This is a genomic window from Bacillus sp. FG16, assembly GCF_057809515.1.
Genome location: NZ_JBMDKC010000008.1, coordinates 1 through 57,671 on the forward strand (window position 1 = coordinate 1; position 57,671 = coordinate 57,671).

Here is a 57,671-nt window from a genome sequence, read left to right on the forward strand (position 1 = left end):
TGCTTCAAAGGTTAGGAACTGAACAATTGTTAAAATATTAAACGTAACTTATATAATTCAAATAATTATAAGCTTTTTATTAGCTTTGATTTTTGAGTTTTTAACGTTTTATATACCAATAACTATTGTTTTTGTACTAATGTTGTTGTACCTGTTTTTGTCTATTTTCTTTCATAGTATTTATTTTTTAGGCTCTTTTGTTATGCCAAATCGTTGGTATTTTGTTGATCACAGTTCAATTCAATTGACTTTAGGTAATAATCAATCTATTCAATGGAATGATTTACTCCTAATAGGGGTAGTAATTGTTGTTGTAATGATTTTATTAGGTAGTTTTTGTTTTAAAAAACTAGATGTGATAGGTGAATAATTTATGGACAATTATATTAAATGTGAATGTATGACGAAAAGATTAAAAGGAAATATTGTGTTAGATAATATTAATTTGTCAGTAAAAAAAGGCGAATTTTTAGTTTTGAAGGGGCATAATGGCTCTGGTAAAACGATGATTTTACGCGCTATATCAGGGTTAATGCGTTTGAATTCTGGAGTTGTTTATGTAGACAATGAAATAATTGGAAAACAAAGGCAATTCCCTGATTCTATGGGGATATTGATTGAATATCCAAGTTTTATTCCAGCGTATACTGGTTTTCAGAACTTGAAATTTTTATCATCGATTAATAATAAAATTTCTGATGAGGAAATTTATAATATTATTCAGAGGGTTGGACTTGATAAAACAGATAAGAGAAAGTATAAAAGATACTCTTTAGGTATGAAACAACGTTTAGGGATAGCGCAAGCTTTAATGGAACAACCAAAATTATTGTTATTAGACGAGCCAACTAATGCTTTAGATAGTGATGGGATAAAAGATGTTTTAGATATTTTGGAAGTAGAAAAATCTAAAGGAACGACTATTATAGTAGCTAGTCATGATGTGCATGTCCTGGATAATGGTATAGTAGATCGCATTGTACATGTTAATAATGGAAAGTTGGTAGATTAAGAGTGACAAGAAATCATGTCTTAATAATCATTGGATTGTGTTTGTTGCTATGTATATTTGCTAGTTTATTTAGATTTAAAACATTAAATCTAAATAATGAATCTTATAAAGTGGTAAAAGATGAATTTTTATCTAATAGAACTTTTGAAGATGGACAAGGAGTTACGTTTCATGCTCTTGATCCTCTTGATCCTACAAAAGTTTATGATCCTTATGAAGACCGTGAAGTAGTGACGTATGTTTTACCTTTAAATATTACAAATACAACAAATCGGGATATTAACTTGCTTAGTAATGAGTCTATTTCCGATACATTGTTTTATTCTAAAATAGGCGAGTTTTATAATGTAATTCCGTATGCAATGGAGTTACCTAAACAATATCAGTTTGATCCTGTAATACCTGCTGGTAAAACAGTACGAGGATATATAGGGACAAATTATTTTATAGGAGATGACCCTTATAAAAATTATAAAAACTTTTCAAATGAATCAACTAAGGTGAAATTTATTTCTTTTATGAAGGATAAGAAAGGGAAATATCATGAATTAGAAATACCAATAAATTAATAAAATTCGTGATTGATCCAGATATATTTTAAGGGTGTTTTTTGCTGTGGTTGAGTAGATCTTGCAACATAACAGTATCGTTTAAAGTCGGAGTTGTTTCGCAGGTGTAAGTATCTATGGATGCTGCACCTGCGGAATTTCCGACTTTTTGTAATTGTTCATTTAAAACTAATAGATTTCCTTCGATTATCCTCTTTTAAAGTGGGATATTTAATACGGAATTTGCAATAGAGGGATAGAGAAAAGACATATTAGTTTGTTGGAACAAATGAAATGAAAACTTTTATGAATATAAGGCCTGACATTCGGCCGATTGTTGTCATAGTTATAAGACAAGTGTTACAATTATCATTAGGTATATACATTTTAGTTTTTTTAATTAGGAGAAAAATTGGCATAACATACATTTGATTTTTACAACGACTGATTGTAATAGAGAAAAAGAAAAACAATCGGAAGTTTTATTTTAATAAAAGAGGAGCGTATTTCCTATGATCGGTATTTTAAAAAAGGTGTTTGATGTAAACCAACGCCAAATTAAACGTATGCAAAAGACAGTTGAGCAAATTGATGCATTAGAGTCATCTATTAAGCCACTAACTGATGAACAATTAAAAGGAAAGACGCTTGAATTTAAAGAACGTCTAACAAAAGGTGAAACAGTAGATGATCTACTACCTGAAGCTTTTGCAGTTGTTCGCGAAGCGGCAACTCGTGTTCTTGGAATGCGTCCATATGGCGTACAGTTAATGGGTGGTATTGCCTTACATGAAGGGAATATTTCTGAGATGAAAACGGGTGAAGGTAAAACGTTAACATCTACATTACCTGTATATTTAAATGCTTTAACAGGAAAAGGTGTTCACGTTGTTACAGTCAATGAATACTTAGCACAACGTGATGCGAACGAAATGGGACAACTTCATGAGTTCCTTGGCTTAACGGTAGGAATTAACTTAAACCATATGTCACGCGAAGAGAAACAAGAGGCTTATGCTGCTGATATTACGTATAGCACAAATAATGAGCTTGGATTCGATTACTTACGTGACAACATGGTTTTATATAAAGAGCAGTGCGTTCAACGTCCACTTCACTTTGCTATTATCGATGAAGTCGATTCTATTTTAGTCGATGAAGCGCGTACGCCGCTTATTATTTCAGGACAAGCTCAAAAATCAACAGAGCTATACATGTTTGCAAATGCATTCGTTCGTACGTTAGAAAATGAAAAAGAGTATTCATTTGATGTGAAAACGAAAAATGTAATGTTAACAGAAGATGGTATTACGAAAGCAGAGAAAGCTTTCCATATTGAAAACTTATTCGATTTAAAACATGTAGCACTTCTTCACCATATTAATCAGGGGCTTCGTGCACACGTTGTTATGCACCGTGATACAGATTATGTTGTACAAGAAGGCGAAATCGTAATTGTAGACCAATTCACTGGTCGTCTTATGAAAGGTCGTCGTTATAGCGAAGGATTACACCAAGCGATTGAAGCAAAAGAAGGTGTAGAAATTCAAAATGAGAGTATGACGCTTGCGACAATTACATTCCAGAACTACTTCCGTATGTATGAAAAATTATCTGGTATGACTGGTACAGCGAAAACAGAGGAAGAGGAATTCCGTAACATTTACAATATGAACGTTATTGTAATTCCAACAAACAAACCGATTATTCGTGATGATCGTGCTGATTTAATCTTTAAATCAATGGAAGGTAAGTTCAATGCTGTTGTTGAGGATATTGTAAATCGTCATAAACAAGGGCAACCTGTTCTTGTAGGTACAGTTGCAATTGAAACTTCAGAGCTTATTTCAAAAATGTTAACGCGTAAAGGTGTACGTCATAACATTTTAAATGCGAAAAACCATGCACGTGAAGCAGATATCATTGCAGAAGCTGGTATGAAAGGTGCTGTAACGATTGCAACGAATATGGCTGGTCGTGGTACAGATATTAAACTTGGAGACGATGTGAAAATCTTCGGTCTAGCAGTTATCGGTACAGAACGTCATGAAAGCCGTCGTATTGATAATCAGTTACGTGGTCGTGCTGGTCGTCAAGGGGACCCTGGTGTGACGCAGTTCTACTTATCAATGGAAGATGAATTAATGCGCCGATTTGGTTCAGATAATATGAAAGCAATGATGGATCGTCTTGGTATGGATGATTCTCAGCCAATTGAAAGTAAAATGGTTTCTCGTGCGGTAGAGTCTGCACAAAAACGTGTTGAAGGAAATAACTATGATGCACGTAAGCAATTATTACAATACGATGATGTACTTCGTCAGCAACGTGAAGTTATTTATAAGCAACGTCAAGAAGTAATGGAATCGGAAAACTTACGTGGCATTATTGAAGGTATGATGAAATCTACAGTAGAACGTGCTGTTGCGCTTCATACACAAGAAGAAATTGAAGAAGATTGGAACATTAAAGGTCTTGTTGACTACTTAAATACAAACCTGCTTCAAGAAGGAGACATAAAAGAAGAAGAATTACGTCGCCTTGCTCCTGAGGAAATGAGCGAACCGATTATCGCGAAATTAATAGAGCGTTACAACGACAAAGAAAAGCTTATGCCAGAAGAGCAAATGCGTGAGTTTGAGAAGGTTGTTGTATTCCGCGTTGTAGATACGAAATGGACAGAGCATATTGATGCGATGGATCACCTTCGTGAAGGTATTCATTTACGTGCTTACGGTCAAATTGATCCACTTCGTGAGTACCAAATGGAAGGATTCGCGATGTTCGAGTCAATGGTTGCTTCTATTGAAGAGGAAATTTCTCGTTACATTATGAAAGCTGAAATTGAACAAAACTTAGAACGTCAAGAAGTTGTTCAAGGTGAAGCTGTTCATCCATCTAGCGATGGCGAAGAAGCGAAGAAAAAGCCAGTTGTAAAAGGTGACCAAGTGGGCCGCAACGATTTATGTAAATGTGGTAGCGGTAAAAAATATAAAAACTGCTGTGGTATTGTTCAGTAATATAGGGCGGTAGCTTGGCTGCTTTGCAAACTTTTATATCAAAAATGTATAATTAAGAAGAATTAAACTCTCTCCGTAATAAGTGGAGAGAGTTTCCCTTGTTTTCATACGAAAGTAACAGCAATTACATAGAGGTGAAGGAAATGGAATTAGTAGAAATTAGACAGGAATTAGAGAAAATGGCTAAGCGATTAGCGGCTTTTAGGGGGTCTCTTTGACCTCCCTACTAAGGAGAACCAAATTGCAGAATTAGAAGAAAAAATGATGGGCGCAGGATTTTGGGATGACCAACAAGGCGCACAAGTTATAATTAATGAAGCGAATGCGTTAAAAGATATGGTTGGAAGTTTCCGTCAGTTAGATGAGACGTTCGAAAATTTAGAAGTAACGCATGAGCTTTTAAAAGAAGAATATGATGAAGATTTACATGAGGAATTAGAATCAGAAGTAAAAGGCTTAATTCAAGAAATGAATGAGTATGAGCTTCAGTTACTATTAAGTGATCCTTATGATAAAAATAATGCGATTTTAGAATTACATCCAGGTGCAGGTGGAACTGAGTCACAAGACTGGGGTTCTATGTTATTACGTATGTATACACGTTGGGCTGAAAAACGTGGATTTAAAGTAGAAACGGTTGACTATTTACCAGGTGATGAAGCTGGTATTAAGAGTGTAACCTTATTAATTAAAGGTCATAACGCTTACGGTTACTTAAAAGCAGAGAAAGGTGTACATCGTCTTGTACGTATTTCACCATTCGATTCTTCAGGTCGTCGTCATACATCGTTTGTATCTTGTGAAGTTGTACCAGAGTTCAATGATGAAGTTGAAATTGAAGTACGTACAGAAGATTTAAAAATTGATACGTACCGCGCAAGTGGAGCGGGTGGGCAGCACGTAAATACGACAGATTCAGCAGTTCGTATTACACATACACCGACAAATACAGTTGTAACGTGTCAGTCAGAGCGTTCACAAATTAAAAACCGTGAGCATGCGATGAAGATGTTAAAAGCGAAATTATATCAAAAGAAACTAGAAGAGCAACAGGCACAATTAGATGAAATCCGTGGGGAACAAAAAGAAATCGGATGGGGTAGCCAAATCCGTTCTTACGTATTCCACCCGTATTCTCTTGTAAAAGACCACCGTACAAATACGGAGGTTGGTAACGTACAAGCAGTTATGGATGGAGAGATTGATCCATTTATTGATGCTTACTTACGTTCTCGCATCTAATAAGCGAAAAAAAGCCAACAAAATTGTTGGCGCATGCTGAGGATATAGAGGATATAAAGAATTTGATTTTATTTTTATAGATGAAGTAAAGAGGAAGAGAAGTTGGAAACGACAACTTCTCTTTTTGATGGGATTATATGTAGATTACAATGCTGTATATTGTTTTGTAAAAAGTAGAGAATAATAAAATAGAGCGGTAATAGGGTGAAGATTTATATAGAACTTTTCTAATTTTCCTTTTAAAAAGGATTCTTTATAGAAGTTTTTTAAGTTGTTCACAGAATTGAAACAACTTATGAAAGCTTTATTTTATCAAGGTTCTCACTGTATTTTTGAGGAATATGAAATACACCTTAGTTTTTCTATATAAAGATAATGCTTATAATGAAAATGAGTGTGTTAGGAATAAAAAGAATATCAACAATGGGGAGCGATAGAAGTGAAAAAGAAATTGTTGGCTATTGCGCTAGGGACATCGGTTGTTTTTGCTTTAGGAGCATGCGGAAATAAAGAAGAGAGTAAGTCTTCGAAACAGTCTGCAAGCACAGACAGCGCAGAACAAATTTTCCAAAGAAGTTGTGCTGGATGTCACGCGACAGATTTATCAGGGGCAACTGGACCTGATTTAAGAAAAGTAGGCGGTAAGTACGACGCCGCAGATATCGAAGAGATTATTAAAAAAGGCCGCGGTTCAATGTCACCAGGACTTATTCAAGGTGAAGATGCGAAAAAAGTATCTGAATGGTTAGCAGAACATAAATAAAAAAGGTGAAATGGACGAGTTGATAATATAGTCAACTCGTTTTCCTTTTTCTGGGATGTAACATAACTGTAACAAAAATGTATCCAAATTGGAAACCGTTTGATGTTACAATGGGGTTTGTAGAATTTTGCTGAAATATATTACATAGAGTGGTATTGCTTATGAGAAAGCATAAGTAAACTACCTTCAACAAGGATGAATAAGTGAAAATGAAGGATGTCTTTTATTTTCAGATGTACAGAAAAGTATTTCGAAAAAAATCATTAAGTATTGGGTGATAAATAATGATAAAAATGACGAATGTTTATAAGGAGTACCCGAATGGTATGAAAGCCATTGCTGGTCTTACAGTTAACATTAAACAAGGTGAATTCGTATACGTAGTTGGACCGAGTGGAGCCGGAAAATCTACATTTATTAAAATGATGTATCGTGAAGAGAAACCATCTACAGGATCTATTAATGTAAATGGACTTACTATCGAAACATTGGCAGAAAGAGACGTTCCGTATTTTCGTCGTCAATTAGGCGTAATTTTCCAAGATTTTAAATTGCTACCTAAATTAACGGTATATGAGAATGTTGCGTTTGCTTTAGAAGTAATTGAAGAAGAACCGGATGCAATTCGTGAGCGTGTAACAGAAGTTCTAGGTCTTGTAGGCCTTGAAGATCGTGCAGACGCACTTCCAAGTGAACTTTCGGGCGGGGAGCAACAACGTGTTGCGATTGCGAGAGCGATTGTAAATCGACCAAAGGTTGTAATTGCCGATGAGCCAACAGGTAACTTAGATATTGAAACAGCTCTTGATATTATGAAGATTTTTACTCGCATTAATGAGCGTGGTACAACAATTGTTATGGCGACGCATAATGCAGATATCGTAAATACAATCCGTCATCGTGTAATCGCGATTGAAGGCGGAAAAATTGTTCGAGACGAGATTGAGGGAGGATACGGATATGAAGGCTAAGACCCTTAGTCGACATTTGCGAGAAGGTGTAAAGAATCTATCACGTAACGGATGGATGACGTTTGCTTCTGTTAGTGCAGTAACAGTTACATTATTACTTGTAGGTGTCTTTTTAACAGCGATTATGAATATGAACCATTTTGCGACAAAAGTAGAGCAAGATGTAGAGATTCGTGTACACATTGATCCAGCTGCGAAAGAAGCTGATCAAAAGAAATTAGAAGAAGATATGAGTAAAATTGCAAAAGTAGATTCTATTAAATATTCTTCTAAAGAAGAAGAGTTAAAACGTTTAATTAAAAGCTTAGGTGATAGTGGAAAAACGTTTGAGTTATTTGAACAAGATAACCCACTTAAAAACGTATTCGTTGTAAAAGCAAAAGAACCAACAGATACAGCGACAATCGCGAAGAAAGTTGAAAAAATGCAGTTTGTCAGTAATGTTCAGTACGGAAAAGGGCAAGTTGAACGATTATTTGATACTGTAAAAACTGGTCGTAACATTGGGATTGCGTTAATTGCTGGTCTTTTATTCACAGCGATGTTCTTAATCTCTAATACAATTAAAATTACAATTTATGCTCGTAGTACAGAAATTGAAATTATGAAACTTGTTGGTGCAACAAACTGGTTTATTCGTTGGCCATTCTTGCTAGAGGGATTATTCTTAGGAGTATTAGGATCAATTATTCCAATTGGCCTAATTCTAGTTACGTATAATTCGTTGCAAGGTGTGTTTAACGAAAAACTTGGCGGAACAATTTTCGAGCTTCTACCATACAGTCCTTTCGTATTCCAATTAGCTGGTTTACTAGTGTTAATCGGTGCTTTAATCGGTATGTGGGGAAGTGTAATGTCAATTCGTCGCTTCTTAAAAGTATAAAAAGTTGCAAACATAATTCGTACAAGCTTATCATATAGTAGAAATAGGTAAAGGCATCACACACTGTGTGATGCCTTTTGCTACACCACCTGTGTGTTTTGGAAAGGGGAATTCCGCATTGAAACGTAGAGTTGCAATTATTGGAATGGTTGTTGCATTTTTAATTGGTGCTGGCGGAATGTTTGCAGGCATGTCTGTATTTGGGGTTAACCCAGCAGAAGTAACGCAAACAATTTCGAGTGGGAATGCTAGCACTGCGCAAGGGAATTTGGCAAAAATTAATGAGGCGTATGCACTAATTGATTCACGTTATGTGGAAGACGTGAAAGATGAAAAGTTAGTTGAAGGTGCAATACAAGGTATGTTGTCTACGCTGAAGGACCCTTATTCCACGTATATGGATAAAGAAACAGCCAAACAGTTTAGTGAATCGCTTGATCCTGAATTAGAGGGGATTGGGGCTGAGGTGAACAAGACGGACGATAAGCTTATTATCGTATCGCCAATTAAAGGTTCACCAGCAGAAAAGATAGGAATTAAACCGAATGACCAAATTTTATCTGTAGATGGAAACAGTGTGAAAGACTTATCACGTGAAGAAGCAGTATTAAAAATTCGTGGTAAAAAGGGAACGACTGTCGCAATTGAAATTAAACGTGCGGGAGTAACTGATCCGATTGTATTTAAAATTAAGCGTGAAAAGATTCCAATCTTTACAGTGTTTAGTTCTGTGAAGCAAGAGAGCGGAAAAGATATCGGTTATATGCAAATCACTTCTTTTGCTGAGAATACAGCGAAAGAATTTAAGGATCAGTTAAAAGAGTTGGAAAAGAAAAATATAAAAGGCTTAGTTATTGACGTGCGTGGTAATCCTGGTGGCTATTTAAATAGTGTAGAAGATATACTAGGGGAAATTATGACGAATAAAAAGCCAATGCTACAAGTAGAGCAGCGAAATGGTGAGAAGAAGAAATTCTCTACGGAACTGAAAGAGAGAAAACCATATCCAATTTCAGTATTAATTGATAATGGAAGTGCTTCTGCTTCAGAGATTTTAGCGGGTGCGCTGAAAGAAGGAGAAGGATACGATTTAATTGGTGAAAAAACATTTGGTAAAGGTACTGTCCAGCAAGCTGTTCCATTTAAAGACGGCAGCAACATTAAATTAACGATGTTTAAATGGTTAACACCGGATGGGAACTGGATTCATAAAAAAGGAATCGCACCAACAGTAGAAGTGAAGCAACCAAATTATTATCATGCGACACCAATTCAAATTGAAAAAACACTTTCATACAATTCAAATGATGTACAAGTAAAACATGCTCAAGAAATGCTTAAGAGCTTAGGGTATGTACCAGGTCGTGAAGATGGATACTTTAGTAAAGAGACAGAATCGGCGCTGAAAGCATTCCAAAATGCGAATGAGATGGAAGCGACAGGACAGCTTGATAAAAAGACAGCTGAAGCGATTCAAACTAAAATTATCGAAAAAATCCGTTCTGGAGAAAATGATTTACAATTACAGTCAGCATTAAAGTTAATGGCAAAATAAGAAGAAATACAGGCAGTTTGCTGCCTGTATTTTTTTGTGTTAAACAAACGTTTGTTTAGTTGTGATAATATAAAAAGAAAGAATGATATAAATGGTGGTGAATGAGTTCGTGGAGGCGTGGATTTTTGAAATAATGCGGGCAGTTGGACGTTTTTTCTTACACCCTGCTGTCTATATATTTGTAATAAGTAGTATCTTCGTTGGATACTTACGTATGTTAAGAGAACGAAAAGATTTTTCTTTTAAAGTTTATGATATTTGGTTTGAACTGCGAACCTCTCTATTTGCAGGGATTGGATACGGATTAGTAGTATCTATTATTACGATTGGGCTTGGACTTGTTGTTTCTAAAGCAAGCTTATGGGCCATTTTAATTTGGACATTACTATTTGGATTAACGGCTATGTATCGATATTTATCGGCAGCTTATACATTTAGCATTGCGATTGTATGTGTTCTATTATCTTCTAAGCTACCAGTTTCCTTCTTACAGCTTCGAGAAGGTGAAGAGAGTACCATTGTATCCCTTGCTATTTTGCTAGGCGTTATGCTTATTGTAGAAGGCTTATTGATTTCTAAAAACGCGGTAGGATACTCTACACCGAAGATTAGGAAGGGGAAGCGTGGATTAAAGATTGGTTTACACGAATCAAAGCGTTTATGGATCGTTCCTATTTTTATTCTTGTACCGGGTGATGCGGTAACGCAGTTTATTTCATGGTGGCCTGTCGTTTCAATAGGTTCAAATACATATTCTCTATTCCTCGTTCCATTTTTAATTGGGTTTATGAGAAAGATTAAAAGTTATGAGCCGACGGAAGCTTTATTATTTACAGGAAGACGTGTTTATGGATTAGCAGGACTTGTGCTCGTTTTAGGAATCGCAAGTTACTGGTGGCACGTACTTGCAATTATCGCGATGGGAGTCGCGATGCTTGGGCGTTTCACAATTTCGATGCAAGAGAAAATTGCTGATGAAACCAGACCAGCGTATTTTGCTGCATGCAATGATGGGCTCATTGTACTAGATACAATTCCAAATACAATTGGAGCAGAGCTGAAATTACTGCCTGGAGAAATTATTACGAAAGTAAATGGAGTCATTCCAAAAAGCGCCGAGGAATTTTATGATGCGCTTCAAACGAAGACGACAGGAGCATTTTGTAAATTAGAAGTATTAGATACAAATGGTGAGCTTCGTCTTGCACAAACTGCATTATATGCTGGTGGACATCACGAATTAGGTATTGTATTCGTTGAACAGGAGCATGAGTGGGATTCAGAAGCGATGTAATAGAAGGAATGGTATCACCTTGTGGTGGTACCTTTTTTTGTTTTTTGGGGGGAGGGTAGTTAGTAAATGAAATTTATATCGGCGATTATTCGAATATATCGACTTTCCGGCCAAAAACGACAGCTATCGCAAAGTTTATTTTCAGTTTCATAGACGGATAACTTGAATAATTATTTGATAATGGTTATCATTTAGGGAGTCTTTTTAATTTTGGAAAATGGAGGTAAGATATGCTGCGTAAATTTTTCTCGTACTATAAACCGTATAAAGGTTTATTTATACTCGACTTTTCTTGTGCGGTTGTCGCAGGATTATTAGAACTCGGCTTCCCGCTTATCGTAAATCAATTTATTGATAAGTTATTGCCAGGGCAAAACTGGACGCTTATTTTATGGGCTTGTTTCGGTTTACTCGCAGTTTATATGTTAAATGCAGGCTTACAATATGTCGTTACATATTGGGGACATATGCTTGGTGTTAACATTGAAACAGATATGAGGCAGAAATTATTTGATCACATTCAAAAGCTATCATTCAGATTTTTTGACAATAATAAAACAGGTCATCTAATTTCACGCCTTACAAACGATTTAATGGAAATTGGGGAAATTGCTCATCATGGACCAGAAGATTTGTTTATCGCTATTATGACTTTAGTTGGGGCATTCTCATTTATGATGATGATTAACTGGAAGTTAGCGCTATTAACGTTCTTCGTCATTCCATTCTTATTATGGTTAGCACTTTACTTCAATAAAAAAATGACAGGTACGTTCAGACGTTTATTCTCAGACGTTGCTGATTTCAATGCATGTATTGAGAACAACGTTGGTGGTATTCGCGTTGTACAAGCATTCGGAAATGAAAAGTTTGAGAAAGAGCAATTCGCTGTGAACAACGCTCGTTTCCGTACAACGAAATTAATGGCGTATAAAATTATGGCTTTAAATTCATCGATTAGTTATATGCTCATGCGTCTCGTAACGCTCTTCGTATTAATATGCGGTACATGGTTTGTTCTGCAAGGAGAATTAACATACGGTGGATTTATCGGATTCGTTCTATTAACGAATATTTTCTTCCGTCCAATTGAAAAAATTAACGCGGTAATCGAAAGCTATCCGAAAGGAATCGCTGGTTTTAAAAGGTATGTAGAGCTTCTTGAAACAGAGCCTGACATTGTAGACTCTAAAGATGCAATGGAAGTGAAGCATGTACATGGTGATATTCAATATAACAACATTACGTTTGGATATGAAAACAAAGAACCGATTTTAAATGACATTAGTTTGAACATACATGCAGGTGAAACAGTTGCGTTCGTTGGACCATCAGGAGCTGGGAAAACGACGTTATGTAGCCTATTACCACGTTTTTATGAGCAATCATCTGGATCGATTCAAATTGATGGAATTGATACGAAAGATATGACATTATCTTCACTTCGTAAGCAAATTGGAATTGTGCAGCAAGATGTGTTCTTATTCTCAGGAACAATTCGTGAAAATATTGCTTACGGGAACTTAAAGGCGTCAGAAGCTGAAATTTGGCAGGCAGTAAAACGTGCGCAGTTAGAAGACTTAATTTACTCACAACCAGACGGTTTAGATACTGTTATCGGTGAGCGTGGTGTAAAACTTTCTGGTGGACAGAAGCAGCGTCTAGCAATTGCTCGTATGTTCTTGAAAAACCCGCCAATTTTAATACTAGATGAAGCTACTTCCGCACTAGATACTGAGACGGAACTTGCAATTCAAAAATCACTTGCTGAATTAGCAGCTGGCCGTACAACGTTAGTTATCGCTCACAGACTTGCAACGATTAAAAATGCAGATCGAATTGTCGTTGTAAATAAAGACGGTATTGCAGAACAAGGTTCACATGATGAATTAATTGAGCAAGGCGGAGGATACAGTAGGTTATACGAAGCTCAGTTTAGTTCGTAAATATAATTTGTACTGAATTAGTGCACCATAAGTAGGTAAAAATCTCATATGGGAGGCTATAGAGTATGATTGTAACAACAACGTCTACAATTCAAGGAAAAGAAATTATTGAGTATATCGATATCGTCAATGGAGAAGCGATTATGGGCGCGAATATCGTTCGTGACCTCTTCGCTTCTGTCCGTGACATTGTCGGCGGTCGTGCGGGTGCTTATGAAAGTAAATTAAAAGAAGCGCGCGACATTGCAATGGAAGAGATGAAAACTTTCGCAAGACAAAAAAATGCGAATGCCATTGTTGGTATTGACGTGGATTACGAAGTAGTTCGCGAAGGGATGCTAATGGTTGCTGTGAGCGGGACTGCTGTTCGTATATAAAGTAAAAAGCCGTGCTGATGCATGGCTTTTTACTTTATATGTCGAAGATTCAATATTTCTTGGGAAATGTGGAATGCCCCGTCGATATATAGGGAAGACATTAGAGTGCTTCTTTACATTTTTGAATTTGAGTTAATAATTTTGCGTATTCTTGTTCGAGAGATGTGATGTCATCGTGATGATTTGGAATGGAAATCCGGCTGATGACTTCTGTTAATTTTGTTTGTAATCGTAACAATTCTTGCTCAGTAACGTTTAAAGAATCTCCGGTGGTTCTTTTTGTGTATTGCTCGTAATTACCGTGGAAGATTCTTGGTTCACTCTCATCTACTTGGAGAATATGGTCTGCAACAGAGCGAATAAAGGCACGGTCATGGCTAATGAAAAGTATAGTGCCAGGATATTCTTGTAACATGCTTTCTAATTCTTCTTGCGTTGCTAAGTCTAAATAGTTTGTCAAACTTATTTCTATTTGCTATTTTTGAGTTTATTATTATACAATTGTGCTTTTGTCAGTGCCTCAGCATCATTTTGGATTTCATCTAATCCATTCGCATCCCCAATAACATAACCTTCAAATGATGAACCAACAAAATCAAAGATATATTGGAATTGAGCGATAAGCGGTAATGCTTTTAGCTTTGGATTGTCCCCGCCAACGATGACAACATACATTTTTTTGCCTTTCATTTTTTCTTTGAAATGAAGAGATGTATCGCGCAAGCTTTGTGACCAGCGATCAACAAAGTTTTTCATATGTCCACTCATTCCGTACCAATATAATGGTGTAGCAAAGATAATTGTGTCGTGCTCTAACATGCGTTTGATTAACTGCTCGTAGTCATCATTTACAGGTTGGAATCCTTCTGCATCATGACGCTTATCTGTAATAGGATAGACTGTGTGATCACGTAAATAAATTTGTTCTGTTTCAATTTCATCAATCATCATATGTGTTAAAACTTCCGTATTTCCGTTTTGTCTTGAACTGCCATGTATAACAAACATGTAATCATCCCTTTTCTTTTGCTTGTTTTAGGAGTGAAACGTGTTTTTGCAAATTCGTTTGGATGTTGGAAAGTAATGTGATTTGCTTTGTTACTTCATTGAGTTTATCTTCGTAAAGCGTAAGGATACTGCTGCACGGATTGTCGTACAGGTGCGGTTCAATTTCAAGGCAGCGCAGCATCCTTGCCGCCTCTTCTAAATTTAAGCCGATTTGTAAGTACATTTGAATAAGCTCCACTTTTTCGATGGCACTTTCATCAAAATCACGGTAACCATTTGCAAGGCGCTTAGAAGGGAGTAATCCCTTTTCTTCGTAATGTCTTAGTGATCTTTCACTAACGCCAGTTTCTTTTGATAATTCTCCAATTCGCAATGTGTTTCACTCCTTTTACATGTATTGTAAACCTTCACACTAATGTGAAGGTCAATGCTGTTTTTTCGCAAAAGAATTTACATGATTCAAGAACACTTGAATGGCTTTAGATGGAATGAAATATTTGCCGCGCACGATGGAGAACGGACGGATTAGTTGTTCATTTGGAACTTCGACGTGGAATAGTTCTTTTGCTAGTAGCTCTTTCCGTACAGTCCAATCAGAAAGTATAGCGATGCCAAGACCGGCACTAACAGCTTCCTTTACGCTTTGGATACTACTGAATGTAAAGAATCGTTTCATTTTTAAATGGTGTTGATGAATAAAGCGGTCACTATAAGCGCGTGTACCAGAACCACTTTCTCTTAATACCCATACTTGATCTTGGAGTGTGCTTTCATTTATTTCATTTGTGCGGAGCAATGGATGATTTGGCGGAACGACAAGCTTCATTTCATCTTGCATAAACGTTTCAACGTCAACATCAGCGTATATGACTTGCCCTTCTACTAGGCCGATATCAATTTGATTAGAGCGAAGGCTTTGCAAAACGTCTTCTGTATTTGAGATGAAAGTATGAACTTCGACGTGTGGATTTTCATTCGCATAGTTAGCCAGTATTTTTGGAAGTAAGTATTCGCCAATTGTAAAACTAGCACCAATGCGAAGTGTTCCTGTTACAACGTTATGTAGTTCATTAATCTCTTGCTTAGCATCTTCGTAAAGAGAGAGCATTTGCTTTGCATGTATATATAATATGTTTCCAGCTTCCGTAACTTGGACGTGCTTCGGAGAGCGTTGAATAAGTGTAGTGCCAAATTCGTTTTCTAAGTTGCGTATATGCATACTTACTCCGGGCTGTGAAAGGTTTAATAATTCTGCTGCACGTGAGAAGTGTTTCTGTTCAACGACAGTAACAAAAATTTTTAAAATATCTACGTTCATATAATGGGCTCCTTTCTTTTTCTATCATCTTATCATAAGTATTTCTGATGATAGAGATTTGGTATTGGTATTAAACTTATTATAGAAACTCTCTTATAATGTAAGTAGAAAGAACATGCATGTTCCAATACGATTATTGGGGTGGTACAAGGTGGAACAAACACTTGTTATACAAAAGAAGAAGGGCTTTGGATTTTCGCAAGGAATTGGGATTACATTATTAATCGCAATTGCCGCGAAATATTTAGCAGAGCTTCCATTTTTAAATATTATGGGACAATTAGTAATTGCTATTCTAATTGGGATGGTTTGGCGCGCTGCAATTGGAGTTCCTCATGATGCGATTGCAGGAACGAACTTTGCGAGTAAGAAGTTACTGCGCTTTGGGATCATCTTACTTGGAATGCGATTAAATCTTGTTGATATTGCGAAGGCGGGACCGAAAGTATTGGTCATCGCGGCGGTTGTTATTACATTTACTATTTTTGTTGTATACGGACTAACGAAAGTATTTAAAGTAGAAAAGAAACTTGGGATTTTAACAGCATGCGGTACGGCAATTTGCGGCGCGGCCGCGGTCGTGGCAATTGCACCGCAAGTGAAAGCAAAAGATGACGAAACAGCAGTTGGAGCAGCGATCATCGCGATTTTAGGTACAATATTTACGCTTATTTATACGTTATTATATCCAGTGCTTGGTTTATCTCCATACGGATATGGAGTGTTCTCAGGGGCGACACTGCATGAAATTGCTCACGTAATTGCGGCTGCGGCGCCAGGAGGAAGCACGGCTGTAGATATCGCAGTTATCGTGAAATTAACGCGCGTTGCAATGCTTGTACCAGTAGCGATTTTAATCGGATTATGGTTTGGTAAGAGCGAGGGAAGCAAAGAAAAAAAATCGTGGCGTGACCTTCCAATTCCTTGGTTCATCTTCGGATTTTTAGCGATGAGTGCAGTGCATTCGCTTGGGATTATTCCAGAAGTTGTTGCGGGATACATTGTTGTCATTGCTTATATGCTAATCGCAATGGCGATGGCGGGGCTCGGTTTAAATGTAGAGTTTAAAACGTTCCGTAAATTAGGAAGTAAAGCATTCGTGGCGGGGCTGATTGGCTCGGTTTGCTTATCGGTTCTTGGATACGTTCTTGTATGGGGATTAGGATTTATTTAAGTAGGACGAAGAAGCTGTTCCAAAAGATATTTTGGGGCAGCTTCTTTCTTATGCTTATGGTGCTACTGATGTCGATATATTTGGGAAATCGCCGATATAAATGGAGTTGCGCTGATATATTTAAAAAATCGCTGATATAAATTGAATTACTCTTGTACTTTGTTAGAGAAGATATGCAGTGAAATGTTTTTCTAAAATTTGTAAAGATATCTTTACTTATAACTGGAAAATATTTACAATTTAAGTAAAGATATCTTTACTTTTGAAGGTGGATCCTATGGGTGTGAAAAATAAAATAAAAGAGTTAAGAAAGCAAAATCATATAACACAAGTTGAAATGGCAAAGGCGATGCAGGTGACGCGGCAGACAATCGTGGCGATTGAAAACCATCATTATAACCCGAGTCTAGAGTTATCCTTAAAAATCGCCAAGTATTTTGGAGTGAAGGTGGAGGAAATATTTACGCTGGAGTAAGGGGAGGAAATATGAACGATACTAAAAAGTTATTAATCGGTGTGACTTTTGGATTGTTTTTAGGAGACATTATAGTTCATATTATGAATCCGGCTATACCAATTTTACCGCTCGTAGTGAGTAACGTTTTAGCAATTGTATTTTTGATAGTGTATGTGTATTACAAAAAGCGTAAGTACAAAAAAGAAGAACTTCCCGATATAGATGAGCGAGTAATTGAAAATATAAAAAAACATGTAAACGTCTCATTTGTATTCGCATTTCTGTTGCTTATTGTTTATATTGTTGCGAGTAAAGCAATAGGCAGGGCTGTTATACCAGTGCAAGAGATATTTATAATATGTAGTTCCTTATTTGCAGGTAGTCTCATTATAGGAGTTATGGTAGGAAAACGAGCATAGCGATAGGGGGAATAAAAAATGCAGGATGAGTTTGAGAGATTTCAGTCAGATAAAGCGTTTAAATATGTAGGGTTATTTTTTACGATTAGTTTAGCGATATGGAGTTTATATAATTTAATTGTTGATGGAAATGCTGGTATGCCGTTTGTTTTATTTGTACTAGGGCAGTGGGTATATTTTCTTGTGAACTATTGGCCGAAGTGGAAATATAGAAATCGAAAAGAGGCTGATCATGTATGAGTAAGAGAGAGGTCATGAGATTCGTAGGGAGTTTGCTTGTAGCAGGAATTCTTTTAAATACGAGTTTAATGATTTTAAGTATTTCGTGGGGAACTATTTTTATATCGAATGTAGCGCTAGTCATTTTATATGGAATTTCGGAATATAAAGAGCAGAAGCATTTGAAAGAAGAGGGAGTACCATCGATTGATGAGCGAGTTGTGAACAAGATGAAGTCATATTTTACGATTTGTATTACAAGCTTCGTTTTCTTGTTTATTATGTATCTTTGTGTAAATAAGTATTTAGATAGGCAAGCAGTACATGTAACTGAGCTATTATATATTGCTATCTTTGGTGTATTAATAAGTATCGCATCAACGAGCGTATTAGCAACAAGGAATAATAGATAGAAAAAGGGGAACTGGGATGGGATTACCGGTGTTATGTGTCGCTACAGCTATATTTGCGCTTCTTTGGGGAATGCAAAATTTTTCTCGTAATCCAGTGCCGAGTATTTGTATTATGATTGGTACTGTAGGTTTATCGTATTATTTATTATTATTAGCCCATTATCATAAAACGGCAACGAGTGTTGTTGTTGGAGCACTTATTTTATTTTGTGGGCGCGCCATACAAAAGGGGTTATTTCCATAAAAGCTGTTTATACACTTTGTATAAACAGCTTTTTGTATTTTTTTTACAAAATACTTGAAAGTTACGTAACGTCATCTTCTATAATGAGGGGGAAGAGGTGATGGTAGTGATTTCAATACAAGAATTGACGAGAGAAACAGGGGTTACAGTACGTACACTACGTTATTATGATCAAATAGATTTATTAAAGCCGAGCGGAAAAACAGAGGGTGGGCATCGGTTATATAGTGAAGCTGACGTTATTCGTTTGCAACAAATTTTATTTTTAAAAGAAATGGGATTTTCATTAAAAGAAGTTGCGAATATGTTAGTAAAAGGTGAGCTGGATTTGAAAAAATCACTTGAAAACCAACTTCGATTTGTACAAGAAGAGCAAAAGAAGTTCAATCGAATGGAGCGTGTTTTACAAGCGGTTGTTTATTCGGTAGATGTAGAGGGAGAACTTGATTGGAAAGTTATGTTTGAACTTATTCAGCTTTCAAAACAGTCTCCTCGTATACGTGAAATATTTCAAAATGAAGTATTTTCAAAGGAAGAACAAAAGTTGCTTCATAATTTGCCAAATATGAGTGAGGAAGATCCGAATGTTTTAGAATGGGTAGATTTATTAAAGCAATTACGTATTTTTATGAAAGAGGGTAAAGAAGCCGCTAATGATGAGGTACAAAGGGTAATGAAGAGATTAATGCAGAAGTGTTTAGAAATGGCTAATGGTGACGAAGCGTTTTTAGATAAGTTATGGGAGGTTAGAAAATCAAAGGAAGATGCACAGAAAATGAGCATGTATCCAATTGAAGAAGAGTTTTTATTATATATGGATGAAGCTTTTCGTATTTATGATGAAAGGGAGAAGGATAAATGAGCATACTCGCAGAATATCGTTGGTATTTTTTAATTGGAGCAGAGATTATATTTTGGTTATCGGCTATTGGTTTCTTTTTACTCCGTTACGGATTTCGTTTGAAGAAGGCGAGCTTTATTATGGGGATTGTACTCCTCGTAAATGAAGTGTTTATTTTAACATTAGGGGCAGTGGACTATTATCAAACAGGAAAGTTCTCTAATTTTCAAATTATTACTGTAATTATTTTATTGTATGCAGTTTTCTATGGGAAAAAGGATTTGAAGAAGCTTGATATATTTGCGCAAAAGCTAGTTGCGAAATGGCGTAATGAACCAGCGCCTATTATTGAAGAACAGATAGAATTAACAGGTATGGCCTATGCAAAGCAGGAAATAAAAAATTGGGTATTACATCTTGTTTTATTCGTTGGTGTGCACATATTCTTTTTCTTCGCGTATGGATTTATTCCATTTGAACAATGGGGTAATTGGTTAGAATCGGGAATCGTTTTAAATAAAGCTGCAAGTCGCGTGAGCCAAGTGTGGGCGATTATATTTTTAGTTGATACAGCGATTTCATTTTCATATGTGTTTTTTCCGAAGAAGGAGAAAGGAAAAGAAAAGCTACTTTCATAGTTGAAAGTAGCTTTTGGGTATACAAATAATTTTTATAGGAGAGGATGACAATAGGAAAAAGAATCAGTTTTATATGTCTATTTCTTTTTACTTTAGTAGCATGTTCACCATCTAACACTACAATTGATAAGAAGAACGATGTCATTGTAAAGGGAACCAGGATTTCCAATCTAGATAAATTTGAAAAGTTCGTTTTGAATGTCGAGCAAAGGGAAGTTGATAAAATAAGAATTGTACAGTATACCCTTGAAGGGGACCCGATTTTTCAAACGTTAGAGTATAGTGGGAACGATATATTTTATGTGTCAGATAATAGAAAAGACAAATTTGCTGGGAAGGATAAAGGGTTACATAAAGATAGTTGTAAAAGTATTGTTAAAGACCAGCGCGAATCAGGAATCACTTATAGGCTAATAGATTGTACGAATGAAGCTGGGCGCAATGGATATGACTTAGTATATGTACCTAAAAAATAGAGTTAGTAGAGGAAGGAAGTATTTACTCCTTCCTTTTTCTATGTGTATATTGTCGAAAATTTTACCGAATATCTGTTCGTTTTTTTAGGTTTTTTATAGGCATTCGTGGTAAAATAATAATACAGATTTTTATGAGGAGGTCGGATTTTACTTGGAACATCAATTTGAAATTATATCAGCGTATTCCCCGCAAGGTGATCAGCCGGTAGCTATAGAGAAGCTTGTAGAGGGAATTAATAGTGGAAAGAAAAAGCAAGTGTTGCTTGGAGCGACAGGAACGGGTAAGACATTTACGATTTCAAATGTCATTAAAGAAGTGCAAAAGCCAACACTTGTTATGGCTCACAATAAAACGTTAGCAGGACAGTTATATAGTGAGTTGAAAGACTTTTTCCCGAATAATGCAGTTGAGTATTTTGTTAGTTATTACGATTATTATCAGCCAGAAGCGTATGTACCACAAACAGATACGTTTATTGAAAAGGACGCGCAGATTAATGATGAAATTGATAAATTGCGTCACTCAGCAACGTCTGCATTATTTGAACGGGACGATGTAATTATCGTTGCGAGTGTATCGTGTATATATGGTTTAGGTTCTCCTGAAGAATATCGCGAGTTAGTTGTATCACTTCGAGTTGGTATGGAGAAGGACCGCAATCAATTGCTTCGTGAACTTGTTGATGTACAGTATGGACGTAATGATATTGATTTCAAGCGTGGTACATTCCGTGTGCGCGGAGATGTAGTTGAAATCTTCCCAGCATCACTTGATGAGCATTGTATTCGAATTGAATTTTTCGGCGATGAAATTGATCGTATTCGTGAAGTAAATGCGTTAACAGGTGAAGTATTAGCAGAACGTGATCATGTAGCAATCTTCCCAGCATCTCACTTCGTTACACGTGAAGAGAAAATGAAGGTCGCTATTGAGAATATCGAAAAAGAATTAGAAGAGCGTTTAAAGGAATTAAATGATAAAGGTAAGTTGCTAGAAGCACAGCGTATAGAGCAACGTACACGTTATGATTTAGAAATGATGCGCGAGATGGGCTTTTGTTCAGGTATTGAAAACTATTCCCGTCATTTAACACTTCGTCCAGCGGGTGCAACACCGTATACGTTATTGGACTATTTCCCGGAAGATTTCTTAATTGTTATGGATGAGTCGCACGTATCAGTGCCACAAGTAAGAGCGATGTATAACGGGGACCAAGCACGTAAGCAAGTACTTGTGGATCATGGATTCCGTCTGCCATCAGCTTTAGATAATAGACCGCTCATGTTTGATGAGTTTGAGGAGAAAACAAATCAAGTTATTTACGTTTCGGCGACTCCAGGACCGTACGAGTTAGAGCAGTCACCAGAAGTAATAGAACAAATTATTCGTCCAACAGGGCTTTTAGATCCACCAATCGATATACGACCTATTGAAGGGCAAATTGACGATTTATTAGGAGAGATTCAAGATCGTATTGCAAAAAATGAACGTGTATTAATTACGACTTTAACGAAGAAAATGTCCGAGGATTTAACGGACTACTTAAAAGATGTAGGAATTAAAGTTAACTATCTTCACTCTGAAATTAAAACGTTAGAACGTATTGAAATTATCCGCGATCTTCGCCTTGGTAAGTTTGATGTACTGGTCGGTATTAACTTATTACGAGAAGGATTAGATATTCCAGAAGTATCACTTGTAGCGATTTTAGATGCTGATAAGGAAGGGTTCTTACGTTCAGAGCGCTCATTAATTCAAACAATTGGTCGTGCCGCGCGTAATGAAAACGGCCGAGTTATTATGTACGCAGATCGTATAACAAGATCAATGGGAATTGCAATTGAAGAAACGCAGCGTCGTCGTACTATACAAGAAGCCTACAATAAAGAGCATGGTATTACGCCGAAAACGATTCAAAAAGGCGTACGTGATGTAATCCGTGCAACGACAACTGCTGAAGAGACAGAAACATACGAAGCAACTCCTGCTAAGAAAATGACGAAAAAAGAGCGTGAAAAGACAATTGCGAAGATGGAAGCAGAGATGAAAGAAGCAGCAAAAGCGTTAGACTTCGAGCGTGCAGCTGAACTAAGAGATTTACTATTAGAATTAAAAGCGGAAGGGTGAAAAGAGTGAGTAAGAGCAAGGATTTTATCGTTGTAAAAGGTGCTAGAGCACATAACTTAAAAAATATTGATGTAACCATTCCGAGAAATCAGCTTGTCGTTGTAACGGGATTGTCTGGTTCGGGGAAATCATCATTAGCATTTGATACGATTTATGCAGAAGGGCAGCGCAGATACGTAGAATCGTTATCTGCGTATGCGCGCCAGTTTTTAGGACAAATGGATAAGCCGGATGTAGATACGATTGAAGGATTGTCACCAGCGATTTCAATCGATCAAAAAACGACGAGTCGTAATCCACGTTCAACTGTCGGAACGGTAACGGAGATTTATGATTATTTACGTTTATTATTTGCGCGAATTGGTACGCCAATTTGTCCAAATCATGGGATTGAAATTACATCACAAACAGTAGAGCAGATGGTAGACCGTGTTCTTGAATATCCTGAACGTACGAAATTACAAGTGTTAGCTCCTATCGTTTCTGGTCGTAAAGGTGCACATGTGAAAGTACTTGAAGATATTAAGAAGCAAGGATATGTTCGTGTACGTGTTGATGGTGAAATGCTCGATGTGTCTGAAGAGATTACGTTAGATAAAAATAAGAAGCATTCCATTGAAGTTGTAATTGACCGTATTGTTGTAAAAGAAGGAATCGCAAGCCGTCTTGCTGATTCACTTGAAAGTGCATTAAAGCTTGGCGGAGGCCGAGTTTTAATCGATGTAATGGGAGAAGAGGAACTTCTATTTAGTGAACATCATGCTTGTCCGCATTGTGGTTTTTCAATCGGAGAATTAGAGCCGCGTATGTTCTCATTCAACAGTCCGTTCGGAGCTTGTCCTTCTTGTGATGGACTTGGTTCAAAGCTAGAGGTAGATTTAGAACTTGTTATCCCGAACTGGGATTTATCATTAAATGAACATGCGATTGCACCTTGGGAACCGACAAGTTCACAATACTATCCACAACTTTTACAATCTGTATGTAATCACTACGGCGTTGATATGGATATGCCTGTGAAAGATATACCGAAAGATTTATTTGATAAAGTGTTGTACGGAAGCGGGGAAGAGAAGGTTTATTTCCGCTATGTAAATGAATTCGGTCAAGTAAAGGAAAATGAGATTTTATTTGAAGGTGTTATTCCAAACATTGAACGTCGTTATCGTGAAACGAGTTCCGATTACATTCGTGAGCAAATGGAAAAGTATATGGCAGAACAAGCTTGTCCGAAGTGTAAAGGCGGCCGTTTAAAGCCTGAAAGCTTAGCTGTTTTTGTTGGTGATAAAACGATTGCTGACGTAACGAAGTATTCAGTTCAAGAAGTACAAGAATTTTTCTCGAATGTAGAGCTAACGGAGAAGCAACAAAAAATAGCTCATTTAATTTTAAGAGAAATTCAGGAGCGCGTTGGATTCTTAGTGAACGTTGGTTTAGATTATTTAACGCTAAGTCGTGCGGCTGGTACGTTATCAGGTGGTGAGGCGCAGCGTATTCGTTTAGCGACGCAAATTGGTTCTCGTCTAACTGGCGTACTTTATATTCTTGATGAGCCTTCAATTGGTTTACACCAGCGCGATAACGATCGTCTTATTCGTACATTGCAAGAAATGCGCGATTTAGGTAATACGTTAATTGTGGTTGAACATGATGAAGATACGATGATGGCTGCTGACTATTTACTTGATATCGGACCTGGTGCAGGTATTCACGGTGGTCAAGTTGTGTCAGCAGGTACACCAGCTGAAGTGATGCAGGATGAGAATTCGCTGACAGGTAAGTATTTAAGCGGTAAAGAGTTTATTCCAGTTCCACTTGAAAGACGTAAAGGTGATGGACGTAAAGTAGAGATTGTCGGCGCAAAAGAGAATAACTTAAAGAATGCAAAAATGTCATTCCCACTCGGTACGTTTGTAGCGGTAACAGGTGTATCTGGATCAGGTAAAAGTACGATGATTAATGAAGTACTATATAAATCGTTAGCGCAAAAGTTATATAAAGCGAAAGCGAAGCCAGGTACTCATAAAGAGATTAAAGGTCTTGAAAATTTAGATAAAGTAATTGATATTGATCAATCGCCAATTGGTCGTACACCACGTTCTAATCCAGCGACGTATACAGGTGTATTCGATGATATTCGTGATGTGTTTGCACAAACGAATGAAGCGAAAGTGCGCGGATATCAAAAAGGACGTTTCAGCTTTAATGTAAAAGGTGGACGTTGTGAAGCGTGCCGTGGTGATGGAATTATTAAAATCGAAATGCACTTCTTACCAGATGTGTATGTTCCGTGCGAAGTTTGTCACGGTAAACGATATAATCGTGAAACGTTAGAAGTGAAATATAAAGATAAGAATATTTCTGAAGTGTTAGGGATGACAATTGAAGATGGAGTAGAATTCTTCGCCAATATTCCTAAAATTAAGCGTAAACTTCAAACGCTTGTAGATGTTGGGCTTGGTTATATGAAATTAGGTCAACCAGCAACAACATTATCTGGTGGGGAAGCACAGCGTGTGAAATTAGCTTCTGAATTACACCGTCGTTCTACAGGTCGTACGTTATATATTTTAGATGAGCCAACGACTGGTTTACATGCGCATGATATTGCACGTCTTCTAGAAGTGCTGCAACGTCTTGTTGAGAGTGGTGAGACGGTACTTGTAATTGAACATAATTTAGATGTGATAAAAACAGCTGATTATATCGTTGATCTTGGACCAGAAGGCGGGGACAAAGGTGGACAAATTGTTGCTTCCGGAACGCCAGAGCAAGTAGTGAAAGAAGAGCGCTCGTATACAGGTAAGTATTTAAAAGAGATTTTAAATCGTGATAAAGCAAGAATGAAAGAGAAAATAAAAGAAGTAGAATTATCGCAATAAGTGTGTGAATAAAAACCGAGTGGAAATGACACTCGGTTTTTATTGTATAGGGGGAGAAGATGGAGTTTTTAGAGGTGTTAAGAAAGAAAAATATGAAGGTAAGAGAATTTCAAAGTTGGGGTGTATATTTTCGAAAGTGCTGGGAGGATCACTTTGCAAATCATTTAAGTGATAAAGAAAAAGAAGATATTTTTCTTCATGGAGATAGGTATGCATGTGGTTATCTATGGCACATATTTAGTTATGAGAAAAAGAAGTGTTTAGAGGGTAAAGAAGCGGAAAACGAGTTTCATAATGAAGTGAAAAAGGATTGCTACATTTTCTACCAACACTGTGATGAGGTACTGTTAATAAAGGATGCGAGTTTGTTACATATGGATGATATATTGTGTGAGACAGACGATGCGTATAAAGGTGATATCTATATTGTAGATAAAGATTTCACTTGGACCTTTGTGAAAACTCATGAACATAGGTGGTGTGGTCCTTATTTCGCAAGGAAGTGTTAGTAGGTATACAAGCATAAAGGGTAGAATAAGTTGATATAAGTGTTTGTATGATACTTGCGTTTATTATCTATTAGCGTATGATGAAATATATATGTCAAAAGGATGTGTAAGAAAATGAGATGGATTGTATCACTTCTTGTAAATAGCGTTGTGTTAATCGCTGTATCGGGGCTTTTAAAAGGGATTGCACCAGATGCATTTTACGTAGCAAATATACAAACTGCAATTATTGCGAGTATTATATTGGCGGTTTTAAATGTGTTCGTAAAGCCGTTTTTAATTTTAATTACGCTACCAATTACTGTTGTAACTTTCGGCTTCTTCTTAATTGTTATTAATGCGATTACGTTAAAAATAGCAGATTCATTATTAGGAGATGCTTTTAATATATCAGGATTTGGTGTAGCGATTGTTGCCGCAATTTGTATTTCAATTTTTAATATGATTATTGAAAAGGCAATTGTGGAACCTCTATATGAAAAAAAGAGAAAATGACAAAAAGAAAAACATTTCATTATTCGTATGAAATGTTTTTTTCTATTTATTAGAAACCGTATTTCTTGTTTCCAGAAAAAAATGGTACAATATCCGGTAGAATGGAATTTTACATCAAACGAGACTGAACCCGCAGCGGAGTGGAGGTTTATACATATGCCAAAAGTAAGGACAAAAGATTTAATTGAACAATTTCAATTGGAGTTAATAAGTGGTGAGGAAGGAATTCATCGTCCGATTGATACAAGTGATTTATCACGACCTGGAATTGAAATGGCAGGATTCTTTACATATTATCCAGCTGATCGCGTGCAGCTTCTTGGAAAAACGGAGCTTACGTTCTTTGATACGTTAACAACAGAGCAAAAACAAGAGAGAATGAAAGCGCTTTGTACCGAGGAGACGCCATGTATTATTATAACTCGTAATCAAGATGTACCAGATGAGTTATTACAGGCATCACGTGAATCAGGCATGCCTTTATTACGTTCTTCTCAAACGACAACGAGATTATCAAGTCGTTTAACTAATTATTTAGAAGGTAAGCTAGCACCAACAACTGCTGTTCATGGTGTATTAGTAGATATTTACGGTGTTGGTGTTTTAATTACAGGTCAAAGTGGTGTTGGTAAAAGTGAGACAGCTCTTGAACTTGTGAAGCGTGGTCACCGCCTTGTTGCGGATGATAGTGTAGAAATTCGCCAAGAAGATGAAGACACATTAGTAGGAAGCTCACCAGATTTAATTGAGCATTTATTAGAAATTCGTGGTCTAGGTATCATTAACGTTATGACGTTATTCGGTGCAGGGGCAGTGCGAAATTATAAGCGTATTACACTTGTTATTAATCTTGAAATTTGGGATCAAAAGAAAAACTATGATCGCTTAGGTCTTGATGAAGAGAAGATGAAAATTATTGATACAGAACTTACGAAGATTACACTTCCAGTTCGTCCTGGTCGAAACTTGGCTGTTATTATTGAAGTAGCAGCGATGAACTTCCGTTTAAAGCGTATGGGAGTCAATGCAGCACAGCAGTTCTCAGAACGATTAATGAGTGCGATTGAGTTAGGGAATCAGGAGTAAACATTGGAGAGGGAGGTCATACATATGCTGTTAGGTTCTGTACCGCAGCTTGACCGCGTAGCTGTCCAACTTGGGCCGTTTCCTGTTTATTGGTACGGGATTATTATCGGTACAGGTGTGCTATTAGGTCTTTGGCTAGCAACTCGCGAGGGAGAAAGGCTAGGTATTCCAAAAGATACATTTGTTGACCTTGTATTAATTGCAGTACCGATCGCTATTCTATTTGCGAGAATGTACTATGTTATTTTTGAATGGGAATATTACGCGCAAAACCCGAGTCAAATTATTAATATTCGTCAAGGTGGCTTGGCGATTCATGGTGGTTTAATCGGAGCGGTTATTACAGGGATTCTTTTTGCAAAGCGACGCGGGGTTTCATTCTGGAAGTTGGCGGATATTGCTGCACCAAGTATTTTACTAGGACAAGCAATTGGCCGATGGGGAAATTTTATGAACCAAGAGGCGCATGGTGATGAAGTAACGAGACAGTTTTTAGAAGGTCTTCATTTACCAGATTTCATTATTAATCAAATGTATATTGAGGGTGTGTACTATCATCCGACGTTTTTATATGAATCATTATGGAATTTTGCAGGTGTAATTTTACTACTTGCATTAAGAAAAGTGAATTTACGCCGCGGGGAATTATTCTTCACATATTTAATTTGGTATTCAGTAGGACGCTTCTTCGTAGAAGGCTTACGTACTGATAGTTTAATGCTAGGACCACTTCGTATTGCACAAGTAATGTCAATTGGACTTGTTGTTATTTCTATTATTTTCATTATTGTGAGACGAAAAATGGGGCAAGCTGATAAAAGATATTCGGAAAATTAGAGAAAAGTAGCATCTTATTATAAGATGCTGCTTCTTTCATATTCAGGAAGGCGAAAGGACTAAGGCAATGAGAATAAATACAGTGTTATTTGATTTAGATGGAACTTTAATTAATACAAACGAACTTATTATTTCTTCTTTTTTACATACTTTAAATACGTATTATCCAAATCAATATAAGCGTGAAGATGTGTTGCCATTTATCGGTCCATCTTTGCATGATACTTTCAGTAAGATTGATGAAAGTAAGGTTGAAGAGATGATTACAAGTTATCGCGAATTTAACCATGATCATCATGATGAATTAGTAGAAGAATATGAAACTGTATATGAAACAGTTCGAGAGTTGAAGAAGCAAGGTTATAAAGTTGGTATTGTTACAACGAAAGCGAGACAAACCGTTGAGATGGGATTACAGTTGTCAAAGCTTGATGAATTTTTTGATGTTGTCGTGACAATTGATGATGTAGAGCATGTGAAACCACATCCAGAGCCACTTCAAAAAGCGCTTGAATTATTAGATGCAAAACCAGAAGAGGCATTGATGGTTGGAGATAATCATCATGATATTGTCGGTGGTCAAAATGCGGGGACGAAAACAGCTGCGGTTTCATGGACGCTGAAAGGTAGAGCGTATTTAGAGGCTTACAAGCCGGACTTTATGCTAGATAAAATGAGTGATTTGCTACCGATTTTGTCTAATATGAACCGTTCATAAAGGTCCAAGTAAGTTAGTAGAGGAGCGAGCTAAGTGCGACGGACAACGCGCTATCCTGTTTCAGGAGAAAATTCATTATGGAATGTGTATAAAACAGTGTCTTTTTGGAAGGTAATGAAAAACTTTATTATTATCCAAATTGCGCGTTACACACCATTTTTATCTGTGAAGAATTGGTTGTACCGTACTTTTTTACGGATGAAAGTAGGAAAGAAAACATCATTTGCGCTTATGGTAATGCCGGATATTATGTTCCCGGAAAAGATAACTGTGGGAGAGAATTCGATTATTGGCTATAACACAACGCTTTTAGCACATGAATATTTAATTCGTGAATATCGACTTGGGGAAATCGTCATTGGAAATGAAGTGATGATTGGAGCGAATGTAACAATATTACCAGGTGTGAAAATTGGAGACGGTGCGACTGTCTCAGCTGGCACGCTTGTTCATAGAGATGTACCGAGCGGTGCTTTCGTAGGTGGAAATCCAATGCGTATTATTTATACGAAAGAGCAAATGATCGCAAGAGAAGGTTCATGGTGAAAATGTAACATTTCTCCTCTTTTTTTATGAATAAAAAGGAAATAATTGAGTATAATATACTGTTTTGTTTTTTACGGAATCGTTTATACTTATAGATAGAAGAATGTGTGAACGAAGAAAACAAAAAACTGGAGGATATATGGGGAAAAATCAAAGGATATATAAGGAGAACGGACAAGTTATCTCTTTTAATCAATTAGCGGAATTCTTTTATAAAAAAGGGATGAGAGCTTACAAAGGGCAAAAATTGCAAGATGCAATTAAATATTTTCGAAGAGCGGCACAAAGTGAGAAGGAGCCGTTTATTTTATGTCAATTAGCAACAGTATTATCTGAGGCTGGTGAATATCAAGAATCGAATCAAATCTTCTTAAAGTTAGTTAGATCTAATCCAGAACTTGAACAGTGCTATTATTTTATTGCAAATAATTATGCATATATGGGGTTATTTCAACAGGCGAAGAAATATGCGGATCGTTATTTAGAAGTTGCAAAAGAGAAGGAATTCGTAGAAGATACATTAGAACTTCTTGAGATTATGGAAGAAGAAGCAATGGGTGCGGAAGAGATTGAAGATGAAGATGATTTAATTGTTATGCAGGAAGAAGCGAATCGCTATATTCGTAATGGACAATTGGAAGAAGCAATTGCTACATTAGAAATTGTTACGAAAGATTATCCGGAATTTTGGTCAGGTCATAATAATTTAGCCATTGCACATTTTCAATCGGGTAATGTAGACAAAGCACTGAAGTTAACAGAAATGATTTTAGAGAAAAATCCTGGTAATATACATGCGCTTTGTAATACGCTTATTTTTCTATATTCAATTGGAGAGCATAAACAAGTAGAAGCGTTAGCGGGACAGCTAGTTTCAGTATATCCGATTTCATTTGAACATCGTTTGAAATTGGGAACTACACTTGCAACAATTGGTTATTTTGAGCATGCATATAAATGGTTCAAACTATTAAAGCGTCAAGGATACGAAGGAGACGTTAGTTTTTATTATTGGTTTGCATATTCTGCTTATATGGTGAAAGATCAGCAACTAGCTGAAAAAATGTGGCAACATGTCGTGGAATTGCATCCTGATAAAAAGGGAAAAGAACCGTGGAATGCGCTGAATTTAGCAGATGAAGGACAAAACGTGTTATTTGAAGAATTACGAAAATCATTTCAGCAAAGTGCGACGTTAGAAGAACAAATGCTAGCTTTATATTTAATGAACGAATTGTCAACGCCGGAGAAGGTTGGATTCTTCTTTGATATAACGCAAGCGAAGAACGGTGTTCCCATCGTATCGCAACTTGCAAAGTACTTCTTTTTACTTAATAGTCATAAGAGTATTCCAGCTGATTTACAACAATTTGAGCAGTGCGTACGAATCGCGGATGCATTATACAATTATACGAAAAAAGATGATGAATTAATTGAAGAGTGTTTACACTTTTGGTTTTGTACGTTCATACGTTTATATACATCTGGAGACATATTTACAAATGTGTACGGCTGGTCAGCTGCGATTGAATACATTGTACGCGGCGAACAAGGAAATAAAATGACACAGTCGGAGCTTGGAGATGTATATAATGTATCTGTAGCGACTGTCCGAAAGTATGTGCAAGCTGTTAAGCGTACGCACACATAAGATAAGCAAATCATTGGGAAAAAAATGATGCTAACAGTATAATGAGGGTAACTTAATTGTGTAGGAATGGATAGGAGTGAATAGTGTGTCAGAAGAAAAAATTTATGATGTCGTTATTATTGGTGCAGGACCAGCTGGTATGACAGCTGCAGTATATACATCTCGTGCAAATTTAAGCACATTAATGCTTGAGCGTGGTATTCCAGGTGGCCAAATGGCAAACACAGAAGATGTAGAAAACTACCCAGGTTATGAGTCTATTTTAGGACCAGACTTATCAAATAAAATGTTCGAGCATGCGAAGAAATTTGGTGCTGAATATGCATACGGTGATGTGAAAGAAGTCATCGATGGTAAAGAATACAAAACAATTATTGCTGGTAAAAAAGAATATAAAGCACGTGCAATTATCGTTGCAAGCGGTGCAGAGTATAAAAAAATTGGTGTACCGGGTGAAACAGAACTTGGCGGCCGCGGTGTATCATATTGTGCAGTATGTGACGGGGCATTCTTTAAAGGAAAAGAACTTATCGTAATTGGCGGCGGAGATTCTGCTGTTGAAGAGGGTGTGTTCTTAACACGCTTCGCATCAAAAGTAACGATCGTTCACCGTCGTGACACGCTTCGTGCACAGAAAATTTTACAAGATCGTGCTTTCCAAAACGAAAAAGTAGATTTCATTTGGAACCACACTATAAAAGAAATTAACGAAGCAAGTGGTAAAGTAGGAAGTGTAACACTTGTAGACGTAAACAGTGGAGAAGAGAAAGAAGTCAAAACTGACGGCGTATTCGTATACATCGGTATGTTACCATTATCAAAACCATTTGTTGAATTAGGTATTACAAATGAAAATGGTTACCTTGAAACGAACGAACGTATGGAAACGAAAATTCCTGGTATTTTCGCAGCTGGTGATGTTCGTGAAAAAATGCTTCGTCAAATTGTAACTGCAACAGGTGACGGTAGTATCGCAGCACAAAGCGCACAACATTACGTAGAAGAATTATTAGAGGAATTAAAAACTGTATCAGAAAAATAAGGGATAATATACCTTGCGAGAAGAAAGCTACCGACAGGAGCTTTCTTCTTTTTTTGTGTGAAAATGTCAAAATTTCGTCAAAAAATATAAGGATTATAAGCTTTCTTATTGATATACTGGACTTTACGGAAAAAATCACTATAAGAAATGAGGAATTTATTCAGTATGGAATGGCGTAATATATATCGTGGATTTTGTATGGGCGTTAGTGATTTAATTCCTGGTGTGAGCGGCGGTACAATCGCTGTTGTGTTAGGGATTTATGAACAATTGCTTGCGGCAATTAGTGGATTCTTTAGTCGTGAATGGAAAAAACATTTAGGGTTTTTAATTCCACTTGCAGCTGGTGTGGCAGCAGCGTTTTTAACGTTAAGTCATGTTATTAAATATTTACTTGCAAATCATTATGAACCGACTCAATTTTTCTTCCTCGGTTTAATTATTAGTATATTACCGATGTTAATGAGAGAAGCTGATGCAAAGTCGTCGTTTAAAGGTAAGCACATTGTTTTATTAATAGTTGCAGCAATTCTTGTTGCGATCACAGCTTTCTTTAAACCAGATAAGGCAGCAGATCCAATTACGACGTTAACAATTTTAAATGCAATTGGTTTATTTTTCGCAGGATGGATGGCTAGTATGGCTATGCTACTTCCTGGGATTAGTGGATCGTTTATTTTATTAATTATTGGTGTGTATCCAACAGCAATTAACGCTTTAACTACACTTAACTTACCTTTAATCGTGGTTATCGGTGCTGGTGTTATGGTAGGGTTCGTTGTAAGTAGTAAAGGCATTAGTTTTTTATTAGATCGTTATAAAAGTATGACATTTGCGGCAATTATTGGACTTGTAATCGGTTCGATTGTAATTGTATTCCCTGGGATTCCGACCGGTGGATTTTCAATTATAAGTTCAATTATTACCTTTATTTTAGGATTTGCGATTGTTACTTATTTCGGTAAGAAATAAGGGCTTTAATCCCCTTGGCGATAAAAATCGTTAAGGGGATTTTTCATGCTATTCATTAAAAGTCTAAGCATTTACATTGCTTGTTATGGAAAGCTTTTTTAAAATTGTTGAGTAGCATATGCTTAGCGAAAGAGGACTGGCTCCTTCGTTGTAGCAAACTGTTTTTGATAGTATAATGAAAGAAGTATGCAGTGAGGAATTTTACTGCAAGTAGCTGAGGTGAAGAAACATGCAAAGAGTGACAAACTGTGTGTTAATTAGAGATAATGAAGTACTCTTACTCCAAAAACCTCGCCGAAATTGGTGGGTTGCACCAGGCGGGAAAATGGAGCGTGGTGAGACTGTAAGAGATTCCGTTGTTCGCGAATATCGCGAAGAAACAGGTATTTATTTGAAAAAACCAGCGTTAAAGGGGGTCTTCACCTTTGTCATCCAAGAAGGTGATAAAGTTGTTTCTGAATGGATGATGTTCTCCTTTTTAGCGACAGATTTTGCAGGAGAAAACAAACTAGAGAGCGAAGAAGGCATCATTGGTTGGCATACATTTGATAAAATTGATGATTTAGCAATGGCGCCAGGAGATTATCACATTATTGATTATTTAATTAAAGGAAATGGCATAATCTACGGTACATTTGTATATACCCCAGATTTTGAGTTGCTTTCATATCGATTAGATCCGAGTTAAACCGTCAAGGAGAGGATACGATGACAGAGAATAATGATATAAAAATGGTAATTATTACAGGGATGTCTGGAGCTGGAAAAACAGTAGCTTTACAAAGTTTTGAAGATTTAGGATATTTTTGTGTAGATAATTTACCACCGATGTTATTGCCAAAGTTTATTGAGCTTATGGCGGATTCAAAAGGGAAAATGAATAAAGTGGCACTTGGTATTGATTTACGTGGCCGCGAGTTTTTCGAACATTTATGGGGAGCACTTGATGATTTATCAGAACGTACATGGATTATTCCTCATATTTTATTTTTAGATGCGAAAGATAGTACGCTTGTAACTCGTTATAAAGAAACGAGACGTTCGCATCCACTTGCACCAACGGGTTTGCCGTTAAAGGGAATCGAAGCAGAGCGCAATTTATTAACAGATATGAAGGCACGAGCGAATATTGTGCTTGATACATCGGATTTAAAACCGAAAGAATTACGTGAAAAAATTGTTCACTTATTCTCAACAGAAACTGAGCAAGCATTTCGTGTAAATGTTATGTCATTTGGATTTAAGTACGGTATTCCAATTGATGCAGATTTAGTATTTGATGTTCGTTTTTTACCAAATCCATATTACATTCCACATATGAAGCCATTAACAGGACTAGATGAAGAAGTTTCTTCTTATGTACTGAAATTTAATGAGACACATAAGTTTTTAGAGAAGTTGACGGATCTGATTACTTTCATGCTGCCTCATTATAAAAGAGAAGGCAAAAGTCAACTTGTAATTGCAATTGGATGTACAGGTGGACAGCATCGTTCTGTTACGCTTACAGAATACCTTGGGAAACATTTGAAACCAGAGTATAGTGTTCATGTATCTCATCGTGATGTGGAGAAGAGAAAGGGCCATTAAGGGATGAAAAAAGAGAGAAAGCCTAAAATTGTCATCATGGGAGGCGGGACTGGACTTTCTGTTTTATTAAGAGGATTAAAGCAATATCCTGTTGATATTACAGCAGTTGTTACAATCGCTGATGATGGTGGCAGTTCGGGTAGATTACGTGATGAGCTAGAAATTCCACCTCCAGGTGACATCCGTAACGTACTTGTTGCGTTATCGGATGTAGAGCCACTGGTGGAAGCTTTATTTCAGCACCGTTTCACAACAGGAGACGGACTGAAAGGTCATGCGTTAGGAAATCTATTGTTGGCAGGTATGACCTCGATTACGGGAGACTTTTTCCATGCAATTACGGAAACAAGTAAAGTATTAAATGTCAGAGGACGTGTATTACCAGCAGCGAATCAAAGTGCGGTACTTCATGCGGAACTTGAAGATGGAGAAATTGTCACAGGTGAATCAAAGATTCCTTATTACGGAAAGAAGATTAATCGTGTCTTTTTAACTCCAGAAGATGTAGAGCCATTGCATGAAACGTTGGCTGAGATTAAACGAGCTGATTTACTTGTTTTCGGCCCAGGAAGTTTGTATACGAGTATATTACCCAACTTAGTTGTTAACAAAATTGGGGACGCTGTTCTTGCTGCAAAGGCGAAGAAGGTATATGTATGTAATGTTATGACACAAGCGGGTGAAACGATGGGATATACTGCTTTTGATCATGTGCAGGCGTTACACGATCATTTAGGGCAACCATTTATCAATACTGCAATTGTAAATAACCGTGAGATTCCTTGTGAATTACGTAAGTTATATGAAGAAGAAATGTCTACACCAGTTGTAGTGGATGAAGAACGTTTTGCTGAAAATAATATTGATGTTATTCAAGAGGGATTAGCGAAGTATGATGATCGTGTTGTAAGGCATGATACGTTAAAGTTAGCTTCGATTTTATATTCATTGTTATAAATATGCGTTGCCTCGTTTGAGGTAGCGCTCCTCATTCATATAGGACAAGAATTTTGTTCCATAATAATCGTATAAGGAGGTGTTGACTGTGTCATTTGCATCAGAAACAAAGAAAGAGTTGACGAATCTTGAAGTGAAAGAATGCTGTGAGAAAGCAGAATTATCGGCGTTACTTCGAATGAACGGATCGCTTTCTTTTTCAAACCGTCGTCTATCTATAGATATTCAAACAGAAAATGCGGCAATTGCAAGAAGGATTTATACGCTTTTGAAAAAAGGATATGATGTGACGGTAGAATTACTTGTTCGTAAAAAAATGCGATTGAAGAAAAATAATGTATATATCGTAAGGCTTGTTGAGAAGTCTCGCGAAATATTAGCCGATCTTCATATCGTTCGAGATGACTTTTCATTTATTCGAAATATATCACAAGAATTGATTGAGAAGAAGTGTTGTAAACGATCGTATTTACGCGGTGCATTTTTAGCAGGTGGTTCAGTAAATAACCCAGAAACATCATCTTATCATTTAGAGATCTTTTCGTTATATAAGGAACATAATGATGCTATATGTGAACTGATGAACGGATTTGATTTAAATAGTAAGACGTTGGAAAGAAGAAAAGGGTACATTACGTATTTGAAAGAAGCGGAGAAAATTACGGAATTTTTAAATATTATTGGTGCTCATAATGCGCTTTTAAGGTTTGAAGATATTCGAATCGTACGTGATATGCGTAATTCCGTAAATCGTTTAGTGAACTGCGAAACAGCTAATTTAAATAAAACAATTGGTGCAGCGCTAAGGCAGATTGAAAATATCCGCTATATTGATGAGACGGTTGGTCTTGATATATTGCCAGATAAACTACAAGAGATTGCGCAACTACGAAGAGATTATCAAGATGTAACATTGAAAGAGTTAGGTGAGATGGTATCCGGGGGGAAAATTAGTAAATCGGGTATTAATCATCGTTTGCGTAAAATCGATGAAATTGCAGAGAAATTACGCGCGGGGGAAACGGTAGCAAAAAAATAAGAGGTTAAAGGGGAAATGGAGCTGTGGTTCAAAAACGAGTTCAGGTTTCATTAAAAAACGGTTTACAAGCACGTCCGGCTGCGTTGTTTGTACAAGAGGCAAATCGCTTTCATGCAGATATCTTTATTGAGAAAGATGGAAAGACAGTAAATGCAAAGAGCATAATGGGGATTATGAGCTTAGCAATTGGAACTGGAAGCATGATAACAATTACAACAGAAGGTTCAGATGCAGAAGAGGCTTTAGAAGCATTAGCTGCATATGTACAATAAAGAGCTATCGCGTATATGCGATAGTTTTTTTGTTTTGTTGTTTGTGCGGATTAGCGGGGAGGGGTATTTAGCTGATTTGTCCTTGTCGGAGATTGTCGGTAAATCGATATGTTGTGTCGAACCGTTGATATATTAAAAAAATCGTTGATATAATTTGAGTTTTGTTCGATATAATTGAAAAATCGTTGATATATTTAGAGAGATACTTGATGGGGTATGTGAGCGGGGAACAATATATAAAAGAAGCGCCCAATTATAGGGCGCTTCCACTTTTAGTTATATCCAGCTCCAGCGGCTAGAATGGTCGGTGGCTTCGCTTCTTCCGTCGAGGTAAAAAGCACCTCTTTGTCAGAAGCTCCATCCTCCTCCCATTCTGAACGAGCCGCTTTCGCTTTTAATTTATTAACGATTTGTAAAGATCTTATCGATTAAACCGTATTCTAAAGCTTTTTCTGCTGTCATGAAGTTGTCGCGATCTGTATCGCGTTGTAGTACTTCAAGTGGTTGACCAGTGCGGTCAGCAAGAATTTGGTTTAGCTTTTCACGTAAGAATAGGATACGTTTTGCAGCGATTTCGATTTCAGTCGCTTGACCTTGTGCTCCACCAAGTGGTTGGTGAATCATTACTTCACTGTTTGGAAGTGCATAACGTTTTCCTTTTTCACCTGCTGCAAGTAAGAATGCACCCATAGATGCAGCCATACCGATACAGATTGTTGATACTTGTGGTTTAATAAACTGCATTGTATCATAGATTGCCATACCCGCTGTGATAGAACCACCAGGGCTGTTGATGTAGATGTGAATATCTTTTTCTGGATCTTGAGATTCCAAGAATAAAAGCTGGGAAACGATTGAGTTAGCTACGTTGTCATCAATTGCACTACCAAGCATAATGATGCGGTCCTTTAATAGTCGAGAGTAAATATCGTAAGCGCGTTCTCCACGATTTGTTTGTTCAATTACTGTAGGAATTAAATTCATCTGTTATTTCCTCCTTCTAAAGCTTTCTTAGTCTTATAATACAATTATGGTCAATAAAGGTCAAACGAAACCACTTTAAATCAAAAAAATATGTAGTTGTACCATGAAATATTCGCTATGTTTTCGAAATTCCCTGCTTATGTATCTTCAACATCATAACCGAATTACGTAAATTTAAACGTTATGAAAACTGGAGAAAAACAGAAAAGAACGCCTTTTAACTGAAGCGTTCTTTCGATAATTAGTCTTTTAAAAGATAGGTTACTTTATTTAAAATTTTTTCGATTTGTTTCGCGTTTTTACTATACATTTCACTTGCTGATTTCGACTTTGTTTCTAGGGAAAATAGTTCAAGATCAGCATGACATTTTTTTAAAGATGCTAATAATAAAGGTTTGTTTTGAGGAGAAGGCATTTGAAGTTTGTCATTGTAAATGTCGATAGTGAGTTGTCCGTATGAATTGACTTGACCGAGAAAGACATTTTCAATAACAACACCGAGTTTTTCTAGTTCAGCATGTAACCAAGCGCGGTTATGTCCACTGGAGGATAGAGGTTCATCTAGTACATTTCCATCCATAATAACAGTTTGCGGTTCTTTTTCGTTTGGTACTTTTAAACCGATGTCTTTTGCTGTAAGTGGCTGAGAATCTTTCTTTAATAGTACATTTAATTCTCCGCTCGGTTCTAAGACAGCAAATTCGACTTCCGCTACGCTGAACGCACTTTTTCCTCGGAGTAGTTCAAGTAATTCGTCACTCGTATATTTTTCTTTCTTTAAGTTATCTTCGAGTATCTTTCCATCTTTTATTAATACGGTAGATTTCCCTTCAAAAAAATCCCGAGCTGTTTTGTTCTTTAAGGAGAGGATTCCTGTGAAAAAAGGTACCGCAGCGAAAATGAGTATCGCAAAGACGCCGTGGAAAAATTTCGAATCGAGCCCTGTAGATACTTGGGCAGCGATGTCACCGATTGTCATTCCGGCAATGTATTCAAAAAAGGAGAGCTGAGAGATTTGTCTTTTCCCTAACCATTTCGTAATAGCAAATAAAATAATTAATATGAATACAGAGCGAAGAATGACAAGTGTCCATTCCGGCAGGTGAGACATAGTCATTTCCTCCAGTCTACTTAAAACCCTTTATATTGAGGTTCTTCACGTTCTAATACTGAAACTCTATTCTGTAAATCAGCGATGACGCTATCCATTTCTAACATACATTCATGAAATACACGTTTGGATTCGTCGTCTTGTGAATTTAATGAAAGCGAGCTTAAACTTGCTTGAGCTCCTCTTACACTAGCAAGGCAAGTTTTTACGCTAGCGATAACAGTCATACAAACACTCCTTATCCTTTCGGTTTAAATAACAATGCTCCTATGAAACCAAAAATAATAGCTGCGGATACGCCGGCGCTCGTTACTTTAAACATGCCGGTAATGACGCCAACAATACCATGTTTTGCAGCTTCTTCCATCGCACCATGAACGAGGGCGTTACCGAAGCTTGTAATAGGTACAGTTGCACCAGCTCCAGCGAAATCAATTAAAGGTTCATACAAATTGAATCCATCTAATATAGCTCCGGCAACAACGAGTGTTGCCATTGTATGAGCTGGTGTTAGCTTGCCGACATCAAACATAAGTTGTCCGATTACACATATGAGTCCACCAATGACGAAAGCCCAGAAAAAAATCATTGCGTTGCACCTCCAAATTCAATCGAAACGGCGTGAGCGATACACGGAATCGTTTCTTCTTGTTGGAATGTAAGTGGAGATAGTAAAGCGCCTGTCGCAACGACAAGTATTTTTTTGAACTCTCCTCTTTTCATTCGATTTAATAAGTGACCGTACACGACGGTTGCAGAACATCCAGGCCCGCTAGCGCCGGCTATGACAGGTTGTCCTTCTCTATAAATGATAATTCCGCAATCTTGAAACTGTTCGCTCGTTACTTTTGTTCCATGCTTATGTAGTAAATCGTAAGCAATTTCGCGACCGACATGACCAAGATCACCGGTCACGATTAGGTCATAGTAAGAGGCATCGATTTGTCGTTCGCGTAAATGGGCTTCGATTGTATCGACTGCAGCTGGAGCCATTGCGCCTCCCATATTAAAAGGATCTGTTAATCCCATATCAATAACTCGTCCAATTGTGGCAGATGTTACCCTAGGGCCGTGTCCGGTATCGCTTAAAATGGCGGCTCCTGCTCCGGTTACTGTCCACTGTGCAGTAGGTGGCTTTTGTCCGCCGTATTCGGTAGGATAGCGGAATTGTTTTTCTACAGCTGTATTATGACTGGATGCACCAGTTAATAAATATTTTGCGCCTTTTGCATTTACGATACTTGCCCCAAGTGCTAAACCTTCCATAGAAGTAGAACAAGCTCCGAATAATCCGAGATAAGGAGTGCCAAGTGTCCGGCAAGCAAAGCTTGTAGGGGTAATTTGATTAATTAAATCTCCTGCGAGTACAAATTGAATATCATCTTTACGAAGTTCTGCTTTTTCAGTAGCACGGCTACAAGCTTCTTCGAATAAAATCTTATGTGCTTTTTCATAGGAATCTTGTCCGAGCCATAAATCTTCATGAAGGATATCGAAGTCTTCTGGGATGTTCCCCTTTGCTTCAAATGGTCCACCGACAACCCCTGTTGAGATAATGACTGGTTTGTTTTCAAATACCCACGTTCGGTGTCCTTGTAACATTTATAGTCCTCCCCATTGAACGAGAATCGTTTTAATAAGTGCGATGACGAAAGCGGAAAATACACCAAATAAAATAACAGAACCAGCTAGTTTAAACATATTGCCGCCAACGCCAAGGACGAATCCTTCCGTTCGGTGTTCGATACATGCTGCAATAACAGAGTTACCAAATCCAGTAACAGGTACAGCTGTACCTGCACCAGCAAACTGCCCAAAACGATCATATATACCGAAACCAGTTAGTAACATAGAAATGAAAATAAGAGTTGCGACGGTTGGATTTCCTGCCGAACGTTCAGTGAAATCGAAATACGTAATATAAAAAGTAGAGATTAGTTGTCCTATGAAGCAAATAAAACCACCGACGAAAAAGGCTTTTATACAATTTTTTAAGACAGGTCGTTTCGGTTCGCGTTCTTGCTCGAATTTTTTATACTCCTGTTGTACAGGGGTTAAGTTTTTATCTTTACTAGACATTGCAATCCTTCCTTTTCTTTTAAAAAGCGTTAAGTGTTAGACTCCATTTTTTTACCAATGAATTTTAATTGCTTATTAATCTCATCTTTAGATACTTTTTTGTCCTTAATCTTTCTTTCGAGCTTTTCGAGTAACATAAAGATTTTTTTATCTGTACTTACACGAACATCGAAAGTAGGGTGCTCATCACTTAGCTGCTTTTGAAGCTTCTTACGTAGAGGTTTTAATCCAAACCTTTCGTGATGCTCCGGTGTAACTGCTATGTAGAGATCTAAATTTGAGTTTACTGCTGTGCTTTTTGTAATTTCATCCATAGCGAGAGCTCTTTTCTTCGCTCCTTGTGATATAGATTGATTAAAGGATTCCGTACTCGTCTTTGTTAACTTTGGACCTTTTTCTTTCTCCGTTCGTTTTGCTTCTTCTTTCACTTTTTTATCTAAAGGACTATTATCACATCCGGTAAAAGAGCTAAATAGAAGTGCAAATAATGCGGTTATGAGGCCGAGTTTTCGCATAATTATCATTCCATTTCTATTGCAATATGTAATGTGATAGAAAAAGGATGACTGCATATCATCCTTTTTCTATTTCACAGCAAGTCTGATTCGTTATTGCTGTGAGTATTGTGGTTCTTCTTGTTGGACTTCTTCAACGCGTGGGTTTAAAGAATCGATAATCGTTTGTGTTTGCTGCGCAGCTGTTTGGAAAAGTTGTTTAGCTTGTTGGTTATCCGTATCAAGAGCGAATCCCTCTAAGCTAGCTTGTGCACTTTTTAATCCAGAAACAGTTTGCTTTAGTTTCGTAATTACAGTCATTGAATGAAGCCCCCTTTGGAATATCAATTCAAAGATTATAATTTGTGAGTTGGGGTGAATTTATGATTGGAAAATTTAGGGGTATTACATGTGTGGATTACAATTTTGTAATGAATATGTAAGGAAAAGCGATAGTGGAAAAACCCTCTTTCTCCTAGAATAAAGAAAGTAAAGTGAGTTAAAAGGATATTTTAAGGAGAGAAAAATGAAGAAATTATTATTAGGTTTAATTGGACTTTTTATATTAGTTATTGGTGTGGCAAGCTTTTCTCATAATGAGGTGACTGATAGATATAATCCGCTTGTGAAAGAAGAATTTGTATATGTAAAAGCGAAAGAATCTGGCCGATTATCTACAGTTGGAGAGGTAGCTGGAGACTATAAACTTACTGGTTATTACGCTTCTGGTGAAGGAAGAGACGTTAAGTTTTATGCACCTCGTGGGCTTCGAGAAGGAGCGTATGTAAAGGTTAAAACAAAAGGTGAATATATTGAAACATACCAAGAAGTACAGCCGAATGAAATTCCAAAAGAGATTAAAGAGAAACTAGATAAATAAAATGGGTAAGAAGTGCCTCCTAAATGTAGAAATTAGGGGGCTTTTTTATGCAGACAAAAAGCGTATATATAATGTGCTATCAAAGAGTTTTTATTGATTTAAATGGTTTTTATTGCTATTATTATGAAGAGAAAATGAAGTGTTTTCTATAATCATGCGCCCATAGCTCAGTCGGATAGAGCGGTGGTTTCCGGTACCACGTCTGCCGGGGGTTCGAATCCCTCTGGGCGCGTTAGAAAGTCCTAACTTACGTTTTGTAGGTTAGGACTTTTTTTATTTACCTCTTGTTATATCTACTAATAAGATTTACTATTAGTACTTGGTGATGATTTTTAACTTTATTATTTTCTTTCAATATTATTCAAATTTAGGTTGTAAGTTGTAAATCTCATTAATACATATAAATTAATAATATTTTGGAATGGGTGTCTGTGATAGCATTCTCCTTTTACCAAACTTATTGTACAATAGAAACAAGGGGGAGATTAGTTTGAAGGCAAGTCTTTTACAAGAACAAAGCTTACGTTTGGCAATGACACAAGAGTTAAGGCAAGCGATTACAATGCTTCAGTATAATGTACAAGAATTATCGGAGTTTTTGTATGAGCAATCGTTAGAGAATCCCCTTATTGAGTTAGGTGGTTTTGAGAGGGAGAAGAAAAAGAGCTCTAACAACAGTAAAAGTACCAGCAAACAAGTCGAGAATCAGATGGAGATCTACAGTGTGGATTCTACAACGATTCAGCAACATTTATTAAATCAAATACAGTATTATAAAATAGATGAAGAAGAGCGAAAAGTAGCTTCTTTCATTATTATGAACATGGATGGAAATGGATATTTACAAGAAACGAATGAAGAGTTAGCAGAGCTCCTTTCTGCGCATATTCATGTAGTCGACCGCTCTGTAGAGCTTGTCCAATCACTGGAACCAGCAGGGGTAGGGGCGCGTAATATTCAGGAATGTTTAACCCTGCAATTGAAGCGCTTACAAAGGCGGAATGGATTAGCAGAAGAGGTTGTAGAAGATCATTTCGCTTATTTTGTGAAGAAAGATTGGCGAAAGCTCGTTCAAGTGTTGAAATGTAGTAATGAGGAATTACAGAGTGCGGTAAATTGTATAACGTCATTACAACCAAAACCAGGTCTTGCGTTTTCTTCAGATAAACCACTTTATATTGTGCCTGATATGGCGGTGAAAAAAGATGGCGATCGCCTCGTTTTACAAATGAATGAGAGAAATATGCCGAGAATTGAAATTCATTCTGAATATAGTGCGCTTCTTAATAATAGTGAAAGTGAAGTAGCATCTTACGTATCAGAAAAGTATCAGCATGTGCAATGGATTATGCGCAGTTTGAAACAGAGAAAACAAACACTTCTGCAAGTGATGACGATTATTATGGAAAAACAACGTGATTTCTTTTGGGAAGGTCCAGCGTATTTGAAGCCTCTCGCTTTAAAAGAGGTGGCGGAAGAGCTAAGTGTACATGAGTCTACGATTAGTCGTGCAACAAGAAATAAGTATGTGCAAACGCCACACGGTTTATTTGAGATGAAATCGTTCTTTAGTAATGCAATTTCGACGACAGAGGATGAGGCAGTTTCAACGAAGCGAGTGAAACAGTTTATTCAAACGCTTGTGGAAGCAGAGAATAAGAAAAAGCCACTCTCAGATCAAAAGATTTCAAAATTATTAGAAGAAGAGCATGAAATTGTTATTTCTCGAAGAACAGTGGCGAAGTATAGAGAACAAATGCATATCCCAGCTTCGTCATTACGAAAAACGATCGGATAGGTGAAGAAGATGAAAGTTGTACTGTATACTAAAAAAGATTGTGGCCTTTGCGTAAAGGCGAAACAAGTTTTACAGGAAGTACAATGTGAATATTCTTTTCAAATCGAGGAAATAGATATATATGAAGATAATGACCTTTTAGAAAAATATCACTTAATGATTCCGGTTGTAGAAATAGGCGGAAAACAAGTAGAATATGGTAACATTCACAAAGGTGTCATAATAAACTATATAAAGAATGCAGTTAAGAGTTGAATAAGTTTCTATCTCCTGTTACAATAATACACGTAGCAGGGATTATTTTTTTAACCTATGTGGGACACAAAATGTCACTACGGGACGTAAAGTGACCACTAAGGAAAAATGAACCAATGTAGTGAGGAGAAAAGATATGCGCTCATGGATTCAGAACACAAAAAAATTATTACCTGATCTGCTACCTGTTATGCAAACGAGAATGCAAATTCTTCAATACATTAGGCTCATGCAGCCGATTGGAAGAAGAAATTTATCAGCAAGCCTCGGTATGACAGAACGAGTATTGCGAAGTGAAGTTCAAGTTTTGAAAGAACAAAACTTAGTTCACGTCGCTTCTTCTGGAATGACTTTGACAGAAGAAGGAACAGCTTTAGTTCTTGCTTTGGAAGACTTTATGAAAGAAATTTCCGGGTTAAAGGTTTTAGAAAAGCAACTTAAGGAAACATTAGACTTGGATGAAGTTTTCGTTGTCCCTGGTGATAGTGATGAATCACCTTGGGTCAAACTGGAGATGGGCCGTGCTTGTGTGACTTGTATAAAAGACCGTCTGACAGCGAATAATATCGTTGCTGTGGCTGGAGGAACTACGCTAGCTGCTGCTGCGGACATGATGCAACTTGATTGCAAAGATTTACATATGCTATTTGTCCCAGCACGTGGTGGAATTGGAGAAGGTGTTGAATTAGAGGCCAATACCATTTGTGCCAAGATGGCGCAAAATACGATGAGTAATTATCGCTTGTTGTATGTTCCAGACCATGTTAGTAGCGAAGCATATGCGTCTATTGTGACAGAGCCTTCCGTGAAAGAAGTTCTTGAGTTGATTCGATCTTCCAATATCGTCATTCATGGAATAGGTGATGCGTTAACAATGGCACGTCGCAGAAGTACTTCAGAAGCAGATTGGTTAAAGATTCAAGCAAGCGAAGCAGTTGGCGAAGCTTTCGGTTACTACTTTAATGAAGAAGGAAATGTTGTTCATAAAGTAAGAACAGTTGGTATGCAACTAGAGGATTTACAAAATGTATCTCACGTTGTAGCAGTCGCTGGAGGTTCTTCAAAGGCAAAGGCAATACAGGCTGTAATAAAGCAAGGGCACACTTCAATTCTAATTACAGATGAAGGTGCAGCAAAACAGTTAACAAAGGGTTTTACCCTTTAATATAATCCCCCAAGGAGGAAATTCAAATGACTAAAATTGGTATTAATGGATTTGGACGTATCGGACGTAACGTATTCCGCGCAGCTCTTAACAACTCTGAGGTAGAAGTAGTAGCAATCAACGACTTAACAGATGCTAAAACATTAGCTCACCTTTTAAAATATGACACAGTTCACGGAACTTTAAATGCAGAAGTATCTGCTAACGAAAACAGCATCGTTGTTAACGGTAAAGAAATTAAAGTTATCGCTGAGCGTGACCCAGCTCAATTACCATGGAGCGACTACGGAGTAGAAGTAGTAGTAGAATCTACTGGCCGTTTCACTAAAAAATCAGACGCTGAAAAACACTTAGGTGGATCAGTTAAGAAAGTTATCATCTCAGCTCCAGCTTCTGACGAAGATATCACTGTAGTTATGGGTGTTAACCACGAACAATACGATGCAGCTAACCACAACGTAGTATCTAACGCTTCTTGTACTACAAACTGTCTAGCTCCATTCGCTAAAGTATTAAACGAAAAATTCGGCGTAAAACGCGGAATGATGACAACAATTCACTCTTACACTAACGACCAACAAATCTTAGACTTACCACACAAAGATTTACGTCGTGCTCGTGCAGCAGCTGAAAACATGATCCCAACATCTACTGGTGCAGCTAAAGCTGTAGCATTAGTATTACCAGAACTTAAAGGTAAATTAAACGGTGGCGCTGTACGTGTTCCAACTGCTAACGTTTCTCTTGTTGACTTAGTTGTTGAACTTGACAAAGAAGTAACAGTTGAAGATGTAAACGCAGCATTCAAAGCAGCAGCTGAAGGCGAATTAAAAGGTATCCTTGGATACAGCGAAGAGCCATTAGTATCTATCGACTATAACGGATGTACAGCTTCTTCTACAATCGATGCATTATCTACAATGGTAATGGAAGGTAACATGGTTAAAGTACTTTCTTGGTACGATAACGAAACTGGTTACTCTAACCGCGTAGTAGACTTAGCAGCTTACATGACTTCTAAAGGTCTTTAATTCTTAATTATATAAGCAATCAATGACAAAACGAGGGAGAGGGTTTGTTCCCTCTCTCTCTTCTTTCGTTTTAAAAGCAAATGTGTTAAGCTTTTGAATGGGTTTTGTCAATCCTAACTAGTAGTCGGAGGGAAATCCAATGAACAAAAAATCAATTCGTGACGTAGATTTAAAAGGTAAGCGTGTATTTTGCCGCGTTGATTTCAACGTACCTATGAAAGAAGGCAAAATTACAGATGAAACTCGTATCCGTGCAGCTCTTCCTACAATTCAATATTTAGTAGAGCAAGGTGCGAAAGTTATTTTAGCAAGCCACTTAGGCCGTCCAAAAGGTCAAGCAGTAGAAGAATTACGTCTTACTCCAGTAGCAGCACGTTTAGGCGAGCTTCTTGGTAAAGATGTTAAAAAAGCGGACGAAGCATTCGGACCAGTTGCACAAGAAATGGTTGCAGCAATGAACGAAGGCGACGTATTAGTTCTTGAAAACGTACGTTTCTATGCGGGCGAAGAAAAGAACGATGCAGAACTTGCGAAAGAATTTGCAGCACTTGCTGACATCTTCGTAAACGATGCATTCGGTGCAGCTCACCGTGCTCATGCTTCTACAGCGGGTATCGCAGACTACCTACCAGCAGTATCTGGTCTATTAATGGAAAAAGAGTTAGATGTACTTGGTAAAGCACTTTCTAACCCAGAACGTCCATTTACAGCTATCATCGGTGGTGCGAAAGTAAAAGATAAAATCGGTGTAATTCGTCATCTATTAGACAAAGTAGATAACTTAATCATCGGTGGCGGACTTGCTTACACATTCGTTAAAGCTTTAGGTCATGAAATTGGTCTATCTCTATGTGAAGACGACAAGATTGAACTAGCTAAAGAATTTATGCAACTTGCAAAAGAAAAAGGCGTAAACTTCTACATGCCGGTTGATGTTGTAATCACTGAGGAATTCTCTGAAACTGCAACAACTCAAATCGTTGGTATCGACTCTATCCCTTCTACATGGGAAGGCGTGGACATCGGTCCTAAAACACGTGAAATTTATGCAGATGTAATTAAAAACTCTAAGCTTGTTGTATGGAATGGACCAATGGGTGTATTCGAAATGACTCCATTCGCAGAAGGTACAAAAGCAGTAGGACAAGCATTAGCAGATGCAGAAGATACATACTCTGTTATCGGCGGTGGTGACTCTGCAGCAGCTGTTGAAAAATTCGGTATGGCTGATAAAATGAGCCACATTTCTACTGGCGGCGGTGCGTCATTAGAATTCATGGAAGGTAAAGAGCTTCCAGGTGTAGTTTGTCTTAACGACAAATAAGTAGCAGCCAAAGAAAAAGGACGGTGCAAAGCATGCGTAAACCAATTATCGCAGGTAACTGGAAAATGAATAAAACTCTATCTGAAGCAGTTAGCTTCGTAGAGGAAGTTAAAGGTCAAATCCCAGCAGCTTCAGCTGTTGATGCAGTAGTTTGCTCTCCAGCTCTATTCTTAGAGCGCCTTGTAGCAGCAACTGAAGGAACTGACTTACAAGTAGGTGCACAAAACATGCACTTCGAAAAAAATGGTGCATTCACTGGCGAAATTAGCCCAGTAGCACTTAGCGACTTAAAAGTTGGTTATGTAGTACTTGGCCACTCTGAGCGTCGTGAAATGTTTGCTGAAACAGATGAGTCAGTAAACAAAAAGACTATCGCAGCATTTGAACATGGTTTAACACCAATCGTATGTTGTGGTGAGACTTTAGAAGAGCGCGAAAGCGGAAAAACATTTGATCTAGTAGCAGGTCAAGTGACAAAAGCACTTGCAGGTTTAACAGAAGAGCAAGTTAAAGCAACTGTTATCGCTTATGAGCCAATCTGGGCTATCGGTACAGGTAAATCTTCTTCTTCTGCAGATGCAAACGAAGTATGTGCGCACATCCGTAAAGTTGTTGCAGAAGCTGTTTCTCCAGAAGCTGCAGAAGCTGTTCGTATTCAATACGGCGGTAGCGTAAAACCAGAAAACATTAAAGAGTATATGGCACAATCTGACATCGACGGCGCTTTAGTTGGCGGTGCTAGCTTAGAGCCTGCTTCGTTCTTAGGTCTTCTGGGGGCGGTAAAATGAGAAAGCCAACAGCTTTAATCATCCTTGACGGTTTCGGACTTCGTGAAGAAACTCACGGGAATGCTGTAGCACAAGCTAAGAAACCTAATTTTGATGGTTACTGGAACAAATTCCCTCATACAACGCTTACAGCTTGTGGTGAGGAAGTAGGTCTTCCAGAAGGTCAAATGGGTAACTCTGAGGTTGGTCACTTAAATATTGGTGCTGGCCGCATCGTATATCAAAGCTTAACACGCGTAAACGTTGCAATTCGTGAAGGTGAGTTCGATCAGAACGAAACATTCCAAAATGCAATTAAAAGCGTAAAAGAAAAAGGTACTGCTCTTCATTTATTCGGTTTACTTTCTGATGGTGGTGTGCACAGTCACATGAACCATATGTTTGCTCTTCTTCGCTTAGCAGCAAAAGAAGGCGTGGAGAAAGTTTATATCCATGCATTCTTAGATGGCCGCGATGTTGGACCACAAACAGCAAAAGGTTATATCGATGCAACAAATGAAGTAATTAAAGAAACAGGAGTAGGACAATTCGCGACTATCTCTGGTCGTTATTACTCCATGGACCGTGACAAGCGTTGGGATCGCGTAGAAAAATGTTACAGTGCTATGGTGAATGGTGAAGGCCCTACTTATAAATCAGCAGAAGAGTGCATAGAAGACTCTTATGCGAACGGTATCTATGATGAATTCGTATTGCCGTCTGTAATTGTTAACGAAGATAACACGCCAGTTGCAACAATCAATGATGATGATGCAGTTATCTTCTATAACTTCCGTCCAGACCGTGCAATTCAAATTGCTCGTGTATTTACAAACGAAGACTTCCGTGAGTTCGATCGTGGTGAAAAAGTACCTCACATTCCAGAATTCGTATGTATGACACACTTCAGTGAAACTGTAGATGGTTACGTGGCATTCAAGCCAATGAACCTTGATAACACTTTAGGTGAAGTTGTTGCGCAAGCGGGATTAAAGCAACTTCGCATCGCGGAAACTGAAAAGTATCCGCACGTTACATTCTTCTTTAGCGGTGGTCGTGAGGCTGAATTCCCAGGAGAAGAGCGTATCTTAATTAACTCACCAAAGGTTGCAACGTATGACTTGAAACCTGAAATGAGCATTTACGAAGTAACGGACGCTTTAGTAAATGAAATCGAAAATGATAAACATGATGTTATCATTCTTAACTTTGCGAACTGTGATATGGTTGGCCATTCTGGGATGATGGAACCAACAATTAAAGCAGTAGAAGCAACTGACGAATGTTTAGGAAAAGTTGTAGAAGCGATTCTTGCAAAAGATGGTGTAGCACTTATTACTGCTGACCATGGTAATGCTGATCAGGAGTTAACTGCTGATGGCGGTCCTATGACAGCTCATACAACTAACCCGGTTCCTTTCATCGTTACAAAAAATGATGTAGAGCTTCGTGAAGGTGGTATTTTAGGAGATATCGCTCCAACAATGCTTACACTTTTAAATGTGGAACAACCGAAAGAAATGACAGGTAAAACAATTATTAAATAATTTGCTTATATAAAAAGGAGAGAATTTATTATGTCAACAATTATTGATGTTTATGCTCGCGAAGTCCTTGACTCTCGTGGTAACCCAACTGTAGAAGTAGAAGTTTACACAGAAAGCGGCGCTTTCGGACGCGCTATCGTACCAAGTGGTGCATCTACTGGTGAGCACGAAGCAGTAGAATTACGTGACGGTGACAAATCTCGTTACCTTGGTAAAGGTGTTGTTAACGCAGTAAACAACGTTAACGAAATTATCGCTCCAGAAATCGCTGGTTTCGATGTAACTGACCAAGCTGGTATCGACCGTGCTATGATCGAATTAGATGGCACTCCAAACAAAGGTAAACTAGGCGCTAACGCTATCCTTGGTGTATCTATGGCAGTAGCTCACGCAGCAGCTGACTTCGTAGGTCTTCCATTATACCGTTACCTTGGTGGATTCAATGCAAAACAATTACCAACTCCAATGATGAACATCATCAACGGTGGTTCTCACGCTGATAACAACGTTGATTTCCAAGAGTTCATGATCTTACCAGTTGGTGCTCCAACATTCAAAGAATCAATCCGTATGGGTGCTGAAGTATTCCATGCACTTAAAGCTGTATTACATGACAAAGGTCTTAACACTGCAGTAGGTGACGAAGGTGGATTCGCTCCAAACCTTGGTTCTAACCGTGAAGCTCTAGAAGTAATCATCGAAGCTATCGAAAAAGCTGGTTACAAAGCTGGCGAGAACGTATTCTTAGGAATGGACGTTGCTTCTTCTGAGTTCTACAACAAAGAAACTGGTAAATATGACCTTGCAGGCGAAGGCCGTACTGGCTTAACTTCTGCAGAAATGGTTGATTTCTATGAAGAGCTTTGCAAAGACTTCCCAATCATCTCTATCGAAGATGGTTTAGACGAAAACGACTGGGATGGTCACAAATTATTAACTGAGCGTATCGGTGATAAAGTACAATTAGTTGGTGACGATTTATTCGTAACTAACACTCAAAAACTTGCTGAAGGTATCGAAAAAGGTATCTCTAACTCAATCTTAATTAAAGTTAACCAAATCGGTACTTTAACTGAGACTTTCGAAGCTATCGAAATGGCTAAACGTGCTGGTTACACAGCAGTTGTATCTCACCGTTCTGGTGAAACTGAAGATGCTACAATCGCTGACATCGCAGTTGCAACTAACGCTGGCCAAATCAAAACTGGTTCTATGAGCCGTACTGACCGTATTGCTAAGTACAACCAATTATTACGCATCGAAGACGAACTAGGCGAAATCGCTGTTTACGATGGTATCAAATCTTTCTACAACATCAAACGATAATTGTAGAAAATAACGGCAGACCGTGAGAAATCACGGTCTGTTTTTTTATGCTAAAATTGTTCACCCGTCATAAGTGACATGAAATGTTTGAAGAAGCGATTATAATCAAAATCAATTGCTATTTGATGACTCGGCCAATCAATAAATGGTTTAGATTCTCCTAAAGAGCGAAATTCTCCAATGCTTGCCCCCTGTGCATAAGATTCTGTCATGACAACGATAGGTGATCTGTGATAGGTAAACATAGAGTTATCAAGTAAAGCAAGTATTGGCATTGTGTCATGGAAGGGGCTACCCTTTAAATGTGGTAGGGCGTCTTTATAATATCCGTAGTAATAATGATCGAATAACGGTTTGACAAGTGGAGCTTTTCCTTTTGCTTCAATGTATTCGGCCATTTCTGGTGTAATGATGGAATATTGGGTGACGTTTAATGGGTATATGTACATGTTAGCTGCGGATTGAAGGACTATATTAGCTGCAGTAGGGTCGCCATAAAAGTTTGCTTCGGAAATAGGGGTAACATTACCAGGATGTAAAAAGGCACCGCCCATTACGTAGTAAGATTTAACTTGCTCCATTAATTGTTTACATACGATAAATAAAATTGCTAGGGAGGTAAGTCTTCCTAAGCTCACAATAATTAATTCATCTTTATACTGTTCAATAAGAGGAATAACTTCAAAAAAATTCTCCATTTCTTCGTTAGTTACATTCACCTTTGGAATAATTGGCCCGAGCCCTTGTTTCCCGTGTACATCTGTAAAAAAAGAAGGAGGAGCGCCATTAATTGGACGTTCTGATCCACCAAAGATTTTGATATTTCTACCCTTTACTTCGTTTGTAAGAAAATGAGCATTTTCTACGGCCATTTTTTTTGGAACATTGCCGTAATCAGCAACGATACCGATGATTTCTATTTCATTGATAAAGAATGCTAAGAGGAGAGCCATCGTATCATCAATCCCAGGATCACAAAAAATAAGAACTTTTTTGGGCATATGTTCACCACCTATCTTGTTTATCCCGTACAAACCCGCTTGGTGAGGGCTAATAATCAATGGGGATGAGGAAACCCTCAATGATTAAAGTTTCACTTTATATATATGTAAGTTTAAGGATAAAAAGATTATTTTATTGAAATAACAGTCTTATAAATTCAGAAAATAAAAACTTTTTATATTAGGTCAAGGTTTTTGACGTAATTTTTGTTTGGAAATGCAGTCATATCAAGGTTGTAAGCGTATAACATCGGCTGTTTTTGCTGTCAAGTGGATAAATTGCAGCTTTTTACAATTTATACTATGATAAAGATATTAACAGAAGATCGTATAAACATGAGGGATGATGAACATGAAATTTACAAAGATTCTTGTCCAAATTGCTGCTCTTTACGTGTTTTATATGGTTGGAACTTGGGTGCAAGAAATGTTAAATATTCCAATTCCAGGGAGTTTGATTGGGATGTTCCTCTTACTTGTTTTACTTAGCCTAAAAGTTCTTCCAGTGAAATGGTTCGATTTAGGAGCAGAAACACTCGTTGCTATTATGCCGTTTTTATTAATTCCGCCAACGCTTGGCCTAATGAATTACGGTGCTTTTTTTATGAGTAAAGGAATTTCTCTTTTCATTACAGTTGTAGCGAGTACATTTTTAATTATTATTGTCGCAGGACATACAGGACAATATCTTGCGAATAGGAAGGAAAGAGAGTCGCGATGAGCCAAATATTAATCGGAATCGGTTGGGTTCTTTTTACGGTGCTATTATATCAATTATCTAAAAAAATCTATAAATTATTTCCAACACCATTCACCATTCCAATGCTTGTAGCAACAGGATTAATGGCTTTCCTATTTATCGTGCTTGATATACCATATCAACATTATATGGAAAGTGGTGGTGGCTGGATTGCAAAGCTACTTGGACCCGGTGTTGTAGCATTTGCAATTCCCCTTTATAAACAACGTCATGTTCTGCAAAAATATGTTGTACCGATTGCTGGCGGGGTATTAGTAGGTACAACAGTTGCAATCGCTAGTGATTTTGCCATTGCTTCACTTATGGGAACAGATAAAAGCTTAATCTTATCGTCTTTACCAAAATCAGTGACAATGCCAGTTGCGATGAGCGTTTCTGAACAAGTTGGTGGTGTACCTTCCTTAACAGCAACTTTCGTTGTTATCGCAGGTATTACTGGAACAATTACAGGACCTCTCTTATTAAAATGGAGCCGTGTTACAAACTCAGTTGGTAAAGGTATCGGATTTGGATGTGCTTCTCATATTATGGGTGTTATGAGAGCAATGAAAAATAACGAACATGAAGGTGTTATTGGATCGGTAACAATGACATTAACAGCAATTTTGACATGTTTACTTGGACCGTTATTTGCAATGATGTTTATGTAATAGAAGAAAAGCGAGGGCAACTCTATAGCTCTCGCTTTTCTATAGGATTTATGCTACAGTTACAATAACTGAATCTTTGTAGGAGGTACGCCAAGTGCATACGTTATTATCCGTTTTACTTATTACTGTATCGATTTTAATGATTGTTATGGTACTTATGCAGTCTAGTAATAGCTCAGGCCTTTCAGGTGCAATTTCAGGCGGTGCAGAGCAATTATTTGGTAAGCAAAAAGCACGTGGAATTGAAGCAGTATTAAACCGTATTACAATTGTTTTAGCTGTATTGTTCTTTGTATTAACAATTGCTGTTACGTACTTAAACTTATAGAATTGAAAGAAGAAGCGTTAGTAAGATGTACTAATGGTTCTTCTTTTTTGTTTTGCCATTTGAAAGATGTTTCTAATTAGATTATAGAAATACAAATATGGTACACTAGATATAGAAAGAATACGACTAGATTACAGAAGAGAAAGAGGAGAAGTACATGATGAAATTAGCATCTCCGAAACCATTTACATTTGAGGGTGGAGACCGCGCTGTTTTATTACTACATGGATTCACAGGGAACTCAGCTGATGTACGTATGTTAGGGCGTTTCTTAGAAAAGAAAGGCTATACTTGTCATGCGCCAATTTATAAAGGGCACGGTGTACCACCAGAAGAGCTTGTTCATACAGGTCCTACAGATTGGTGGCAAGATGTAACGGAGGCATATCAGCTTTTAAAAGATAAAGGTTTTGAGAAAATTGCTGTTGTTGGATTGTCACTTGGCGGCGTATTTTCTTTAAAATTAGGTTATACAGTACCGGTTTTAGGTGTAGTACCAATGTGTGCACCGATGTATATTAAGAGCGAAGAAACGATGTACCAAGGTATATTGGCATATGCCCGCGAATATAAAAAACGTGAGCAAAAATCACCAGAACAAATTGAACAAGAAATGTTGGAATTCCAAAAGACACCAATGAATACATTAAAAGCATTACAACAATTAATTGCTGACGTACGTAACAATGTGGATATGATTTATGCACCAACATTTGTTGTACAAGCACGTCATGACGAAATGATTAATACAGATAGTGCTAACATTATTTATAACGGTGTAGAATCTACGTTAAAAGACATTAAATGGTATGAAGACTCTACGCATGTCATAACACTTGATAAACAACGTGACGAGCTACATGAGGATGTATATAACTTCTTGGAGCAACTAGATTGGTAAGATCTAGTTGCCTCTTTTTTTCATAAGGAACTTTTTATGGAAGCTGTAAAAAAATCATTGGGAGATGATTAAAGTTTCACTTTATCCCGCACTAACGGGCAGTAGGCCTCCTACCTTGAAATTCAGCGAAAGCAAAGAAGTTAGGTAGGAATCAACTGCCCGTAAAGGCCCGATTGGTTCAACTAATAATCAGTGGGGGGATGAACAAACCCCGACTGATTAAAGTTTCACTTTATACATCCCCCATCTTTCGGATACACTAAATAATATAAGGGTTTAAAGGAGGTATTTCTACTTGGAAGAAATCATACAAGAACATATTGATAAGTTGTTATTATTTATGAGAGAAGAAGCGTATAAACCGCTAACGATACAAGAGTTAGAAGAGGCATTTGGAATTGAAGGTTCTGAGGGCTTTAAAGATTTTGTAAAGGCACTTGTAATGATGGAAGAGAAGGGACTTGTTATTCGTACACGTAGCAACCGTTACGGTCTTCCTGAAAAGATGAATTTAGTACGAGGTAAGTTAATTGGACATGCACGTGGCTTTGCTTTCGTTGTGCCAGAAGAGAAGAAAACGGGAGACGATGATCTTTTCATCCCACCTACAGAATTAAACGGTGCACTTCATGGCGATACAGTATTAGCACGCCTTAGTTCTCAATCAAGCGGTTCACGTCAAGAAGGTTCAATTGTACGCATTTTAGAGCGTGGAACGAAAGAACTAGTTGGTACATATACAGAATCGAAAAACTTTGGGTTCGTTATACCTGACAATAAGCGCTGGACGAGTGATATCTTTATCTTGAAAAGTGCATCAATGGGTGCTGTAGAAGGTCATAAAGTAGTTGTGAAAATTACGAGCTATCCAGAGAATCGTTTAAGTGCAGAAGGTGAAGTTATTCAAATTCTAGGTCATAAAAATGATCCAGGAGTAGATATTTTATCTGTCATTCATAAACATCATTTACCTTTAGCATTCCCTGAAGAAGTGATGGAGCATGCAAACAGTGTACCAGAAACGATTTCAGAAGAAGATTTAAAAGATCGCCGTGATTTACGTGATCAAATGATCGTAACGATTGATGGTGCAGATGCGAAAGATTTAGATGACGCTGTTACAGTAACGAAGCTTGAGAACGGCAATTACAAGCTAGGCGTTCACATTGCGGATGTAAGTCATTACGTTCAAGAAGGTTCTCCAATTGATGTAGAAGCAGCGGAAAGAGCGACAAGTGTGTATCTTGTTGACCGTGTAATTCCAATGATTCCACATCGTCTATCTAACGGTATTTGTTCATTAAATCCGAAAGTAGACCGTCTGACATTATCTTGTGAAATGGAAATCAACAACTTAGGTGATGTTGTTAAACACGAGATTTTCCAAAGTGTGATTAAAACGACAGAGCGTATGACGTATGCTGACGTAAGAAGCATTTTAAAAGATGAGGACGAAGAGTTAATTAAGCGTTATGAGCCATTAGTACCGATGTTTAAAGAGATGGGGCAATTGGCACAAATTCTACGTGAAAAACGTATGCGCCGTGGTGCAATTGATTTTGACTTTAAAGAAGCGAAAGTATTAGTGGATGAAGAAGGAAAACCGACTGATGTTGTCATGCGCGATCGCTCTGTATCAGAGAAGTTAATTGAAGAATTTATGCTTGTTGCGAATGAAACAGTAGCAGAGCACTTCCACTGGATGAACGTACCGTTTATGTACCGTGT

General features: G+C 37.5%; 63 protein-coding genes, 1 tRNA gene and 1 pseudogene (1 of these 65 running past the window's edge). 52 read left to right on the forward strand and 13 right to left on the reverse strand.

From position 1 onward, the window contains the following. Positions 1-31 precede the first annotated feature (31 nt). The 12 genes and pseudogenes from ACODS7_RS04865 to ACODS7_RS04920 form a co-directional block, all read left to right on the forward strand. Positions 32-370: pseudogene (locus ACODS7_RS04865) on the forward strand (hypothetical protein); the annotation flags it as partial. A gap of 3 nt (positions 371-373) precedes the next feature. After that, positions 374-1,012, forward strand: coding sequence for an ATP-binding cassette domain-containing protein (locus tag ACODS7_RS04870; RefSeq protein ID WP_029443606.1), 639 nt, complete (start codon positions 374-376; stop codon positions 1,010-1,012). Between the two features lie 41 nt (positions 1,013-1,053). Continuing rightward, positions 1,054-1,581: a hypothetical protein gene (locus ACODS7_RS04875; protein WP_029948375.1), complete on the forward strand. Its 528-nt coding sequence runs from the start codon at positions 1,054-1,056 to the stop codon at positions 1,579-1,581. A 491-nt stretch (positions 1,582-2,072) separates the two neighbouring features. Continuing rightward, complete coding sequence (gene secA / locus ACODS7_RS04880) at positions 2,073-4,580, forward strand: preprotein translocase subunit SecA (RefSeq protein WP_029443605.1); 2,508 nt, start codon at positions 2,073-2,075, stop codon at positions 4,578-4,580. Positions 4,581-4,723: 143 nt separating this feature from the next. After that, a protein-coding gene (gene prfB, locus ACODS7_RS04885) for a peptide chain release factor 2 (RefSeq protein WP_097920038.1) occupies positions 4,724-5,822 on the forward strand; the annotation gives its coding sequence in 2 pieces (ribosomal slippage) (positions 4,724-4,795 and positions 4,797-5,822; 1,098 coding nt in all). A 439-nt stretch (positions 5,823-6,261) separates the two neighbouring features. Continuing rightward, entirely contained in the window at positions 6,262-6,585 is a 324-nt protein-coding gene (gene cccB, locus ACODS7_RS04890) for a cytochrome c551 (protein WP_000727971.1), read from the forward strand. Between the two features lie 284 nt (positions 6,586-6,869). Beyond that, on the forward strand, positions 6,870-7,556 hold the full coding sequence (gene ftsE, locus ACODS7_RS04895) for a cell division ATP-binding protein FtsE (RefSeq protein WP_080117069.1): 687 nt from the start codon (positions 6,870-6,872) through the stop codon (positions 7,554-7,556). Continuing rightward, the gene (gene ftsX, locus ACODS7_RS04900; RefSeq protein ID WP_000645028.1) at positions 7,546-8,439 is read left to right on the forward strand and encodes a permease-like cell division protein FtsX; all 894 of its coding nucleotides are present in this window, start codon (positions 7,546-7,548) and stop codon (positions 8,437-8,439) included. Before ftsE ends, ftsX begins: the two co-directional genes overlap by 11 nt. Before the next feature lie 118 nt (positions 8,440-8,557). After that, positions 8,558-9,994 (forward strand): S41 family peptidase, encoded by a 1,437-nt coding sequence (locus ACODS7_RS04905; protein WP_080681878.1) that lies wholly within the window; start codon positions 8,558-8,560, stop codon positions 9,992-9,994. Between the two features lie 91 nt (positions 9,995-10,085). Further along, positions 10,086-11,288: a PDZ domain-containing protein gene (locus ACODS7_RS04910; RefSeq protein WP_050589715.1), complete on the forward strand. Its 1,203-nt coding sequence runs from the start codon at positions 10,086-10,088 to the stop codon at positions 11,286-11,288. Positions 11,289-11,518: 230 nt separating this feature from the next. After that, positions 11,519-13,234 (forward strand): ABC transporter ATP-binding protein, encoded by a 1,716-nt coding sequence (locus ACODS7_RS04915; RefSeq protein ID WP_029443601.1) that lies wholly within the window; start codon positions 11,519-11,521, stop codon positions 13,232-13,234. A 65-nt stretch (positions 13,235-13,299) separates the two neighbouring features. After that, on the forward strand, positions 13,300-13,611 hold the full coding sequence (locus ACODS7_RS04920; RefSeq protein WP_029443600.1) for a heavy metal-binding domain-containing protein: 312 nt from the start codon (positions 13,300-13,302) through the stop codon (positions 13,609-13,611). A 100-nt stretch (positions 13,612-13,711) separates the two neighbouring features. On the opposite strand, the gene ACODS7_RS04925 is transcribed toward ACODS7_RS04920, so the two are convergent. From ACODS7_RS04925 to ACODS7_RS04940, 4 genes are read right to left on the reverse strand one after another with little or no spacing between them, the layout of a single operon-like run. Next, on the reverse strand, positions 13,712-14,071 hold the full coding sequence (locus tag ACODS7_RS04925; protein ID WP_029443599.1) for a macrolide transporter: 360 nt from the start codon (positions 14,069-14,071) through the stop codon (positions 13,712-13,714). Positions 14,072-14,079: 8 nt separating this feature from the next. After that, entirely contained in the window at positions 14,080-14,619 is a 540-nt protein-coding gene (locus ACODS7_RS04930) for a flavodoxin family protein (protein WP_029443598.1), read from the reverse strand. A gap of 4 nt (positions 14,620-14,623) precedes the next feature. Next, entirely contained in the window at positions 14,624-14,992 is a 369-nt protein-coding gene (locus tag ACODS7_RS04935; protein ID WP_029443597.1) for a MerR family transcriptional regulator, read from the reverse strand. A 51-nt stretch (positions 14,993-15,043) separates the two neighbouring features. Further along, positions 15,044-15,937 (reverse strand): LysR family transcriptional regulator, encoded by an 894-nt coding sequence (locus tag ACODS7_RS04940; RefSeq protein WP_029443596.1) that lies wholly within the window; start codon positions 15,935-15,937, stop codon positions 15,044-15,046. Positions 15,938-16,088: 151 nt separating this feature from the next. On the opposite strand from ACODS7_RS04940, the gene ACODS7_RS04945 reads away from it, so the two are divergent. The 25 genes from ACODS7_RS04945 (at position 16,089) to ACODS7_RS05065 (ending at position 37,542) form a co-directional block, all read left to right on the forward strand. After that, the gene (locus ACODS7_RS04945) at positions 16,089-17,111 is read left to right on the forward strand and encodes a YeiH family protein (protein ID WP_029443595.1); all 1,023 of its coding nucleotides are present in this window, start codon (positions 16,089-16,091) and stop codon (positions 17,109-17,111) included. Between the two features lie 277 nt (positions 17,112-17,388). Then, entirely contained in the window at positions 17,389-17,586 is a 198-nt protein-coding gene (locus ACODS7_RS04950) for a helix-turn-helix transcriptional regulator (RefSeq protein WP_000538364.1), read from the forward strand. Between the two features lie 11 nt (positions 17,587-17,597). Continuing rightward, positions 17,598-17,987 carry a hypothetical protein gene (locus ACODS7_RS04955; RefSeq protein WP_029443594.1) on the forward strand — a complete coding sequence of 130 codons (390 nt, stop codon included), beginning with the start codon at positions 17,598-17,600 and terminating at the stop codon, positions 17,985-17,987. A gap of 18 nt (positions 17,988-18,005) precedes the next feature. Further along, complete coding sequence (locus ACODS7_RS04960; RefSeq protein WP_001150199.1) at positions 18,006-18,227, forward strand: hypothetical protein; 222 nt, start codon at positions 18,006-18,008, stop codon at positions 18,225-18,227. Then, positions 18,224-18,619, forward strand: a complete 396-nt coding sequence (locus ACODS7_RS04965) for a hypothetical protein (protein WP_029443593.1) — start codon at positions 18,224-18,226, stop codon at positions 18,617-18,619. The genes ACODS7_RS04960 and ACODS7_RS04965 overlap by 4 nt, the downstream gene beginning before the upstream one ends. Positions 18,620-18,635: 16 nt before the next feature. After that, positions 18,636-18,863 carry a hypothetical protein gene (locus ACODS7_RS04970; RefSeq protein WP_000524131.1) on the forward strand — a complete coding sequence of 76 codons (228 nt, stop codon included), beginning with the start codon at positions 18,636-18,638 and terminating at the stop codon, positions 18,861-18,863. A 100-nt stretch (positions 18,864-18,963) separates the two neighbouring features. Then, positions 18,964-19,725, forward strand: coding sequence for a MerR family transcriptional regulator (locus tag ACODS7_RS04975; protein WP_243168294.1), 762 nt, complete (start codon positions 18,964-18,966; stop codon positions 19,723-19,725). Continuing rightward, positions 19,722-20,342, forward strand: a complete 621-nt coding sequence (locus ACODS7_RS04980) for a hypothetical protein (RefSeq protein ID WP_016079745.1) — start codon at positions 19,722-19,724, stop codon at positions 20,340-20,342. Before ACODS7_RS04975 ends, ACODS7_RS04980 begins: the two co-directional genes overlap by 4 nt. Before the next feature lie 44 nt (positions 20,343-20,386). Beyond that, complete coding sequence (locus ACODS7_RS04985; protein ID WP_029443592.1) at positions 20,387-20,818, forward strand: DUF4362 domain-containing protein; 432 nt, start codon at positions 20,387-20,389, stop codon at positions 20,816-20,818. Positions 20,819-20,969: 151 nt separating this feature from the next. Beyond that, entirely contained in the window at positions 20,970-22,946 is a 1,977-nt protein-coding gene (gene uvrB / locus ACODS7_RS04990; RefSeq protein WP_243168293.1) for an excinuclease ABC subunit B, read from the forward strand. A 5-nt stretch (positions 22,947-22,951) separates the two neighbouring features. Next, positions 22,952-25,828 (forward strand): excinuclease ABC subunit UvrA, encoded by a 2,877-nt coding sequence (uvrA, locus tag ACODS7_RS04995; protein WP_029443590.1) that lies wholly within the window; start codon positions 22,952-22,954, stop codon positions 25,826-25,828. A gap of 59 nt (positions 25,829-25,887) precedes the next feature. Continuing rightward, the gene (locus ACODS7_RS05000; protein WP_029443589.1) at positions 25,888-26,337 is read left to right on the forward strand and encodes a DUF4275 family protein; all 450 of its coding nucleotides are present in this window, start codon (positions 25,888-25,890) and stop codon (positions 26,335-26,337) included. 114 nt (positions 26,338-26,451) lie between these two features. Continuing rightward, complete coding sequence (locus ACODS7_RS05005; protein ID WP_001267308.1) at positions 26,452-26,832, forward strand: phage holin family protein; 381 nt, start codon at positions 26,452-26,454, stop codon at positions 26,830-26,832. Positions 26,833-26,988: 156 nt separating this feature from the next. Continuing rightward, the gene (gene hprK / locus ACODS7_RS05010) at positions 26,989-27,918 is read left to right on the forward strand and encodes an HPr(Ser) kinase/phosphatase (RefSeq protein WP_001127251.1); all 930 of its coding nucleotides are present in this window, start codon (positions 26,989-26,991) and stop codon (positions 27,916-27,918) included. 24 nt (positions 27,919-27,942) lie between these two features. Next, positions 27,943-28,755, forward strand: coding sequence for a prolipoprotein diacylglyceryl transferase (gene lgt, locus ACODS7_RS05015; protein WP_000924240.1), 813 nt, complete (start codon positions 27,943-27,945; stop codon positions 28,753-28,755). Positions 28,756-28,822: 67 nt separating this feature from the next. Then, positions 28,823-29,473, forward strand: coding sequence for a pyrophosphatase PpaX (gene ppaX / locus ACODS7_RS05020; protein WP_001222403.1), 651 nt, complete (start codon positions 28,823-28,825; stop codon positions 29,471-29,473). Between the two features lie 33 nt (positions 29,474-29,506). Further along, entirely contained in the window at positions 29,507-30,019 is a 513-nt protein-coding gene (locus ACODS7_RS05025) for an acyltransferase (protein ID WP_016079750.1), read from the forward strand. Between the two features lie 139 nt (positions 30,020-30,158). Beyond that, complete coding sequence (locus tag ACODS7_RS05030; protein ID WP_016079751.1) at positions 30,159-31,670, forward strand: tetratricopeptide repeat protein; 1,512 nt, start codon at positions 30,159-30,161, stop codon at positions 31,668-31,670. An 85-nt stretch (positions 31,671-31,755) separates the two neighbouring features. Continuing rightward, on the forward strand, positions 31,756-32,712 hold the full coding sequence (gene trxB, locus ACODS7_RS05035; RefSeq protein ID WP_001288078.1) for a thioredoxin-disulfide reductase: 957 nt from the start codon (positions 31,756-31,758) through the stop codon (positions 32,710-32,712). Between the two features lie 165 nt (positions 32,713-32,877). After that, positions 32,878-33,684 carry a DUF368 domain-containing protein gene (locus ACODS7_RS05040; RefSeq protein ID WP_000455196.1) on the forward strand — a complete coding sequence of 269 codons (807 nt, stop codon included), beginning with the start codon at positions 32,878-32,880 and terminating at the stop codon, positions 33,682-33,684. A 229-nt stretch (positions 33,685-33,913) separates the two neighbouring features. Then, positions 33,914-34,372 (forward strand): NUDIX hydrolase, encoded by a 459-nt coding sequence (locus tag ACODS7_RS05045; RefSeq protein ID WP_243168291.1) that lies wholly within the window; start codon positions 33,914-33,916, stop codon positions 34,370-34,372. Positions 34,373-34,392: 20 nt separating this feature from the next. Next, complete coding sequence (gene rapZ / locus ACODS7_RS05050; RefSeq protein WP_000138459.1) at positions 34,393-35,274, forward strand: RNase adapter RapZ; 882 nt, start codon at positions 34,393-34,395, stop codon at positions 35,272-35,274. A 3-nt stretch (positions 35,275-35,277) separates the two neighbouring features. Beyond that, positions 35,278-36,231, forward strand: a complete 954-nt coding sequence (locus ACODS7_RS05055; RefSeq protein ID WP_000712187.1) for a gluconeogenesis factor YvcK family protein — start codon at positions 35,278-35,280, stop codon at positions 36,229-36,231. Positions 36,232-36,319: 88 nt separating this feature from the next. Beyond that, a complete protein-coding gene (gene whiA, locus ACODS7_RS05060; RefSeq protein WP_000006566.1) occupies positions 36,320-37,270 on the forward strand; it encodes a DNA-binding protein WhiA in 951 nt (316 codons plus the stop codon). A gap of 23 nt (positions 37,271-37,293) precedes the next feature. Next, entirely contained in the window at positions 37,294-37,542 is a 249-nt protein-coding gene (locus ACODS7_RS05065; protein WP_000250307.1) for an HPr family phosphocarrier protein, read from the forward strand. Between the two features lie 402 nt (positions 37,543-37,944). On the opposite strand, the gene clpP is transcribed toward ACODS7_RS05065, so the two are convergent. The 8 genes from clpP to ACODS7_RS05105 form a co-directional block, all read right to left on the reverse strand. Continuing rightward, on the reverse strand, positions 37,945-38,526 hold the full coding sequence (gene clpP, locus ACODS7_RS05070) for an ATP-dependent Clp endopeptidase proteolytic subunit ClpP (RefSeq protein ID WP_001049162.1): 582 nt from the start codon (positions 38,524-38,526) through the stop codon (positions 37,945-37,947). Between the two features lie 241 nt (positions 38,527-38,767). Further along, the gene (locus tag ACODS7_RS05075) at positions 38,768-39,637 is read right to left on the reverse strand and encodes a DUF421 domain-containing protein (RefSeq protein ID WP_243168290.1); all 870 of its coding nucleotides are present in this window, start codon (positions 39,635-39,637) and stop codon (positions 38,768-38,770) included. Positions 39,638-39,657: 20 nt separating this feature from the next. Next, positions 39,658-39,864, reverse strand: a complete 207-nt coding sequence (locus ACODS7_RS05080; protein ID WP_016079754.1) for a DUF1657 domain-containing protein — start codon at positions 39,862-39,864, stop codon at positions 39,658-39,660. Between the two features lie 11 nt (positions 39,865-39,875). Then, a complete protein-coding gene (gene spoVAE / locus ACODS7_RS05085; RefSeq protein WP_000575919.1) occupies positions 39,876-40,226 on the reverse strand; it encodes a stage V sporulation protein AE in 351 nt (116 codons plus the stop codon). Further along, positions 40,223-41,239 carry a stage V sporulation protein AD gene (spoVAD, locus tag ACODS7_RS05090; protein WP_000938970.1) on the reverse strand — a complete coding sequence of 339 codons (1,017 nt, stop codon included), beginning with the start codon at positions 41,237-41,239 and terminating at the stop codon, positions 40,223-40,225. Before spoVAD ends, spoVAE begins: the two co-directional genes overlap by 4 nt. Next, positions 41,240-41,716, reverse strand: a complete 477-nt coding sequence (gene spoVAC, locus ACODS7_RS05095; protein ID WP_000095399.1) for a stage V sporulation protein AC — start codon at positions 41,714-41,716, stop codon at positions 41,240-41,242. A 29-nt stretch (positions 41,717-41,745) separates the two neighbouring features. Next, positions 41,746-42,231, reverse strand: coding sequence for a YhcN/YlaJ family sporulation lipoprotein (locus ACODS7_RS05100; RefSeq protein ID WP_016079756.1), 486 nt, complete (start codon positions 42,229-42,231; stop codon positions 41,746-41,748). A 93-nt stretch (positions 42,232-42,324) separates the two neighbouring features. After that, positions 42,325-42,531: a DUF1657 domain-containing protein gene (locus ACODS7_RS05105; protein WP_000216166.1), complete on the reverse strand. Its 207-nt coding sequence runs from the start codon at positions 42,529-42,531 to the stop codon at positions 42,325-42,327. Between the two features lie 205 nt (positions 42,532-42,736). Here ACODS7_RS05105 and ACODS7_RS05110 point away from each other — a divergent pair, with 205 nt between their 5' ends. From ACODS7_RS05110 to eno, 10 genes are all read left to right on the forward strand, one after another. Beyond that, positions 42,737-43,090: a YxeA family protein gene (locus ACODS7_RS05110; protein ID WP_016513219.1), complete on the forward strand. Its 354-nt coding sequence runs from the start codon at positions 42,737-42,739 to the stop codon at positions 43,088-43,090. 156 nt (positions 43,091-43,246) lie between these two features. Beyond that, positions 43,247-43,322, forward strand: a tRNA-Arg gene (locus ACODS7_RS05115). Positions 43,323-43,580: 258 nt separating this feature from the next. Beyond that, complete coding sequence (rpoN, locus tag ACODS7_RS05120; protein ID WP_098535815.1) at positions 43,581-44,888, forward strand: RNA polymerase factor sigma-54; 1,308 nt, start codon at positions 43,581-43,583, stop codon at positions 44,886-44,888. A 9-nt stretch (positions 44,889-44,897) separates the two neighbouring features. Further along, positions 44,898-45,143, forward strand: a complete 246-nt coding sequence (locus ACODS7_RS05125) for a glutaredoxin family protein (RefSeq protein ID WP_029443579.1) — start codon at positions 44,898-44,900, stop codon at positions 45,141-45,143. A gap of 136 nt (positions 45,144-45,279) precedes the next feature. Continuing rightward, positions 45,280-46,308 carry a gapA transcriptional regulator CggR gene (gene cggR, locus ACODS7_RS05130; RefSeq protein WP_001258185.1) on the forward strand — a complete coding sequence of 343 codons (1,029 nt, stop codon included), beginning with the start codon at positions 45,280-45,282 and terminating at the stop codon, positions 46,306-46,308. A 26-nt stretch (positions 46,309-46,334) separates the two neighbouring features. After that, positions 46,335-47,339: a type I glyceraldehyde-3-phosphate dehydrogenase gene (gene gap / locus ACODS7_RS05135; protein WP_000161234.1), complete on the forward strand. Its 1,005-nt coding sequence runs from the start codon at positions 46,335-46,337 to the stop codon at positions 47,337-47,339. 139 nt (positions 47,340-47,478) lie between these two features. Continuing rightward, positions 47,479-48,663 (forward strand): phosphoglycerate kinase, encoded by a 1,185-nt coding sequence (locus ACODS7_RS05140; RefSeq protein WP_001036333.1) that lies wholly within the window; start codon positions 47,479-47,481, stop codon positions 48,661-48,663. 32 nt (positions 48,664-48,695) lie between these two features. Continuing rightward, complete coding sequence (gene tpiA, locus ACODS7_RS05145) at positions 48,696-49,451, forward strand: triose-phosphate isomerase (RefSeq protein WP_001231038.1); 756 nt, start codon at positions 48,696-48,698, stop codon at positions 49,449-49,451. Further along, positions 49,448-50,977, forward strand: coding sequence for a 2,3-bisphosphoglycerate-independent phosphoglycerate mutase (gene gpmI / locus ACODS7_RS05150; RefSeq protein WP_016079762.1), 1,530 nt, complete (start codon positions 49,448-49,450; stop codon positions 50,975-50,977). The genes tpiA and gpmI overlap by 4 nt, the downstream gene beginning before the upstream one ends. A gap of 30 nt (positions 50,978-51,007) precedes the next feature. Continuing rightward, complete coding sequence (gene eno / locus ACODS7_RS05155) at positions 51,008-52,303, forward strand: phosphopyruvate hydratase (protein ID WP_000103951.1); 1,296 nt, start codon at positions 51,008-51,010, stop codon at positions 52,301-52,303. Between the two features lie 50 nt (positions 52,304-52,353). Here the strand turns inward: eno and ACODS7_RS05160 are convergent, their stop codons facing one another. Continuing rightward, entirely contained in the window at positions 52,354-53,304 is a 951-nt protein-coding gene (locus ACODS7_RS05160) for a nucleoside hydrolase (RefSeq protein WP_243168288.1), read from the reverse strand. A gap of 352 nt (positions 53,305-53,656) precedes the next feature. On the opposite strand from ACODS7_RS05160, the gene ACODS7_RS05165 reads away from it, so the two are divergent. From ACODS7_RS05165 to rnr, 5 genes are all read left to right on the forward strand, one after another. Next, on the forward strand, positions 53,657-54,025 hold the full coding sequence (locus ACODS7_RS05165; protein WP_000673222.1) for a CidA/LrgA family holin-like protein: 369 nt from the start codon (positions 53,657-53,659) through the stop codon (positions 54,023-54,025). Further along, complete coding sequence (locus tag ACODS7_RS05170; RefSeq protein ID WP_243168287.1) at positions 54,022-54,714, forward strand: LrgB family protein; 693 nt, start codon at positions 54,022-54,024, stop codon at positions 54,712-54,714. The genes ACODS7_RS05165 and ACODS7_RS05170 overlap by 4 nt, the downstream gene beginning before the upstream one ends. A 94-nt stretch (positions 54,715-54,808) precedes the next feature. Further along, positions 54,809-55,042 carry a preprotein translocase subunit SecG gene (secG, locus tag ACODS7_RS05175; protein WP_000557266.1) on the forward strand — a complete coding sequence of 78 codons (234 nt, stop codon included), beginning with the start codon at positions 54,809-54,811 and terminating at the stop codon, positions 55,040-55,042. 160 nt (positions 55,043-55,202) lie between these two features. Beyond that, on the forward strand, positions 55,203-55,943 hold the full coding sequence (gene estA, locus ACODS7_RS05180) for a carboxylesterase (RefSeq protein WP_000761986.1): 741 nt from the start codon (positions 55,203-55,205) through the stop codon (positions 55,941-55,943). A 295-nt stretch (positions 55,944-56,238) separates the two neighbouring features. Further along, a protein-coding gene (gene rnr, locus ACODS7_RS05185) for a ribonuclease R (RefSeq protein ID WP_243168285.1) crosses the window boundary here: on the forward strand, positions 56,239-57,671 show its 5' portion. Its footprint extends 1,006 nt past the window's final position; the window shows 1,433 of its 2,439 coding nt (coding positions 1-1,433); the start codon lies at positions 56,239-56,241; its stop codon lies beyond the right edge, outside the window.

Coding starts and splice junctions, on each gene's coding strand:
- ACODS7_RS05125 (WP_029443579.1), top strand. CDS start 44,898: ATGAAAGTTGTACTGTATACTAAAAAAGATTGTGGCCTTTGCGTAAAG.
- spoVAD (WP_000938970.1), bottom strand. CDS start 41,239: ATGTTACAAGGACACCGAACGTGGGTATTTGAAAACAAACCAGTCATT.
- ACODS7_RS05160 (WP_243168288.1), bottom strand. CDS start 53,304: ATGCCCAAAAAAGTTCTTATTTTTTGTGATCCTGGGATTGATGATACG.
- ACODS7_RS05100 (WP_016079756.1), bottom strand. CDS start 42,231: ATGCGAAAACTCGGCCTCATAACCGCATTATTTGCACTTCTATTTAGC.
- ACODS7_RS05110 (WP_016513219.1), top strand. CDS start 42,737: ATGAAGAAATTATTATTAGGTTTAATTGGACTTTTTATATTAGTTATT.
- ACODS7_RS04910 (WP_050589715.1), top strand. CDS start 10,086: ATGGTGGTGAATGAGTTCGTGGAGGCGTGGATTTTTGAAATAATGCGG.
- ACODS7_RS05000 (WP_029443589.1), top strand. CDS start 25,888: ATGGAGTTTTTAGAGGTGTTAAGAAAGAAAAATATGAAGGTAAGAGAA.
- estA (WP_000761986.1), top strand. CDS start 55,203: ATGAAATTAGCATCTCCGAAACCATTTACATTTGAGGGTGGAGACCGC.
- ACODS7_RS04930 (WP_029443598.1), bottom strand. CDS start 14,619: ATGTTTGTTATACATGGCAGTTCAAGACAAAACGGAAATACGGAAGTT.
- lgt (WP_000924240.1), top strand. CDS start 27,943: ATGCTGTTAGGTTCTGTACCGCAGCTTGACCGCGTAGCTGTCCAACTT.
- ACODS7_RS05140 (WP_001036333.1), top strand. CDS start 47,479: ATGAACAAAAAATCAATTCGTGACGTAGATTTAAAAGGTAAGCGTGTA.
- ACODS7_RS05075 (WP_243168290.1), bottom strand. CDS start 39,637: ATGTCTCACCTGCCGGAATGGACACTTGTCATTCTTCGCTCTGTATTC.
- clpP (WP_001049162.1), bottom strand. CDS start 38,526: ATGAATTTAATTCCTACAGTAATTGAACAAACAAATCGTGGAGAACGC.
- ppaX (WP_001222403.1), top strand. CDS start 28,823: ATGAGAATAAATACAGTGTTATTTGATTTAGATGGAACTTTAATTAAT.
- ACODS7_RS04960 (WP_001150199.1), top strand. CDS start 18,006: ATGCAGGATGAGTTTGAGAGATTTCAGTCAGATAAAGCGTTTAAATAT.
- hprK (WP_001127251.1), top strand. CDS start 26,989: ATGCCAAAAGTAAGGACAAAAGATTTAATTGAACAATTTCAATTGGAG.
- ACODS7_RS04985 (WP_029443592.1), top strand. CDS start 20,387: ATGACAATAGGAAAAAGAATCAGTTTTATATGTCTATTTCTTTTTACT.
- ACODS7_RS04955 (WP_029443594.1), top strand. CDS start 17,598: ATGAACGATACTAAAAAGTTATTAATCGGTGTGACTTTTGGATTGTTT.
- secA (WP_029443605.1), top strand. CDS start 2,073: ATGATCGGTATTTTAAAAAAGGTGTTTGATGTAAACCAACGCCAAATT.
- eno (WP_000103951.1), top strand. CDS start 51,008: ATGTCAACAATTATTGATGTTTATGCTCGCGAAGTCCTTGACTCTCGT.
- ACODS7_RS04920 (WP_029443600.1), top strand. CDS start 13,300: ATGATTGTAACAACAACGTCTACAATTCAAGGAAAAGAAATTATTGAG.
- ACODS7_RS04940 (WP_029443596.1), bottom strand. CDS start 15,937: ATGAACGTAGATATTTTAAAAATTTTTGTTACTGTCGTTGAACAGAAA.
- ACODS7_RS04965 (WP_029443593.1), top strand. CDS start 18,224: ATGAGTAAGAGAGAGGTCATGAGATTCGTAGGGAGTTTGCTTGTAGCA.
- ACODS7_RS05045 (WP_243168291.1), top strand. CDS start 33,914: ATGCAAAGAGTGACAAACTGTGTGTTAATTAGAGATAATGAAGTACTC.
- ACODS7_RS04915 (WP_029443601.1), top strand. CDS start 11,519: ATGCTGCGTAAATTTTTCTCGTACTATAAACCGTATAAAGGTTTATTT.
- ftsE (WP_080117069.1), top strand. CDS start 6,870: ATGATAAAAATGACGAATGTTTATAAGGAGTACCCGAATGGTATGAAA.
- ACODS7_RS05040 (WP_000455196.1), top strand. CDS start 32,878: ATGGAATGGCGTAATATATATCGTGGATTTTGTATGGGCGTTAGTGAT.
- ACODS7_RS04975 (WP_243168294.1), top strand. CDS start 18,964: ATGGTAGTGATTTCAATACAAGAATTGACGAGAGAAACAGGGGTTACA.
- ACODS7_RS05005 (WP_001267308.1), top strand. CDS start 26,452: ATGAGATGGATTGTATCACTTCTTGTAAATAGCGTTGTGTTAATCGCT.
- ftsX (WP_000645028.1), top strand. CDS start 7,546: ATGAAGGCTAAGACCCTTAGTCGACATTTGCGAGAAGGTGTAAAGAAT.
- tpiA (WP_001231038.1), top strand. CDS start 48,696: ATGCGTAAACCAATTATCGCAGGTAACTGGAAAATGAATAAAACTCTA.
- ACODS7_RS04980 (WP_016079745.1), top strand. CDS start 19,722: ATGAGCATACTCGCAGAATATCGTTGGTATTTTTTAATTGGAGCAGAG.
- gpmI (WP_016079762.1), top strand. CDS start 49,448: ATGAGAAAGCCAACAGCTTTAATCATCCTTGACGGTTTCGGACTTCGT.
- rapZ (WP_000138459.1), top strand. CDS start 34,393: ATGACAGAGAATAATGATATAAAAATGGTAATTATTACAGGGATGTCT.
- ACODS7_RS05055 (WP_000712187.1), top strand. CDS start 35,278: ATGAAAAAAGAGAGAAAGCCTAAAATTGTCATCATGGGAGGCGGGACT.
- ACODS7_RS05030 (WP_016079751.1), top strand. CDS start 30,159: ATGGGGAAAAATCAAAGGATATATAAGGAGAACGGACAAGTTATCTCT.
- spoVAC (WP_000095399.1), bottom strand. CDS start 41,716: ATGTCTAGTAAAGATAAAAACTTAACCCCTGTACAACAGGAGTATAAA.
- ACODS7_RS05165 (WP_000673222.1), top strand. CDS start 53,657: ATGAAATTTACAAAGATTCTTGTCCAAATTGCTGCTCTTTACGTGTTT.
- cggR (WP_001258185.1), top strand. CDS start 45,280: ATGCGCTCATGGATTCAGAACACAAAAAAATTATTACCTGATCTGCTA.
- ACODS7_RS05170 (WP_243168287.1), top strand. CDS start 54,022: ATGAGCCAAATATTAATCGGAATCGGTTGGGTTCTTTTTACGGTGCTA.
- ACODS7_RS04950 (WP_000538364.1), top strand. CDS start 17,389: ATGGGTGTGAAAAATAAAATAAAAGAGTTAAGAAAGCAAAATCATATA.
- spoVAE (WP_000575919.1), bottom strand. CDS start 40,226: ATGATTTTTTTCTGGGCTTTCGTCATTGGTGGACTCATATGTGTAATC.
- gap (WP_000161234.1), top strand. CDS start 46,335: ATGACTAAAATTGGTATTAATGGATTTGGACGTATCGGACGTAACGTA.
- ACODS7_RS05105 (WP_000216166.1), bottom strand. CDS start 42,531: ATGACTGTAATTACGAAACTAAAGCAAACTGTTTCTGGATTAAAAAGT.
- ACODS7_RS05080 (WP_016079754.1), bottom strand. CDS start 39,864: ATGACTGTTATCGCTAGCGTAAAAACTTGCCTTGCTAGTGTAAGAGGA.
- ACODS7_RS04970 (WP_000524131.1), top strand. CDS start 18,636: ATGGGATTACCGGTGTTATGTGTCGCTACAGCTATATTTGCGCTTCTT.
- ACODS7_RS04870 (WP_029443606.1), top strand. CDS start 374: ATGGACAATTATATTAAATGTGAATGTATGACGAAAAGATTAAAAGGA.